Here is a 57,671-nt window from a genome sequence, read left to right as displayed (position 1 = left end):
CTATAGAGCGCGGCTTGTGGCTCTTCCAGCAGTGTGGCTTGATGCAGGCCAACCTCTTGTGCCGCTAAGGCGGTCAGTTCCCGTGCTGAGGGGTCGAAGGAGGCCGGTACTGTGATCGTGAGTTGCTGCTTGGCTAAGGGGGCATCGGGGTGACGCTGATCCCAAGCGCGGGTCAGATGCTGCAGATAGTGCTTGCTGACTTCATAGGGCGACAACTTGCTAACATCTTCCGGGGCTTGCAACGGTAGCAACGCTGAGCGGCGATCTACTTCACCATGACCGAGCCAGCTTTTAGCGCTACTGACTAGGCGGGTCGGTGTCTTTGCTCCCAGTTCTCTCGCCAGTTGGCCGGCAACATAGGGAAATTCTCCCCATGGTAGCTGGCGCTGTGATGGCGGCAGTTCTGACTCGTGGGGTAGGTAGGCGAATGAGGGCAGCGCATTGCGTTCTTCAATTTGGCCGGGACCGACTAATTGGGGAATAGTAAATAGCTGCTGTGGCTGTGGTTCGCCATCGTCGCTGATGGTTGCAAAAGCCATCACACAATGGGTCGTGCCCAGGTCGATCCCTACGGTAAATTGCGCGTCACTCATAGCTCCACCTCTGCGGCTGCCAGCACGTTAAAGTCGTAGCCTTCGATGGTTTGCGGCAGATTAATCGCATTTGCTTTCCAGCCCTTGTGTAGCAAGGTGCCATGGAATGGCGCACTGCCACTGACATTACCCGTGAGGCGATAGGCTTGTGGATCAAAGCCCTCAGGCACGGTTATTGGGTTACCTTCAAGGCTGGTGGTGATTGGCGCTAAAGTGACGTGTTCGCTGATCGTTTTCTTTAAACCCTGATGGACGACGCGGGCAGCGGCACCCACCTGCTCATCGCTGAAGCTGGTCACATCTTCCTGAATAAAATCGAGCAGTCGCCCCTCTTTTTGGAGCAGAGCAAGCATCTGCAGGGCACCATCACTGTTGCTACTGGTGAGCGTGACTGCTGGCTCTACTGCTGGTGCTGTTTCGCTCTCGGCAGCCGATGAGGCGACTAAGGTGTCGGTGAAGCGGCGGCTGAAAATGACTTTGAACGCCAGCGCGATACGTGCAAAAAAGTGTGTTTGCATCTGAATTCTCTTTATCTGTGTGGGTATAAGGGCTGGTCTTGGCAAGTGACTTGGTGTGATTTGAGGCTGATATTCGCCTTCATGGCCACCGCTCGCAGCTCCGTTTACAAGATTGATTGCTGAATAATTTACCAATAAAAGTGTGATCTTGGTAGCGCTTGTCTTATCTGATTTGCGAAAAACGTCATAACTTGGATCACGCGGCGGCGCCTAGGCTTTGCGCACTGCAGATTTGTAGGTCATGCTGCTAGTAGGGTTGCAGTTTTGTTTCTGCTTGTTTAATGCAAAGTAACAAAACGCCTAAGCTTAATAGTAGGCGTCATATAGAAGTGCCAACGTGATATGAGTAAGCATGAATTACAAGGCACGGAAGCTTGGGTTGAAAAAATCAGTGAGCACGAGTTGCCCGCTTTGGCGGCTACCGTGCGAAATCTGGAGAAAATGGCGAGCAATGATACCGCCTCGCTTGCCAGTTTGGGGCAATCGGTACTCCATGACCAAGGCTTAACTTCACGTATCCTGCGGGTGGTGAATAGTGTCAGTTATGGTGTTGGGCGCAACCGTGTCACTACGGTGAGCCGTGCCGCCGTGATCTTGGGGTACAACACCCTTAAACATATCTGTATTACTGCCAAGATGATCGACAGCATGCTGCGTAACCGGGATATCAGTAAGCCGGTGCATAAACGCTTACTGCGTTTGATGGCAAAGTCATTTCACGCAGCGATGCTGGCGCGGGTATTGGTTGGCGAGCATGATGAAGATACTCAGGAAGAGGTCTATATCGCGGCGCTACTGCATGAGTTGGGAGAGATAGCATTTTGGTCAATGGGAGGCGGTGTCACTGAGCGATTAGATGAGGCTTTGACCAATGGCCGAGCACCTCGGGAAAAGATATCGCAGGAGATACTCGGAACCACCTTCGACAAGATCAGTGCTGGCTTAGCCCGTTCCTGGAATATGGGGGATATGTTGGTGCGGTCGATCGAAGATCCTAATCGCCGCACGCCAGAGATGCGTGCCATCGAACTTGCTTCAAATTACAGCCAAGCGCTGACTGACCCCAATGCCAAGATAGATGTGCAGATGTGTCTATCTGAGATGGCTGAATTGGTTGGAGTTCCCATTCCAGGTTTAAAGCGGCGGATTAAGAAATGCACCCAGGATTCGGTTGAGTTGGCGGTGTCCTATGGGGCGGAGTCGTTGACCGAATTTCTCGATCCAGAAGCTGACGTTAATCGTTTTTCGAGTGATGAAGCGCCTCACCATCTGTCTGACGAAGTGATGCAGTTGAAAATGCTTCGGGAACTGACGCAGTTATCGATGGAACGCGCGGATCTCAATTTACTGGTGAACACAGCGATAGAGGGCCTGCATCGCGGCGTTGGCATGGATAGAGTGATCGTGCTGATGGTGAACCAGAAAAAGGATAAGTTGACCCCGCGATTTGTTTCCTGTGCCAATGCCGGGCGCATTGAAACTGGTTTTGTCTTTCCGCTAACGTCGTTGGCGACGGTATTTGACGATGCATACAATCAGCAATTGCCATTTTGGGTGGACAAGCCTGAGAGTGAACAATGGCGGCAGAAGGTTACGCCAGCGCTACGGGGTTTGTGTGAAGACTCAGCATTCTTCGTTGCGCCATTGGCCGTGAATGGTAAGTGTTTGGGGGTGGTGTACAGTGATAGGGCTGAAACAGAGCGGCCACTGAGCAGTGACGACTTTGGTGCATTCAACCATTTTACTGGACAGCTATCATTGTGTCTGTCGTTAGCTATCCGTTAGCTTATGCTAAGCGATCGCAGCAATAAAAAAGCGCCGTGGTTGGCGCTTTTTGGTATTTGTTTGTCTGCTCATGGTGCGTCACCGCACTTCAATTAGCCGGTGAGATTTAGGCCCGTTGCGCCATATGTAGATGATGGGGATAAATCTGTGCGCTTGCTTCTGTGATTAGATCTTCGATATCAGTAGAGCGGTTAGGGAAGAAGCCTGCAATGCCGGCAGCAAAACTGAGTCGATTAACCTCTTGTTCGTCGGTGATTGCATTGATGTTCTCATGGAACTTTTCCAACACCAACTCCGCATGGGCAAGTGGGGTATTGGTCAGTAGTACAACGAATTGATTGCTGGACATGCGTGCGGTCATATCGCTAATGCGAAATGTTTTCCGCATCTGTTCTGCAAATAATTTTAACGTGTGAAGGTTCTGTTGCGTTCCCTCTGGGCCATTTAGTCCATCAAGTTCAAAGTAAACCAGTGTGGCTGGCGCTCCTTGGCGTGCGCACAGGTTGAGCATGTGTTGCGCTAGGAAGATAAATCCCAAGCGATTACCGGTTCCCGTTAGTTCATCGATCGTTGCCAGCTTTAACGCTGCCAACCGCTTTTTTTCGTCAGCGGGGATGTTTGATGTATTCAAAACGACTACCTTTCTATCCAAAGCAGCACTCCATTGATTAGCTGTTATCTGTGATAAAAATCTAAAGCAAAACCTAATCAATCAGGCGCTGCTGATTAGCTGCTGACTTTAATATTAGCAGTCGGTAGAGGTGCTGCTGATGAAGCAACCGAATTGCGAGCTGACTCCCAATGAGGAGCTTTGCGTTGGCAAAATGTGGAGTTTGTGCAGGTCGCTGGTTCAGCTATTGGATAAATAGGCGTTAGGATCGAGGTAGAAAAGCTGCTTCCAGCCTTGGGTTTGGGTGCTATAGCGCCACAAGTAGGGCAGTAAAGTCACCAGAGAGTAATGTAGATGAGGAGGCTTGCCTGCTGCATTTCCGGTATCGCCGAGCGTCCCCAGTTGTTCCTGCTTGGATATCCAGCTGGCGCTACTGACGCTGCGCGAAGCTAAGTGAGCGTAATAGTGGATCCGCCATTTGGGGCCGAGTACTACCACCACATGTCCGCCTTTTTGCCATTCGCCGGAATAAAGCACAAGGCCGCTTGTCGCTGCGATAACGGGGGTTCCTTTGCTGGCAAAAATGTCGATACCTTTGTGGACGCCTGAGCTGCCCCAGGGTTCATACCAAAATGTATCGGGATGCCAATCATTGCTTGATGCGCCCTTGACCGGGATCGTCATTTGGCTTGGAATTAACAGGCCGATTATGATGATAGCGAGCAGAACAAGCAGAGTTGCTTTGTAGATCCCTTTTTTGGTGTTTTCCATTAACCCTGCTTCCTTGGTTTGGTGATGCTATCTAGAGCGAGCATTCGACATCGACGAAGGCTCGCTCTACCTGGCAACGTTAGCGTTGACGCAGTTCGCTCATGATCTCGGCAAAGCCATCAAAGTCTAAAGTTTCACCGTCAGACAGTGCTGCTGCTGGTTGCGGGTGAATATCGAGAATAATGCCGTTGGCACCCGCCGCTTTTGCCGCATATACCAGCGGTGCTAGCTGATTGATATGGCTGATAGCATGCGTGGGGTCGACGATCACTGGCAGATGAGTCATGCTTTTCAAGGCGGGGATGGCGCCCAGATCAAGGGTTTGTCGACTGGCGCCTTCAAAGGTGCGGATACCGCGTTCACATAGGATCACTTGCCGGTTTCCTTGCGCCATGATCACTTCTGCGGCTTGTAACAGCTCATCTAAGCTGGCCATCAATCCACGTTTCAGAATGATCGGGCGATGGGTGCGCCCCACTTCTTGCAACAACTCAATATTCTGCATGTTACGAGCACCGATCTGCAGCAGATCTGCTTGGCGCGCCGTTTCCGTGACTTGTTCAGGGTGGTGTACTTCAGTGATGAATGGCAGGTCAAAGCGCAGGCCAGCTTCGCGCAGGTACTGCAGGCTCTGCTGTTCGTTAGGAAGATTGCCATCCTGGTTGATTTGTGGCGGATAGAGCGCCCCTCGCAAAATGGCTGCCCCACACTCTTTGGCTTGTTGCGCACAGGCATTTAACTGCTCCTGTGATTCAATGATGCCGGGACCTGCGATAGTGATGAACTGATCACTACCGATGACGGTGTGACGTACCCGTATTTCAGTGTCTGGGTGGCCATTTCTGGCAACCAATGAATGAGCAGAAGCCGCCGCGCTTTCGGTTTTGCTCGCTGATGTGGCGGTATTATTGGGTAATGGCAGCTTATCCAACGGCACATGGGTGGGACTGACCTCTTCCGACGGATAACAGCCTAATACTTTCAGGTAACGGGTGATCCGGGTCAGGGCTTCCAAGGCACTCTGCATATGACTGCTTTGTAGGTTGCCTTCTACATCAATGTAAAAAAGCTCTTCCCATGGATTGCCTTGGATAGGGCGTGATTCCAGCTTGCACATATTCAGTCCGTGCTCGCGCATCACTAACAGGGCTTCAACCAAGGAGCCCGGCTTTTGTTCCACCGACATGATCAACGTGGTTTTTGCTGGGATCTGCTCTGCCACCTGTACCGGTTTGCGTGCGATGACGATAAAACGGCTGAAATTTTCTTTTTGGTTGGCCAATCCGGTTTTGATTGGAGTTAAGCCATACAGCTCACCACCATCGGCACTGCCAATCGCTGCCACATGAGGATCTTTAAGTTCACTGACTTTCAGGAATGCAGCGGAGGACGCATCACAAGACTCAATTTTAATACCGGTTAACGAATCCAGATATTCGCTACACTGTTGTGCCGGTTGAAAATGGGCGTAGATGGTATTGATTTGGCTCTCAGAGGAGGGCACAGCCGTTAACAAGCAATGTTCGACTGGCAATGTCATCTCACCAACGATGGAGCAGGTGGTGTGTTGCAGGACGTCGTAAACTTGAGTGATACCGCCTGAGGAGGTGTTTTCAATGGGCAACATGGCGTAGTCCGCTGTGCCTGATTCCACTTCATTGATGATCTGACTGAAGCTAGTGCAGCCCCGTTCTACCAAATCATCACAGGTGCGGGAGAAGTATTTGCGCATTGCCAAGTAGCTATAGGAGCCTTTGTCACCAAGGAAGGCCACACGGTAAACTGGTTTACGGTTTTCTGGATTGGCCAACTGCTGCAACATTGCCTGCTGCGTTAGCACTGAGTCTTCGATGATGGTGTGATAAATCTGGGTGACATAATGGGCATCCAGATCAAGCTCGCGCCCCTGTTTTATCAGCGTGACTAACAACGCTTCTTCTCGGGTCTGGTCTCGCACCGGGCGGGTCGCTTCAATTTTGCTGCGGGCGACATCCAAGGACAGTTCACGTCGACGCGACAACAGTTTTAAAACTGTCGTGTCCAGCTCTGTGATCTCTTTGCGGATATCATCCAGTGAAAGCGGCTTATCCATCCTAGTGGCTCCTGAAATTTGGTAAAAAAAAACCTCCCACAATGGGGAGGCTTATCAATTCGTCTTTCTTTGTGTCTTTACACGACGAAATCGCCCCCCGGTGAACCGGTGGTAAAGGCAAAAAGAAAGAAAAACAGCGTTTGGATCTTCATGATGCTCAATCTATGGTGGATCGTGGGATGTGTCAAGGCGACGATACAGAAGAGCGGGGATTATCCCCGCTCATTTGCTTGACATCATGCTTATGCAGCGTTTTCGACGTCGTCTACTGATTCTTCAAAATAGGGCTCGTCATAGAGCGCTTCTTCAACAAGTGGCTCTCCGGCGATCAATCCTTGGCGACACTGATCTTTGCCACTGCGGCTGCCACGGTGGGCGGAAGGCTTATGCTGGTAGCGATTCAGTTGGCGCTCCAGGCGCTGTCCCAGCAAATTAATGGCCGCGTACATATCTTCATGCTCTGCCTTGGCAAAGATTTTGTCGTTTGGCACGGTAATGGAGGCTTCAATTTGATGCAGTTTTTTCTCTTGCGAGAGGATGACATGGGGATTAATGAGAGAAATGTCGAGACGTTCTAACTTATCAAACCGAGATTCAATACGCTCGCGAAGAGCTTCGGTGATTTCAATGTGTTTAGCGGTGATTTCGATGCGCATAGGCATTCTCCTCTTGTCACTGTTATCACTTATTGCATAGACAGACTATCGCGGTCAGAGTTCCATTGGAATTGATTTCGGTCACGTTTTTTTCCGCATCGTAAAGTTCCCTGACAGTTTGTGATGGGTCGTCCACTTCTGCTAAATTGCTTATTCCAATAGTTGAAAAATCAGGGTCTGTACCCATGGCTGAGAACCTCGATGTCAAGCAAGCCAGCATACGCGTATGGGATCTTCCTGTGCGTTTGTTTCACTGGTGCCAAGCGGGTCTATTTGTAGCGATGTGGGCGACCGCTGAGTTCGGCGAAATGGATTGGCATCTCTGGTTGGCTTATTGTCTGATCACCCTCTGGACTAGCCGCATTGTTTGGGGGTTCATCGGTAGTGATACTGCACGTTTTAGTCAATTTTTGCGTTCACCGATAGCCGCTTGGGGTTATCTTCGCGGCTCACCGCATACGCAGTTAGGCCATAACCCTGCTGGTGGCTGGATGGTGATGTTACTGCTCCTGCTGATGGGGTTGCAGTTTGGGTCTGGACTATTTACCAGCGACGATATCTTTACCGAGGGACCACTGTACAGTTTAGTCAGCGATGATGTGGCAAGCTTTATGGGGTGGTGGCATGAGGTGAACTTCAATTTGTTATTGGCGGCCGTTGCTCTGCACCTGTTGGCTGTCATTGTTTATGAAGTTAAAGGTCATCGTCTTATTTCCGCCATGTTCAGCGGCGTACGTCTGCGCAACGGTGAGCCTGAAGTCACTTTCCGTGCTAGCTGGTTGTGGTGGTTGGTGCTGTTGATCTGGGGTGGTGTGCTGTATTACTGGTGGCAACCCAGTATACCCTGGTGATCTTGAGTGTGTGCTCTGCCTCTTATCTCATTCCTTGCTAATGGATAGTTAACTGATGCCCACCATTCTCTGTTACGGTGATTCAAATACATGGGGTGCCGTGCCCGGAAAAGACCGACGCTTTGCTGCCTCTGAACGCTGGCCGGGACGATTGCGTGGTCTGCTACCTGCTGACTTTGAGGTCATTGAAGAGGGGCAACCCGGCAGAACCACGGTGCATGATGATCCGGTGGAGGGCGAAAAAAATGGCCTGCGCTATCTGCGCCCCTGTTTGGAGTCCCACCTGCCGGATTTAGTGGTTTTACTGCTGGGGACAAATGACCTTAAGCACCGCTTAGGTTTGTCTGCTTTTGATGTGGCCGAAGGGGTAGGCAGGCTTGGCAATGAGATCCTGACATTTCAAAGTTGGGTTAAACCGATATCGCCAAAACTTTTATTAATTGCACCGCCGCCAATCCGTGAAGTTGGATATTTCGCCGATATGTTTCGTGATGGCGAGTTAAAGTCGGCAGAGTTTGGCCAGCGGTTTAAGGCCAAAGCAGCTGAGCTGAATTGCGGTTTTTTTGATGCTGCCAGCGTCATTCATAGCTGCCCAAAAGAGGGAATACATTGGCGTGCGGAGCAACACAAGCTGTTCGCTAGCGCCTTGGTATCACCGATAAAGGCGATAATAGAATCCGCAAATTAGTAGGTAATAACGACTATGCTGGGATTTATATGTAAAAAGCCGCTTTTCAGCGGCTTTTTTAACAACGACTAGAGGAACACTACTTGTTTTTGTAGTCGTCGTGACAACCTTTACAGGTTTTACCTGTGGCGGCGATCGCTGTTTTGAAGGCATCCATGTCGCCACTACCGGCGACTTTCGCTAGTTCGGTGCTTGCACTCTGCAGAGCGGCCATCTTCTCTTCAAAGTCACTCCAGCTGCTCCAAATCGCGGGCTTAGCTTTGGTATCACCCTCGTTGCTGCCTTTGACGGCAAATGCTTCTAATGGCAAATGTGACAGGGCGGCGACGGCATCAGCACGACGCTGTGCGACCGCTGCGTCATACTCTTTTTTACCTTTTAGCATTGCCACGAGATCACCAAAATTAGCGGCAATTAAAGAGAATGATTTCTGGCGATATTCGATCGCTGGCTCTGGGTCAGAGTAGGGGCTCTCTTTTGCTACGGCAATACCGCCGGTAGCGAGAAGAGCGCCAGCGACACATGATAGTAATGTCTTCTTGTACATTTGGTTTCTCCCTGAGTCTTTGTTTCTTATAGTTTTAAGCTGGTATTTCATAGCCTATTTAAGCATCCAGCTGCTGAACTTGCGAGTGATATTTACGCAGTAAAACAATGAACTCTTCGGCGGGTCTGTCCAGTGAGTTTTCTGGCAAATAAATATCATATCCCAGCATCTCCCTTAAACGTTGCATCCGTTGTCCTAACATGGCGAGTAGGCCGGTGTAGTGAGTGCCTTGATCATCGGTAAACTGATCGCCTTCGAACAGCAATTCACTAGGGCAGGTGCCATCGGCACATTCGTTTTTAATCGCTTGCATCAGGACTGGACGTTGTTCCAGCAAGATCCGGCTAGCCAGTCGCAGTGAGATGTTACTCAGTAGGCGATGCTGACTGGTTAGTCTGATACCAACATAGCTCAGGGGTTGATAATTGTCCTCTAAACCAAGGGTTGGGATATCTATTCGCTGAATATCTTGCCACGCTAGCGTCCATTGACCGTGCCGGTGATAAAACTGCAGATAGTTGGGGCACAGGCGCAAACTTACTTTGGGTTCCAACTGTTTTAACAGCCCTAACAGCAGGGTAAAAACTGAGCCTCCCAGCATGACATAGAACGGTAGTTTCGGGATCGAGGTCAGCAGAAATATCACCACTAAACTTAACAAGGCGCTGACCCCTCCGAGCAGGGAGAGGGTCAAACCATAGCGGTTGACCACGGGCTTTATTTCAATGGTGTCTAAAGTGTCACTGTTGTCCATGGTTACCACATTATCAAAAAGGCCCGCTAGCGGGCCTTGTCGTTTTAATCATTGAAGCGGCAAGAGGCCCTTTCGCTTAGCCTAATCTTCGTAGGCTGCCAACATAACCACTGAGCGTCCTTTAACGCGATAGATACGGTAAGTTACCGCTTCTGCGCATTCAGGGTCTTCAACGATGTCATAGGGCGACGGTTGACTGGTATCAACAATACGATGCCAGCGTCCATATTCAGGATCTGGCAGTTCAAACTCCAGTTCCTGATGCCAAGCGTTAATCGCCATATACACTAGCTCACCGGTGTTGGGATCACGAATGGTCATGGCTAATGAATTGGAATTCTCCGACCAATCTGGCGATTGCGGATGAACACCATGCCACTGGATCTTGGTGCTATCTAACACGTCTGCCAAGGTGTAGTGGCGCTGCTGATCCATCGCTGGATCCTGCTGACGCCAGCGCAGCATCTTCTGTGTGAAGCGCAACAGAGAGGCATTTTTTTCCACCAGATCCCAATCAAACCAGCTCAGCTCATTGTCCTGGCAGTAGGCATTGTTGTTGCCGTGCTGAGTACGGCCAATTTCATCGCCCATGGTGAGCATCGGTGTACCCAGAGAAGCCAGTAACACAGTCATGAAATTCTTGCGTTGACGTTCACGCAGCGCCAACACCTCAGGATCATCGGTGGGGCCTTCTACACCACAGTTCCAACTGCGGTTGTGATTGTCACCATCACGATTGCCCTCATTGTTGGCTTCGTTATGCTTTTCGTTATAACTGACCATGTCATTGAGAGTGAAACCATCATGGGCGGTGACAAAGTTAATCGAGCGGTGCGGACTGCGGTGCTGATCGTAATAGAGATCAGGACTACCGATTAGGCGGTCGGCAAAGCGGCTGACGTAGCCCTTTTCACCGCGCAAGAAACTACGCACATGATCCCGGTATTTGCCGTTCCACTCTTGCCAGCGGCCACCAATAAAGCTGCCCACCTGGTATAAACCTGCAGCGTCCCATGCTTCGGCAATGATCTTGGTACCGGAAAGCACAGGGTCGGTATCAATTGACCAGAGTACCGGTGGATCTTTCAGCACTTCGCCTTTTTGACCGCGAGACATCACTGAGGCTAAATCGAAACGGAAACCGTCAATGTGCATGGTTTGCACCCAGAACTTGAGACAGTCGCGGATCATCCGGCGCACCACTGAGTTGTGGGCATTGATCGTATTGCCGCAACCTGAGTAGTTGTGGAAGTCGCGTTTGTCATCACCGTGAATGTAGTAAGTTGTACTACCTAGCCCTTTGTAACTAAGGGTTGGGCCATTGCTGTCGCCTTCAGCGGTATGGTTAAACACCACGTCCAAATAGACTTCAATCCCTGCTTTATGCAGCTCTTTGACCATATCGCGGAACTCACGAAATGCACCCGTGGGTGATTTGTCGGAGCTGTACTGTGAATGGGGAGAGAAAAAGTTGATTGGCGCATAGCCCCAGTAGTTGGAAACGCCTTCTGGACAATCTTCTGGATCAAATTGTTGAACGGGTAACAGTTCAACAGCGGTGACACCCAGGCTTTTCAGGTAGGGAATTTTTTCAATTACACCGGCATAGGTGCCGCGTTTGTCAGCGCTAACGCCTGAGTTCGGATTAGCAGTGAAGCCTTTGACATGCATCTCGTAGATGACTGTTTCGGCCAATGGCCGATTCAGTGGACCAGTATCTTCCCAATCATATCCGCGGTGCTCTACCACAACCCCTTTCATGCACTGGCCGACATTGTCGCCGGGAACCATGGCCGCCTTCCGGCTATAGTTATCGCCCATGGCGACAGCTTGAGCGTATGGGTCTAACAGGACTTTCTGCGGATCAAAACGCAGGCCTCTTGCTGGATCATACGGGCCGTAAACGCGATAGCCATAGAGCTGACCCTCGCCCAACCCTTTGACAAATATGTGCCAGTAGTCACCCGTGCGATTGACACTTGGCTTGAGCGTCATGACTTTTGGCGTGGCGTCTTCAGCTGATTTGAAAAGCAGCAACTCAACGGCTGTGGCGTTTTTGCTGTAGAGGCTGAAATTTACACCGCCATCAATAATTGTGGGGCCTAAAGGAAAGCTACGACCATAATCGTGGATCGGACTCATAAGATACAAACACTCTGCAATAGCTTGAGATTGAGGCCAGTTTAAGCAATTAACGGTAGAAGCTCCAACCGTTAATTTATTCTGTTTAAAAAAGCATGCGAGCGATACCTTTGCTTACTATCCAATTTATAGCGGATGTGGTTTGAGACGAAGCCAGCGATTGACCTGTCTTTCAAATCCGCTTGGCGCTAGCCATTCGCATATCATCGGCGCTAAATTAAGAATGAGCTGTTTTGCTGTGTGGGACAGTTGGTCTTGGTAAGGGCCTTCAGGTTTAAACCAGGTTGCTTGCCAGTATCCGCTGTGTTTGGCACTTTTGGTGACCAAAATCAGGTGACCCTGCCGGTCGCGAAAGCTGACGCCGCCATTTTGTTCTAGTTGGGCAACCACTTGATTGACCCAGTTGGCGGCATGCTTTAATGGTCGCCTAACTTTGACATCTTGCGGTGTCGTTTGCTGGTTTAGAGGGTATTGCTGTTTTTGTACTACTACTACTGGGGAGTGTTTCATCCGATCCCCCTTGCACCTTTCGGTGTCAACTAACCGTCTACACTGTTATCGGCATGCAAAAAGCTTTCCTGAATACATATACGACCGTATTGAGAGGGAGGATCTTACATCTTCATGGTTATTTGGTAGGCGCAGCGCCTAGCACCTTCGAGTAAATATTCCGTTCTTTCTACCGTCCCATGCTCGCCAATACAGGTTTGAAACAGGCGTAGCTCTGCACGGCAAAAGCCTTGGCATTGTTGCGCTGCAGCACAGATAGGGCAATGATCTTCAATCAGCAACCAGCCGTTTTCTATCTGTTGAACCGACGCCATATATCCCTCTTTTTCTCTTAGCGCGGCAAGTTTTTGCACTCTTTGCGCCAGCGGTAGGTCACTAAGTGCGGCTAAATAGGCGGCAGTAAGCTCGGTCTCTCGCTTGGCTATTAGCTGGTCTAATCCATCGTCGCCAAACACGGCTTTAACCGAATCAATCAGCTGCAGAGTCAGATCGGCATGGCGATCAGGAAAACGGGCATGTCCCTTGTCGCTGAGTTGCCAAAAGCGATTGGGACGGCCTTTTTTACTGGCGATATCTTCATAACTAACCAGCGCTTGCGCTGCCAGTTGTTGCAGGTGTTTTCTCGCCCCCATGGAGGTCATTTCAAGTATTTCGCCACACTGCTGTGCCGTCAGTGCACCGCGGGTTTTTAGCAGGTACAACAGCTTATCTGCACTTGCTTGCATAGGAACTCCTTGATTCTCAGCCCGATGCCAGCTTTGGCCATGGGAGCGGGTGGTCAATGTAGGGTGTGACCATTTATTAAATAAACATATTAGTTAACATAGATGGTCATTAGAATGAAGTAAACATGTGCGTTTATTTAAACATTGGCGACAGCGGTTTAGGTCTGTCGGTGGGGACGCTACGTTGACGATAAATGACGGCCGCACCACGTTAAGGTCGTGATACTACGGCCGTTAATATCGCGCTTTACTGTTTTGCTGCTTGAATGGTTCGTTCCAAGCTTTTAATCACGGGGTCGTTGCCCAGTTGTTGCTGCAATATTTCCAGCTCGGCGTTTGCTTGTTGGCTGGCGCCGGTGTTGGCCAAGGCGTAAATTAAGGCTTTTCTTGCTTCACTATTGCGTGGTTCCAGCGCCAAGGCTTTATGTAGATACTTGATTGCCCGCGGGTACTCTTTTAAACCGAGGAATAGCATCCCTGACGCGAATTGCGGCCCGTGTTGACTGGGGAACGCTTGTGCCAGCATACGTGCCACGATGAGGGCCTGTGGGTGATCTTGCTGCTGCCGGTAATAGCCGAGCAAGCTTTGCATGTTGGCGATCCAACCCTGCTGCCCTGACTGGCGGGCTAGTGCCAGCTGGGTCACTGTGTCGTTGGGCGTCGGGAAACTCACTTTGTATGGTGTGGCGGTAAATGGAAAGTCCGCTTTTAACGTGGCGATTTTATAGTCTGCCAGTATCGCGTCTACCTCTGTTATCGGCACTTCGCGCCACGCTTTTGCACTTGGCTGGGCTTGCGACCAATCTTGCAGAAGAGCAGTTTTCTTCATGGTATTAAAATAACTTTCTGCCAGAAGAAAATAGCCGCGTTTATTGGGGTGTAAGTGTTCCAGCATCAAACTATTGCCGATGATGCCGTCTTTTGAGTGCATAACGAAATATTGCTGTACATCGACTAACGGCGCAGAAAATTGCTCAGCCACATTTTTGATGATGGTATTCATCTCTTCAGGGGCGCGAAAACGCAGTTGATCGCGATCTTTTGCCGCCAATAACGCGTTGCGCGCTGCTTCGTTTTCTCCGCTGGCGAGCAGTGCTTGGCCGACGGCAAACCAGCTGTTTGCGGTATCAAATTGTTGTGCTAATTGGCTAGCGGCAGCTAATGCATTGGGGTACTGACCATCCGCCATTGCTTGTTCATAAACTTGCCATTTCTGTTGCCACGCAGTCGTTGATTCTTTTGTTGGATCACTGACAAACGGCTTTTGGTCACCTTCATTACTGGCCAACGTGCCTAGCATCACCGGGATATTGGCTTGCTGATATTTACTCAGGATTAACTGCAAGTTACTGGCGAACTGTTGCTGCCCTTGATCGAAGATCTCCGATTGGTAGGGGATTTCGCGATTTGCGGCTGCTTTTGCCATTAATGTGCTGCGGGCGGCGCCACCTTGAGCGGCGGGTGGTGCAGGGCTGAATAGACCCATAACCCGTTGCATTAATTGATAGATGCGGAGATCTTTTAATTTTAAAAACAAAAGCTTGGCACCATGGCTTTGGGCTGAAGTGAGTGCTGAACCCGCGCCCATGACACCAATGTACTCGTTATGGCCAGCATAGATAAGCACGGCATCCGGTTGGATGGCGATGATCTCATCGACTAGGTCGAGCATGGTGTAGCTATTGACCGCACTCATGGCCGTGGTGATCACTTCTATATCTTTGTCTGGAAAACTGGCTTCCAGCCGGTCATTCAACATGCCGGCTAAACCACCCCAACGGCCATAAGGAAAACCTGCCGCGCTAGAGCCACCTTGAACGACTACGCGGAACGTTGCCGCTGGCTTTTCTTTTTTGAAGTAGATCGTATCAATGCTGACATTCGGTGCTTGTTTGGGGTCGTTGAAATAGCGTTTGATCACCTGATCGCTGGCTTGCAGATAGCCAGGCATTCCTTTGGCGTCAACGAACAGCGGGTAGGTGTGGCCAAAACCTGCGGCTCTTAATATGAGCTCAAGCAGGACAAAAAATATGACGGGGCTCAGCAAAGTTAGGATTAGAAATAGACGAGATCTAGATTTGATATTGTGAGAACCCATAAATGCGTTGGCCATCTTAAGTTTTTAAGCGCCTCACACTAGCTAAAACTGGTCGTTGCTTCAATGTTGGCGGGGCTCTAGACTGCCCGCACTCCCAGAAGTGTGAAGCAGGACATGACCCGAATTCTTGGTATCTCCGCCCTCTACCATGACAGTGCTGCGGCACTGGTTGAAGATGGGCTGATTATTGCAGCAGCGCAGGAAGAGCGATTTAGTCGTAAAAAGCACGATCCCTCGTTTCCTGTGCAGTCGATCCAGTATTGCCTGGATACCGCAGGCTGTCAGTTGACCGATCTTGACCATATCGTTTTTTACGATAAGCCGTTGCTTAAGTTTGAACGCTTACTGGAAACCTATATGGCGTCAGCACCTCGGGGATTTGCCTCGTTCGTGCGGGCGATGCCGATCTGGCTGAAAGAGAAGTTGTATCTTAAGAGCCTATTACGTCGCGAATTGAGCCAGATGTCTGGTGTTAGCAAGGCTGAACTACCCAAACTGCTGTTTGCTGAACACCATCAATCCCATGCAGCTTCCGCGTTTTTTCCTAGCCCGTTTGAAAAAGCCGCTGTGCTTTGTCTTGATGGTGTTGGCGAATGGGCGACCAGTAGCGCCTGGTTGGGCGAGGGTAATGATCTGCAGCCGCTCTGGGAGATCCGTTTTCCCCACTCACTCGGGTTGCTTTACTCCGCATTCACCTATTACTGCGGCTTTAAGGTGAATTCTGGCGAATATAAGTTGATGGGCTTAGCCCCTTATGGTGAGCCCAAATACGCAGATCTTATCCGTAAACACCTTATCGACATTAAGGCTGATGGTAGCTTCCGTTTAGATTTGAGTTACTTCAGTTATGTGACGGGTAGCACCATGACATCTTCTAAGTTTCATCAGCTTTTCGGCGGCGAGCCCCGTAGTGAAGAGTCTGATGTGTCACAGAAAGAGATGGATCTGGCACGTTCGATCCAGGTGGTCACCGAAGAGGTGGTAATTAAACTCGCGCAAAGCCTGAAAGCTGAAACTGGTTGCGAGAATATTTGCCTCGCTGGGGGAGTGGCCCTCAATTGTGTCGCCAACGGCAAGCTACTGGAAGCCGGCGTTTTCAACGATATCTGGATCCAGCCTGCCGCAGGGGATGCTGGTGGGGCGTTGGGTGCTGCCATGTCGGGTGTGTATCAGCATTGTGGCCAGCCACGGGAGTTGAATGGCACGGATCTGCAGAAGGGCAGTTACCTGGGGCCAGAATACAGTGATGATGATGTTGACAAGATACTTCAACAACGGGGGCTGCCGGCCGAGTTGTTAGATGATGGTCGCCTGATGCAGAAAGTGGCAGGCGAGTTGGCATCTGACCGCGTGATTGGCTGGTTCCAAGGTCGAATGGAATTTGGTCCTCGCGCTTTAGGTAATCGTTCGATCCTTGGTGATCCACGCAGCCAACAGATGCAGTCGGTGATGAACTTAAAGATCAAATATCGCGAGTCATTCCGACCGTTCGCGCCATCGGTGTTGGCTGAAAATGTCAGTGACTACTTCAATATGGATTGTGCCAGCCCCTACATGCTGCTGGTCGCCGACGTCGCTAAACAGCATCATCTACCGGAAGGCGACGACATGCCCGCATTTGGCATTGAGCGGTTGAAATATCAACGCTCAACCCTGCCTGCTATCACCCATGTGGACTATTCGGCAAGGGTGCAGACGGTGCATCAAGAAACTAACCCTAAATACCATCAGTTGATTAGCGCCTTTGCTGAGCAAAGCGGTGTACCTATGGTGATTAATACCTCGTTTAATGTGCGTGGTGAACCCCCGGTATGCAGCCCTGATGACGCTATCGACTGCTTTTTATCGACAGAGATGGATACCTTGGTGCTAGGTCATTGGCGCCTCGACAAAGCCGATATGCCTGCAGAGGCGATTGCTACGGCAAAACAACGGGAGTTTGAACTCGACTAATGAATGCCCCCATGATTGAGGCAGACAATAAAACTGAACTGCGTAAATTTGGTTTAGGTTTTGCTGCGCTGCTCGCCCTGTTCTTCTGGGCCTTGTTGCCCTGGTGGTTTGGTTATGAGCGTTCATTGTGGCCAGTTTATGCTGGCTCATTGATTGCGTTGATTGCTTTGCTACTGCCAGTGGCTATCTACCCGCTATTTCGGGTATGGATAGTGATCGCGCTGGCGTTAGGTTGGATCAATACGCGGCTGATTTTGGGCGTGGTATTCTTCCTGCTCCTATTGCCATTGGGTAGCTGGTTGTACTGGCGTGGCAAATTGCACTTTAAGCAGGGTTTTGATCCCAAAAGAGACAGTTACAAAGAGCGCCGCCAAGCGCTGGACAAGAAACAGATGGAGAACCCTTTCTAATGGTAGAGTTTATCGGTGACCTGTGGCGTTTTATGCGGGTAAGAAAAAAGATGTGGTTATTGCCGATTGTGGTGATCTTGGCGTTACTTGGCTCTTTGGTTGTTGTGACACAACAGAGCGCACTGGCAACATTTATCTATACGCTGTTTTAGGCGCGCGCATTTAGCTGCAATATAAATCACGATAGAACTCGTGATAAAAAAGAGGCACTTCGAGTACCTCTTTTTTATGTGCATCATGCCCCCTCGCATATTCATCGGCGATAAAATCAATCGGGCTGGTGGTGCCTGCATGGCGATCACCCTCCACATGGGTGTAGATCTGGGTTGTCTTTAAGTTGGTTTGTCAGAGTCACTCTTGCACCGTTGTAATGTCGGTTCCCTTGAGAGCCGAGTTCTTAGTTGTATATTTCAGACCTTCAAAACCTGTATAGAAGAGCGTGACCTAACGGCTTGATAGAGTTCAAGTTAGATAGGTATAGTGGAGCCAATTCAAATGGACGGTGGCAGGTGTTGATACTGACCGCGGTCTAAAATGCTGTTATCTGTTCACTCCCATATATTGAAGGTTGCTACATGACGCATTTTGAAATCGTACTGATAATAATTGCAGTTTTGTCTCTTGTGGTCGCTCTATTTTCAAGGAGCAGTAACAACCAGAAACCAAGAAGAATTCCAGTTCAAATTCAGCAGCCTTTAGAGTCCTTTGAATGTACTAATATGTTCGGAGGCTTTCGCCGCGCCAGAGGGAGTCAACTTGGTGATCCTGACTGGTACAGTTTAAAATCGACCGAAATTAATGAGATCGATGAGTTTTATGGTACCCCTATCATAGGCGCCCACATAGAAGGTTGGTCTAAGCCGATCAAAGGCATTACAATAACGCGAAGATACAAAGACGCCGATCCCCAATACATTCTACTCCTAGAAACCCAGTATTTCCCATACTCAACTTTTGAAAGCAAAGTTTCTGAAATTGGCCTTAATGTAAAAAAAATTGATTCGATCGAATCAGATGATGTAAAGGAATGGGTTCGAGAAAACTGTCAAAAGGTTGAATGCTTAACCACTTAACAAAGCTCTCAACCAGGCGCTCACTGAGTGGCTTAAAATGTGCTTAAATAGCACACTTTAATTAGCTAAATTACCACTGGTCATAGCGGTGTTAGGTTTGACAAGATGGATATTGAAAAACTCAGAGAGAAATTTAGGCCTGAGAAGGTTCGAGTGCTGTTGATCGGTGAGTCCCCTCCAGCGGAAGGCACGTTTTTCTATGATCGTAGCTTAATGACCGCGTATACTAAAAGTGCGTTTGAATCTGCCTTGAGTCAAAAATTCTCAACTAATGCGGAGTTCTTCGAGTACATGAGGCAAACAGGCTACTATCTCGAGGATCTAAGCCAAGTGCCAGTCGATAAGCTCCCGTGTGCAGAGCGTGAAGCCAAACTCATCGAAGAGAGCCAACGGTTCGCTGAGCGCGTGTCGCAAATGAACCCCAAAGCGGTTGTTATTGTGTTGAAAAAAATCGAGAAGATTGTGCGCCAAGCTCTGAGAAAAGCCGGAAGCTCGGCCGAGGTGTATGTGCTTCCGTTCCCTGGCAATGGGCATCAAACGAAGTACCAAGCACAGTTGATTTCGATTGTTCATGCACATCGAATTCGAGCATAACAAGCCAACTCACGCAGATGGATTTTCGTAGGTTTTCGTCGCTTCGCTCCTTAGGTTAGCCTGCTCTATCCGCCCATACTTTGGGCGTTAATTAACCTGATCTTTTTCAGGTAACCGAAATCCCGTTAGCCATTCCAAAACCGTGTCTTGATGATTGCTGATCCACTGCTGGGCGACCTCTTCAGTTGGTTGTCCAGCTTTGACCTGCGCCATCATGGTGACTAACTCTTCGTTACTGATGGCAAAACTATTTAGTAACGTCACCAATTCGTGGGATTTAGTCGCCAAACTGCTGCGATAAGCCAGTTTGATGTGGGTTTTTGGCCAAGACGTACCTGTACTCGGTGCTTTGCTGTGGCGGGGTTGCAGGATAGCTGCCCAGTTTTTCGCATCATGGGTTGATTCATTCAGAAAGTGAACGTGCTGATCAATAAACAGGGCATCTGGGTAGTAGCAGAAGAATAGACTGGCTTTTTGACTCTGATTATTGCGCTCCACTAGCATCTGCAACACATCTGGGTCAAACACATGGTAGTTGTAGTGGCTATCTAAACCGTAGGCTGAAAGGCGGCGTTGCTCTATGTCGACGGATGCCCAGCCTTTGGCGCCCACCCATATATCACCTTTGCCATCGCCGGACAGATCAAACTGTTTGGCGATAGCGGGACTTGATAGATCTGACATAGAGATGGGATGCGCAGAGGTAAAGTCGGTGTAACACAACCCTTGTGATCCGGTGACCGATTGCTGGCCTAAGGCGACAGAGCCAAAGGCTTTTACGTAACGGCGTATCATATCTGGGTTGTTCTCAACCCAGAGGTCTGGATGAATGTCGATGATGCCATCCTCATCGTCCATCGCTCGAAATGCTTGCTCGCTAGACACTGAGATCACCGATGCATTCAGCTCTGTGTGATGATTGATGATCCCCGCCAAAATATGGCTTTTTATCTGTGCCGCTGGCCAATCCAACAGCGCGATATTGATTTCCGTTTCCTGGATGCTGCGTGTTGAGGTAAGGGGAGAGGTTTCCAGCGAACGTTGTTCTTGCAGGGATTCGTAAAGAAAACCGTAGCCAAATCCGAAGAATAGAAACGCAAACACACTGAAGATCCAATAGGCGCGGCCGCGGGTTTCTATATTGCCTGATTTGAGTGTGATCGCTTGGTGGATCTCCTGCTTGAGGGTCTGCTCAGTAGTGGCTTCGTCCTTATCGGGAAGTTGCTGTTCTACATAGGTCACAAGATTGGTACACACCATGGCATGGTCGTGTCTGATCTGGGCGTATCTGTCCCGCTCAAAAATGATCAGTAGCAGGTAGATCATTGAGGCACCGACAATTAAGGCGAATAGTCCTGCGGATAGGGTGTCAGGACGAAATACCAGAGAAAAGAAAACGTTGGTGGCGCCAAGTAGGATTAAAATGACGAACTCTTCTGGCGGGATCCTGTCGCTTTCCATCGTCAGCAGTTTGTCGCCCACCTTAAACAACCCAAGCACGCGTTCGCGTACCTCTTCATCTTGTTTGAGTTGTGGCAGCACACTGTATTTAATACTTTCGGCTGTTTTCTGGTTACTCGCTAACTGTTGAAAACTCGAAAACGCTCGCAGAAAGCTGTGCATATTCCAAAGCACGTACTGTTTGATCTCACTCAGGTAAGCAGGGGGGAGACAGCCTTTGTCTTGGCCTTCATCAGTTGCCGAACGTTGCTCTAATAGACCGATTACTTGTTCGTTGAACTCGCCGAGTAGGCTTTCACGCTCGCGGTTAAGTGAGGTGGTTCTATCCAGTGCAAAAGTTGCCAGTAGGACGAAGAACACTGTTGATACCGCCAATAGGTCGTAATAGTGGTTGATGGTGGCGACAGGCGCAAACAGGATCCAGATGCCGATGGTGCAAACGGAGACAAAAAGCACGAGCAATGAAGATCGCAGAGGGTATTTGAGTGCCAGGAAAATGTTTGAGGATACGATCAGGGCGGAGGCGACGGCCTCATATTGATTCAGCATACGTCCCTGCATTACTGCCAGGATAAGCACTGCGCCTACAGGCATTAGGTACCACAATGCGCTAATGGATGCGTTATCTGCATTAAATACGGATAGGTCATAGAGCAAGCTGCCCAAGGCCAGAATGACGATGCCGACGAAGGCGAGCAGTAACAAATTGCTCATGCTGGTACTGGGGATCGTCTCGCCTGAATATAGCAATACCAGGATCAATAGCGGGGCGGCAACCAACCTGACGCCTGCCTCTGTCAGTAAGCCGCGTTTAAAGCTGCTGAGGTTGAGTGAGCGCTGTTCTGATATCGCGCTCCATGCATCCATACACTTCATACGGAAATAGCAGTTGATGGCCATTGCTAAGCCTCCAGCCGCAGCTAATCCCATGGTTTTCAGCATCGGGCTGTCGAGTAGTAGCCAGTCTGCGATATCAACATTGGGTGCAGTGAGTACCAGAAACCCCGCGAACGCTGCGCCAGAAAATACATAGTCGTTAATGGATGTTTTGCGCTTATCGCGCCGCAGGGCGCTATCGATATAGAAAAATAGGATCGGCCAGGTTTCAAAGACCAGAATGGCTATCACATCAAACTCTTCGGAGACACTCAATGCGGCGTATAGCAACAAATGGTTGGCGCAAATCAAGATGCCAGAAAAGAGGGTGGGCGCAGAGACGGTTTTAAATGTTGCTGGTGTGGCGACATTCGCCAACCGGATCTTATCCTTGCCGATAAAGAGTGTCGCGACGCAGGCGAGCGTGCAGATAGCAGCAAATGAATGAGCAACGGCAGCGACATAGAAGACACTGGTTTGATCAACCAGATAATTGACGACAGGCGGATAGAGCATCCAAAGCCCGACGGCAGTGATCATCAAGGCGACAGGGTGGCGGAATAATCCACTGAAAATCGAATGCACTGAGTTGCTCTCCAGAACCTATAGTGACAAGCACTTTTTGTCGGTTCAGTTTATCTGAATAAGTTATTCATTATTATGATTTTGTGGCAGCTAATTTAGATGATGAGAGCATGATCTATGTTGCTCAGGGCAGATACTTGAAAGCGCTGCTTTACTGCCCAGTGATCAGAGCGTGTTGTTATGGATCTTTAGATGGGCTTGCTGATACTTCATCCGCCGTCAGCTCAGCGCCTAACTCTTCCACTTCTTCGAGTGTATCAATATCTTTTGCTAGCTCTAGTGCATCCACTACGGGCAGATAAACCAGCGGCCTGCGGTGACGCACGCGGCGGCGGGCTTTGATCAGTATTTTCCGCAGGCGTCTCTCCAACGTGTGCTGAGCGATGGAACCCGAAGCCAGTTCTCTGGCACCCGCAATGGCATTGCTCAGCACCGTGGTGGTGAGATGCGGCAGCTTGAACTTGGCTAACTGCTTGAGATCCTCTTTGATTAGAAACCAGAGGGCACCACGGATCATGGTGCTTTTCCGCTGCTCTATTCCACGGTTGCGAGTTTGGTAGGCGAGTCTTGTTAGGGTGAAAATCAGTCTCAGGCGCAGCGCTTTGGGGTTGATGATCAGTAAGTGGCTGGGCAGTACGGTGGTTGGCTGGGTATCGCCTGTGGGGATGACTTGGTACTTGGGTTTCCAGCCGGATGAGCCTAGTTGCTCTGTTTGTTCCGGTACTTTGATCAATGGAAAGAAAATATCACTGTGACCCGATTGACGATATAGCTCGGTGAGCTGCTTGAGTGTCTCGGGATCAGGTAATACGTCGCAGGCAAAGAAAGCAACGGGACCATTTGGATGCAATAGCGATATGCTTTGCAGCGCGGCATCAACATTCTCATCTAGTTTGCCGTCAGTGTCGATGATATGTGCCAGATCCGATACCGGTTGATAGACGTTCATCGGGCCGGCGATGTAGATGGGGCCAAACATGCCACAGGCGTTAATACGCTCAATGATCACTTCGATAATAGGGCGATTGTTGATCCGTATAGCCATGCCTTTATACGCGGACAACGCGTGCTTATCGCTGACATCGTCCGGCAGCTTTGCCGGGCGTTGATCTTTACCCCCCAATATCACCAGGGGGATTGGAAAGTGAGCCGTTTGATTCATCGCTGGACGCTTTTTTATCTTCCTCTTTCCTACGGTTGATCATTTTATAAGGTGGAGCGGTTAAAATTTCAACAGCTTAGAGGGTTTCAGCTTACAGTTTTATTGGTCTAAATAGGTTGCTCTGCCGTAAACTATGGAAAACATTTTCTATTTTTCAAGCGGCTACCTATGAGTGATTTAAGTGATCTTCGGCGCGAATACACCGCAGGCGGGTTGAGTGAGGCGGAACTACCCGACACGCCATGGCCATTGTTTGAGCGTTGGATGCAGCAAACTTGCGATGCTAAATTGACTGATCCAACGGCGATGGTGGTGGCGTCGGTTGATGAGCGTGGCCAACCTTTTCAGCGTATTGTTTTGCTGAAGCGTTTCGATGCTCAGGGATTTATCTTTTATACCAATTTGGGTAGCCGTAAGGCGGCGCACCTGGCTGCTAATCCTCGTATCTCGCTACTTTTTCCTTGGCATGCACTTGATCGCCAAGTGGCTGTTTGTGGGCAGGTAGAGCAGTTAAGCAATACTGAAGTTCTGAAGTACTTTGTGACTCGCCCCCGTGATAGCCAAATAGCTGCTTGGGTGTCAAAGCAGAGCAGTCGTATCAGCGCGCGGCAGGTGCTTGAGTCTAAGTTTATGGAGATAAAACAGAAGTTCTCCAAAGGGGAGGTACCGTTGCCAAGTTTTTGGGGCGGCTATCGAATTGTGCCTGAAACCATCGAGTTTTGGCAGGGTGGCGAACATAGACTGCATGATCGCTTCCTCTACTCTAAAGCGATGGAAGGTGAAGACCTCTGGCAAATTGAGCGATTGGCGCCCTAAGCGTTTGTCGTTTGAATCTATTGATGACGGGCGGTGGCTCTGGTCACTGCTGTTTCTTCAGCTAATAGTGCGTTGCACGGCTTAGATTGAAACTCTCTGCGCTTGGGAACTTCAGGGTTGGCAAACCGATATTCATTTCTTGTTAACTGGCGTTTCAGTTTGGTGAAGGTATTAAATAACGCTTGTATCCCCACTTTGTTAGTTAAGAAATAGGGCATGTTTCCTGAGGGATTGGTAAATCCCTCATATCTGACCTTAATCGTGTTGCCTTCCTGCGGGCTGATCTGCCAACAGGCTTCTGCATCGAGCATCCTTAGGTAGCCTTCTTGCGTAGGATACGCGTTAGGACGCGATTCTGCGGCTAAATATAACACCCCTGAATCCGGCTCTTGCCAATAACGTGATGCGGTGACCAAATCTCGTTTGTTGACCGGCCACGGCGGGTTGAATCGCGTGTGTACCAAGTGTCGATTTGGCGGTTGAAAGATGATCACATCAGCCCCTTCGGCATGCTCAACCCAATCAGGATTCGCCTCCGTGTGCAACAGCAGGGTGAGAAAAGCGCCGCGGGTTGCTTCTACCTGTATTTCCGCTCTGAATTTCTGAAACGGAGGGCTATCCATTGACTGGGTATAGATATCCACGCCTCTTTCTGACAGCTGCAATTGCCAATCTTTCGCTTGCGAAGAGAAGGCGATAAAGATGATTGCAACGACAAAAATGGGCATTATTTATGGATACCTATGGTGGAGAGACTTTTTGTTGTTCGCTGTTCTCATCGGGCTCTTTGTATCCGAGCACTTGCGGATGACTACAGGCATTACAAGCATTGGAAAAAGACTTCCATTCACCTGTTTCAAGGTAACCATCTACCGGGTTGTAATCCATGGTGCATATCTGCGGTCTGGGATCTGTGCATGCTTGTTCAAACGGCTGTTGTGTTGTTTCATCGCTGCATCCGAATAACAACAAGCAAGCAACTAGTGGGGCGACAAACTTCATTTTACTTTCCTCAAATTGAACTGGTACAGATTAACCTAAGCCAAATGCCCTTTTTAATAATTTGTGCCTTAACCGTCTTGGTACCAGATAAGCCAACAGGGGTAGCAGTCGAGCGCCATGGCCATAACGAATTAGCAGAGGTGGTCCTCCGGGTCTTAACAACTCTCTGACTACATGATCAGCAAATTGTTTTGCGGGAGTCGCATTTTGTTGCGACATGGCTGTCCGTTTTGCGATCCCGGCCGAATAATCAGCATATTCGCTATTGATATCGGGTAGCGCTGACTCTGCGGCGTTAGCAAAATTTGATGCAATAGCACCCGGTTGTACCGTGACGACCTTGATATTGAACGGCGCCAGTTCCATCTGTAGCGCCTCATCGACAGCATGAAGCGCGGCTTTTGAAGCACAATAAACTCCTGCAAACGGCGTGACCGTGATCCCTGATACGCTACCGATATTAACCAGACAGCCATAACCTTGGCGCTTCATCTGCTTGGCTGCTAACTGGCATAAACGGAGTGGTGCAAACAGGTTAACGTCGAACTGATGACGTAACTGTTTTTCATCAACTGCCAGCATAGGTCCCATCTGTCCATAACCGGCGTTATTTATCAGCATATCGATATGTCCAAAGTCGTCAGACACTTGCTGTAACAGGGTTTCGCACGCGCTTTTGTCTGTGACATCGAGTGGCAGGGCATGTGCACCTAAAGCGACTAGCGAGGAGAGTGAAGCCGGATCTCTCGCTGTGGCAATCAACGAGACACCCTGCTTGAGCAGGGCTTCAGCGAGTGCTTTGCCGATACCACTGCTGGCACCAGTGATGACTATGATAGGTGTCGGAACAGACATTGAAGCCTAATCGCTAACTGACTGATCTTAGAGCGTAACGCGACAAGATCGCGGAAACAACAAGCTTCTACATGGTTATCGAGATAGAGGTGCGTTTATGCGACTTTTATTGGTTGCAACATACGTAGCTCTGTCAGACGTTCACGCCACTCTTCTTGTGTGTCCATATTGAAACCTAACTGGATCGCTATCTCTGGTTGGTTTAGTAGCGCCAGACGAATAAAATCGTTACGGCAAAGGCTTGTTCCTTCGACAGGTAGATCTGCAAGCCCTTTGGCGTAATCAGATCCCATGCCCCACAGGGTCAGTACTGAGCGAAGCATACCTCGGTTATATAGCAGTGCGGTGCGTTCCAACGGCAGGTCCGTATGCTCTGCCAATAGTTCACTTTCTCTGGCGGCGATAGATAGAATGGCAAGTGCGCCGGAAAAGTAGAGCACACTGGCAGTTAAGACGTCAGCGATTGCGACAGGAAAATGGTGCTCAGGTAAGCGGCCACGCCTTTTCCAGTAGGCTTCGGATGCGTCTTTGACCAACTGCCAGCTCCGTTGCCAATTCGTTTGTAACAGGGGACGCATTTCCCGCGGTACGTGCTGATCTTGATGCAGCTGTCGACTCGCATAGAGTAGCGAAGTCTTGGCTACTCTTTGGAGGCCTAAGCGTTTAATGGAATCCTCAATGCGGGTACATTCGTTCCAGCCAAACCCATACATGGCTGAGTTAGCCATCTGCAACAGGTAGCCGGCAAATGCGGGGTCTTGCACGACGGCGCTGGAGACCTGACCGATGCTGCTATCATCTTCGTTACATAGGCGGCGAACTTCCAATACGTTTTGCGGTAGCGCCAACAAAGAGCCCTGTTCAGGGCCTAATTGGCGCTTCAATGCGGGTAACAATGCTTTGATGAGATTATTTGGAGTCATATGCGGCCTACTGCTCTCTGGCTCGCTCAATAAATGAACGCGTGTAAAAATTCCTGACACTAGTTTAGTGCATTTACTATCCAAGTGTTAAATCTATTTCGTGATCCATAACGACAAACAGTTATGAAGCAGGCTAAATTGAGAACATGGTAGCCAGATTAGCTACCACGTTATCGATTACTGTCGGTAACGTTGTCCGAGCAAGCCTAGCAGCATAAGCACAGTTAGCACGACCGCTGATGTTGCTGGAGTGGCAATATTTGGGATGCTATCTACGACTTTGAGTGAGATGTCTCCGAAATATGCCTCGGAGTCATCATCACCGCGAATAAAATTACCGAATGCACCAAATTCAGCAACGTACATGTTTTCAAATTCACTATTTTCTAGTGCTTCGTCTGAACCTTCAAGTTCGATATCCAGATAGATATCGAAGAGATTATCTGGACGAGATGCACCTCTGGTGAACCCTTCAATGACTAAGACAAACGATCCTAAGTCGTCATCATAGACAAACCAAGGTAGATCCCATGCGCCTTCTATCATGGGATCAGATCTGAGCCAGAAATAGTCAGAATCGCCAGATGATGAAAAAACTGCTTCGATCTGTTCGGCGTCACTATCGACAATGATCCATCCTGAAAACTCAGAGTTGTGATCAGGAATATCATTCGTTAGAACACCTACAAAATCAAATTGAAGCAATGCGGCTTTGGTGGCGCATATAGGCATCAAGCTGAGTAATAAAACGATGATAACGCGGGTCACGACAAGCTCCTTCTCTAGTGGGGATCCTAGTCAGCTAATAGACATTTGTATGATTATTAGCCATATCTCTGACTTTAGCAGGAATATAGTTTGCTGCTATAGCAAAAGTAAAATAAAAAAACCGTACTGTAAAATATAGTTTTATCAATATGTTAGCTAAAGTAGCTTACGCTTACCTACTTACCAAGGAAGCTCGCTACCGTCCCAAGCAAAGAATTTCCCCGTATGAGATTGAGTCAACTGACTTGATAATCGAAGTAGATGACTAGCGGTATAAGCGGGGCTAAATAGTTTGTCACTATCGACATTGGCCTGAAATGGGGCGGATAGCGGGGAGTCTGTGGTACCTGGGTGCAGTGCGACGCATATTGTATTCATTCGTTTTCGTTGCCATTCAATGGCAAGATTTTTCACGCCCATGTTGAGCGCTGCTTTCGCCATGCGGTAGCCGTACCAGCCTCCTAAGCGGTTATCACTGATACTTCCAACTCTGGCAGAAAGTGCTGCAAATATGCTTTGACCACGACTTTTTTTGAGTAAGGGTTCTGCATGCTTGGCTACTAGTAGCGGCCCGACGGCGTTAACTAACCAGCTGTGGGTCATATGAGCCGAAGTTAGCTGAGTCAAAGACTTCTCCGGGCGGATCACTCCCTCATGCAACATCCCCGAACAAATATAAATCTTTTCGATGCACGGCCACTGCTGGGCGATGCTGGCAAAACAGCTTTCGATTGACGCTTCAGATTCAAGGTTAAGTTCGAGCTGCGTAATTTTGCCAGTGCTTGATTGTTTGCTCGGTGTGCGATGGGTCACGACAATGCCCTCGCAATGCTTATCATTGGCTAGCTGGTCAGCGAGAGCAGTGCCAATGGCTCCGCCACCAATCACAACTGCACGGAAATTGCTGGTTGTCACTTTGCTTTGTCCGTTAGTTGAGAGTCGATGTCGGCACGGGAGTCGTGGTCATCATCCGCCGTTTTTTCTTGCCTAGCGGGTAACTCTTGCTTCATTTCGATCATCTCAAACTCAAATTGCTCTTCTAACGTTTCTTTGGGGACCTTCATCGTCTACTCACTTATCACCGTGTGCTTATGTAAGCGGGTTAATTGGTTACACCAGATAAAACGCGGTGGATAGAAATATTTACGCCGCTGACGCCTATTTGGATCTGGTTTAATGAGGTTTTTCGGTCGCAATTTGTTTGTAATGGAATTTGTGTGCCAATGTGAGATATTTGGAATGATTATCTAAGTTCAGAGGTGAATCTATTCAATTAAATTAATATATAACAGAAGGTTACATTTTTTTCTCAATAGGGGGATTTTGCTGGTGTCTGCGGAAAAAAAGCTTAGATAGTTCTCGCTTCTCGTCGTGGTGAGAAATTTGCTGACACACTGGCGCGTCATGTGGAGTCGATTTACTGCGATAAAAGTGAGTATAAGTAAATGCTTAGATAAATGAGTTGAGTATGCTAGGCTTGCATATTAGCCATTCTTTATTACTGTTATTGGTCATACTGGAAAGACTATAAGAAAAGAGGAAGAAAGGAATCAATGAGTAGTCAGCGTCGTCGTAAAGGATCAGGGCGCGTAACCCTGGCGGATATTGCCGCAAAAGTCGGGGTCAGCAAAATTACCGTTTCCCGTGCCATTAGAACACCCGACAAAGTATCCGAATCGCTCCGTTTAAAGATCCAACGTTGTATTGATGAACAAGGGTATATCCCCAATCGTGCCGCCGGTGCTTTGGCGTCATCCCATTCCCAAACTATTGCTTTATTAGTTCCTTCATTCAGTAACACGGTGTTCACTGAAGTGGTAAAAGGCGTTGATGAGGTCATGCTGTCTGAGGGCTATCAGGTATTAATCGGACACAGTGGCTACTCAACGTTAGAAGAGGAGCGCTTGATCGAGACATTCTTACAGTATGCAGTCGATGGCGTCATTCTCTCTGGTAGCCAACATACAGAGCGTGCTCGGCGGATGCTCACACAAGCGAATATCCCCGTCGTAGAGATGATGGAGTTAGCGGATAACCCGTTGGGTGTTAGCGTTGGTTTTGATCAAGTTCAAGCTGGCAAAGCGGTCACTGAATACTTGATTGGCAAAGGTCACAAAACAATCGGCTTCGCTGGTGCGCGCATGGATCACCGGGCGCAGCAACGACTTCGTGGTTGGCGAGAAGCGATGTGGCAGGCGGGTTTAAGTGATGACCTGTTGATCACCTCACAAGCGCCTTCCAGTTATGCCATGGGGGCAAACTTGCTGGCTGAGTTCGTTCAGCGTTGGCCTGATTTAGATGCGTTATTCCTGTGTAACGATGATCTTGCCGCCGGTGCGCTGTTTGAATGTCAGCGCCGTAATATTCGTGTTCCCCATGATTTAGCTGTGATCGGCTTTAATGATCTGCCGATAGCCGCATCGACGGCGCCATCGTTGACCACTGTCGCGACGCCTCGTTACGAGGTTGGCGTGCGGTCAGCGAAAGAGTTATTGCGCATGCTGAATGAGGAAGAGGTGAGTGAGTCTCGGATCGATTTAGGCTTTGAAGTGAAAGCGCGGGAAAGCGCTTAGCTTTGCGCTATCAATCATCACGACACAAAAGCCAGCTCAACTAGCTGGCTTTCTTAAACTCAAGAACGGCCGATAAACAAGCCTGTGTGACTTGCTCTGCAGGTGGTGAAATATCGATAGAAGTGGCTTCGTTTGCTGATGGCTCTTCTAATGTATGGAACTGGTTTGTCAGCATGTTCTCATCAGTAAAGAAGTGGCCTTTACGTTGTTTAAAACGCGGTAAGATGGTGTCGTAGTCGCCTTTTAGAAACAGCAACTTTAGATCGGTATTACCCTTTCTGAGTAAGTTGCGGTACTGTTTTTTTAACGTCGAACAACTGATGATAGCGTTATCTCCGTTAGCTATCTTATCGTGGATCAGCTGTTGCAGTGTTTCGAGCCAACCTAATCGATCCTTGTCGGTGAGGGGTTCACCACGTTTCATCTTTGCGATGCTAGCGGGAGAGTGAAATACATCACCATCGTAGTAACGCCAACCAAGTTGCTCGCTCAGCATTCGTCCTATGGTGGTTTTTCCGCAACCAGAGACACCCATTAAAAGTACAACTTGTCCTTTTTTCAAACGGCTACCCTCCCTGTCGTCACGCTGATTAATTCAAGGTGCTTGAAAGATATCGCTAACATTAGATATCCGCAAGGCGAACACCGCTGGACTGTTCAATAATGTGACATTCAACGGTGTTCACTAATGTTTACGTTGGCTTCTAATATAGGTACTGCTGAATCAGTTGGCGAATATCTGTCATTCCGTAACTATCTGCGGCCATCTGTTTTGGCGCAATCAGCAGTGCGCCTGACTCTGGGGTTGACGCCAAACGGCCATGGCTGCCTTTGACCAAGCTTGCATCGAGCGGGATCACATCCATTAACATGCGGAAACCGAGCTTTTTTTGCAGTACGCGCCAAGCGATCTTGGCGATTGGCAGGCGCAGTTTGGGATCGACGAACAGCTCTACCGGATCGTAGCCTGGTTTGCGGTGTATATCGACGGTGCGGGCAAAATCGGGGGCAAGCGTATCGTCTAACCAATAGTAGTAGGTAAACCAGGCATCGGGCTCCGCGATAGCGATTAACTCACCGGAGCGCTCATGATCGATGTGCAATGCTTGTTGCTGCTCCCTATTAAGTACTTGTGCAACGCCGGGGGTGGCCATCAATAACTTCTGTATGTTTGCGACATCTTTTGGTTGACTGACGTAGATATGCGCTATTTGATGATCCGCGACGGCAAAGGCATCTGAGGCGCCAGCATCGAGCAGTTCCCAGCCCATTGAAGGACGGATTTTAAGGTACCCCTGCTGACGCAATATACGATTCAGGTGAACCGGTTTTGATACCTGTTCTATGCCATATTCAGAGACCACCATTACCTCTCCGCCACCGGCTTTAATATGATCGATCAGATCGCCAGCGACTTGATCAATCGCTTCGATATCTCGCCATATTTCCGGGTGTTCCGGCCCCAGCTTTTGCATGTTGTAGTCGAGGTGAGGTAGGTAAACGGTTTGTAGCGTCGGCCGATGCATATCGAACTCAAGCTTGGCTGCTTTGGCGATCCATGCACTGGAGCGAATATCGGACTTCGGACCCCAGAAATTAAAGAACGGGAATTTACCCAGCTGTTGTTCCAGTGATTCATGCAGGCCTGCAGGTGATGAATAAAGATCTGGGATTTTTCTACCATCGGCAGGGTAGTGTGGCCGAGGGGTAATACTGTAGTCGACTTTAGCGTACATGTTGTACCACCAAAACAGCTGGCTGATTTTGGCTGCGCTGTTATTGGCTTTCAGCGTATCCCAGACTTTGTCTCCCTGTACCAATTGGTTGCACTGTTTCCAAAACGCGACTTCGGCCAGGTCACGCATATACCAGCCGTTGCCAACAATACCATGTTGATTGGGTTGCCTCCCGGTTAACATGCTGGCCTGTGCTGTGGTGGTGACCGCTGGGAATACTTCACCCAGTGGACAGCAAAACCCGTCGGCGATCAGTTTGTTGAGTTGCGGGGTATGTTTTCCCAGCAAAGATTGCGTGAGCCCGACGATATTGATGATAGTCAGTGACTTCTGTTGCGGCATATTCGGTTCCAGAGCTGTATTGGGTTGGGGAGTTAATTGCTAAGCAGCTGCCATTGGCTCAGTTGCTGTTCAAGCCACGACAGTTCGCCGCAGATCCCTGTAATGAGTGCATCGTTTGAATTTGGCCGTTGGTCTTCTGGTAGAAGTTGCCAAGTATAGGTTTCCACTTCGATGTGGGGGTGACAATCCTGGTGTTGCTCTAAAAACCGGCAAACGTGAGAGATCTGATCAGCGGTGGTGGTGAGCCGCTGGCTAATCAGCTCTGTGGCCTGCAGCGGCACGTGGAAGTGGATCCGCCATGGGTTAGATGAGGGCAATGCGACGCTGCCATCTAACAGGGCTGCCAAATCATCGATACGCTTGCAGCCTTGCTCAACTTGAGTAGCGACTTGATGCATATACTTGGGCTCGGCAAATGCTTGGAGATCATTTCTGGTGTCTGCCCGTGCAGGTTGATTGGCGACTAACGCACTCGATACTTGGAGCTTGCCGATAGTGATGCCAATGCGGTGGATCGCATCCAACGACGCATAGATATCTTCATGCATCACTGCTTGGTGGCAGATATCGTAGCAACAGCCGAGATGGCGTTTAACCAATGCGAAAGGGATCTGGTTTTGTGCTGCTGTTTGCCGGAGCGTAGTGTCGTAGAAAGCGATCAGCTGACTGGTGTATTCAAGGGCGCACCCTGGTTCCATCTCTATACAGAAGCGGATCTGTTTGCCAGATTCCTGTTCCAGCGTGGCCAGGGCGGTGGCCAATTGGATTAGCTGTTCTGCTGCTTGCTGCTGTTTCTTCTCTGTCCAGTCTTGGGCATATCCCAAAGGGAGAGTGGATATGGTGCCGTAACTTTCGTTATCGGGGAGGCTGGCCACTAATATCTTTGCCAATTTCAGGCTGTACTCAAGGCGCGCTGGATCACTCCAATCGGGCAGGTAGGCAAGCTCTTTGACACGAGCCTGGTGAAAATTTCCGGCAGGAAAACCATTTAAGCTGCGCACTTGGATCGCGTGCTTCTCCAATTGCAGCTGCCACTGCTTGAGATGCGCAGGTGCCGACAGCAACTCGCTGGCGGCACGTTCGCTTAGCCACAAGCCCGCTTCCATCTCTGTCAGCCCCCGTTGCTCACGCACCGGCGAGATAAAGTCAGTGATGTTGCGGAGTACTTCAGCCAAGCTCTCACCTGGATGGACGTTACTGCAATAACCGAGCTGTTGTTTGCGCCAACGCTCTGCCATTAATCTTGATCGACCTTTGTCGTATCCGTTTCAACCACCGGCTCCTGACCGCGTAAGGCGGAGTTATCCAACCACCGCTGGGTTTGGTCGATGGCGGGGCGACTAACCTCTTCGACACTGATGCGGCCGCTCTGGGCGAAGAAGTTAATCGGATTTTCAAAAGTAACTAAGCTGATATCCTGCTCACTGAAACTGGCATCCCGCATCGCTTGCGCAGTTTTCGGGACTTTTAGTGGATCACTGACGCCCCAATCTGCAGCACTATTGATCACCATCTTCTCGGTGCCATATTGTTGCAGCAGTTTCACCATGCGGGGTTCAGACATCTTGGTGTTGGGATAGATGGAGTGGCCACGCCAGCACTCTGTTTCTAGCACCAGTGGTAGAGTTTGTTCATTCAAGTGGTCGATTAACACCATATTTTCGTCAATACCGATCTCTTTGATCATGGCGATGGTGCGCTCTGTGCCAGTGAGTTTGTCGCGATGTGGTGTGTGTACCAGAACCGGCAGTGATAGCTGTTTTGCCAGTTGTATCTGTTCTGCCATAAAGCGTTCTTCATTGGGGGTGATATCGTCAAAGCCAATTTCGCCGACACCTACCACGCCCTCTTTTGCCAAGTAGCGGGGCAGTAGCTTCATCACCTCTTCAGCGAGTGCAATATCATTACTCTCTTTCGGATTTAGCCCCATAGTGCAGTAATGAATAATGCCAAATTGACTGGCTCGAAAACGTTCCCAGCCGACCAGCATGTCGTAATAGTCGACGAAACTGCCGACCGAGGTTCGCGGTTGTCCTTGCCAAAAAGCCGGTTCAATTACGCCAATAATTCCAGCGTCGGCCATATTCTGATAATCATCGGTGGTGCGGGAAACCATATGGATATGGGGGTCGAAATAATTCATCAAGCGAACCTTTGCTTGCCTTATGGCGAATAATCTTTGAACGATATAGTTGTTATATCGGATCTAGAGAGTGATATCAGTGAGATGCTTCAAACGTCTCGTCTCTGCACTGCTGTTCACATTGTGACTGTTGCAGTGCTTGTTTTGCTGTCATTAGTGCATGATGAGTGTCATCGCCAATGATGCTATCGAACAGGCGCTGGCAGCGCTCTGTCATATTCAGACAATCTATCGCCAACCAGATGGAATCAGGTACCGGCCTGTTAGCATCTAACCGCTCTTCAATATAACGTAGCGCCATGATCGATAGATTATGATTGCGCCTTGCTTCCAGCCCGTAAATAAATGAGATGTTAAGTCCTTGAAAAAGAGATTTAATCACTAACTGATTAAACGCGTCCTGGCTAAAAAAGATCGCTGGGTAGGGATTAAACAGGGCGATAGCGGTAAATAAGTTTAGGCTATTGATGCGGCATGCTTCGATGGCGAGCGCAGCATTTTTTCCCTTGGGATCTAACAGTTGCAAGCCTTTAATGAGGGCAGCACGTTCGTTCTCATCTCCCCGTTTATAGCCAGCGAGCAGCGTGTCACCCTGCTTATCTTCTTCACAGCCTGCAGCTTGCTGGGCGGCGTGGCACAGCAAGATGCGCACGGCATCGGTGCAATGCCAATGCTGTGGGGTCCAGGCTTGTGGTTTTTTCGGCGCTGATAGCACGGTTGTCGTTGGCAAAGCCAACTTTGCGCTAAATGGCGCTTTGCCTATATGGTGGATCGCCGAGGTAGAAGCTTGCTCCCATGTCGTGAGCGGAGAGTCACTCTCGGTCATGGTATCGATAGCCTTTGTGAACCATTGCCAGCGGGGAGGCGACAGCTGCAGTCCAAGCTGTTGACGGATAACTTCGACTAGTTGGGGGGCAGAGCGACTACTCATTTTGGGCTCACGTCATATAAAGTTGTTTGGCGATCAGCTTTCCCGGCACCATCAGTAACAGGAGTGCCAATGCGGCGAGGGGCAGTCCTGCAGCTAACAAAAGTAGTGCATCGAATGGGATAATCCCCATCAACAACATGATGACCATGCCTTTTACTGCACCAGGGGTAAAATCATTATAGAGCTGCTTCAAGCGCAGCATCAGTATGATCCAGCCGGAGAGCGTCATCGCCAGAAACAGGTAACCGTGAGGCGTTTGGCCAAACCATAACGTCACCAGTAGTAGCATCACTACCGTCATCACTGCTGCAACGGTAAGCAGACGTTTAGGGTTAGTGGCGCAGGTTTCTTGCTGGCTCAGTAGGGTCAAGCCAAAGATATAGGCAAATACGGGCAGAGGTAGCAGCGCCCAGAGCGCATTAAGTTCAATGATCGATAGTCCCAGTAACCAGTTCAGGTAACGGCAACTTCCCATCAAGCCCGCGGCAACGAATCCTTGATGACGAATAGCGTCATAGGCGACTACGTTGATCGCCAATGCTAGCGCGATATAAAAGCTCTGCATACCCAAAGAGAGGCTCAATGCCAAGCCAGTTAACAACAAACTCGCGCCGCCAACAAACGCCCACTTAACCGAGAGCTGACCAGATGGCAGGGGGCGCTCAGGTCGCTCTCGTCGATCTTCGTTGAGATCAAAGCAGTCGTTGAGCACCATGCCGCCATGGAAGAAACAGAGGCTGATGGCGATTAAGGTGAGTAGTTCGGCAATATCACCATGACCTTGTGTGGCAATAAAAAAAGCCGCCACAATGTTGCCAATGGCGCTGAAACCGTTAGGCAGGCGGATCAGTTGCAGTATTGCCTTAGTGAGCGTTCTATTGGCCATATGTGGCATCCAGTTTGAGCTTTATATGGGGCAAGTGTCCTTGTATTAACCATTGGGCACAGCGTTGCATTAGTTGGGCATCAATATCTGATACTTCACTGGCTGCACCGATCCCGGAAAGTAGGGTAATACATAGGTTGCCTCCGAGGTGCTCTCTGAACTCGTTCAGTGCATCCTGCATATTCATCGCTTCCAGTTCATCGCAGCAGAGCTGAAATCCGGCACCCTCTAAACAGATAAGGATATCGGCGCATTGCTGTTTTGATAGGCGCCCAGTTTGCCAGGCGTAGAGGGAATCCAGTGCAATACCGATGGCCACCGCTTCACCATGGCGTAGTCGGTGTCCAGACAGTGCCTCCAGCTTGTGAGCCGACCAATGGCCAAAGTCCAGCGGCCGCGCTGACCCCATCTCAAATGGATCACCACTACCGGCAATATGCGCTAGATGTAATGATGCACAACGCTTAATCATGGTAAGTGCAGCTTCATGATGGAAGTCTGTTAAAGATTTTCGATGGGCCAAAAGGTAGTTAAAAAAATCGCTGTCCTTGAGGAGTGCGACCTTAACTGCTTCGGCAATCCCGGCACGCTTGTCCCGTTCTGATTGGGTATCGAGAAAATCGAAGTCATTGATCACCGCAAACGGAGGCGCAAATGTGCCGAGGTAGTTTTTGCGTTGTTGGTGGTTAATTGCATTTTTGACCCCAATGCCAGCATCATTTTGTGCCAAGGTAGTTGTCGGCATGCGGATTAAGCGAATGCCTCGGTGTGCGGTTGCTGCGGCATAACCTACGGCATCAAGTACAGCCCCACCACCAATCACCAGCAGATAACTGTGGCGATCAACCTGCTCGTCGGCGATGCGGCGATAAAGCGCCTCCAACATCGCCTCCGGCTCTTGTTTACAAATTTCACCGCCTCTGACCACTTCATGGGAAAGCAGGTTAAAGCCATGGCGTTCTGCATATGCCTGCAGTTTGTGAGGCAAATCGGCATGATGATGCAGTACTTCACTATCGATGACAGGCATTATTTGGGGTGAGGAGGGCAGGGTGCGCGGAAAAAGGTTTGCCAGCGTCATATTGCGCAAATTCAGTGCATCGCGGGTAAAACTGACCGGATAATTGAAGCTTACTTGAATGCGGGTGTGCACAGTTTCAGTCACTGCAGCGAAACTCAATGGAGCGACTTGTTTGTTTTTGGTGCTATGGATTTGGGACATCGGGGCCTCGGCGTTTGTTCTAATCGTTTATTACCGCGTCCTGCAGAAAAATTGTTCATTTATTCGGCAAAGGGAGTGACAGAGTGACATAAACAGAGCGTCATTAAATTGACGGTAGTCTGAGTTTGGGTAAAAGCAAACCTGTTTTTTCTAGGTTTTTTCCATTGTCAAAATGTTATCTTTCGCTAACCAGTTGATTTTAAATACAAGCCGAACATCAGCGAATGTTAAAATTACAATGATAACGGTAACAGATTTGTGAAAACGCTCACAAACTATGCAATTGGCCGTTAAAAACCCTACATGATTGCCCCTTTCTTGTGCGGTAATAGAGTGGAAATTGTACTGCTGGTGATCCGTCACAGTGCAATAGAGAAGACAAAACGGCACAAAAAGATATCGATAACATAAGCCGTCGTCTTTACATCCTGTACCTTACAAAGCTCTAGCCAATGGGGACCGCTTCCTGGCTGAGCTACCTTGGCTAGGAGGCAGCCGTGTTACCAAAAACCATAAGGCAAAGCCTGATTGGCGTCGTAGGCGCAAGCGTCTTGAGCATCTCAGCTCAAGCAGCTGCTGAGCCGCGAACCGCTTTCGTGCATCTTTTCGAGTGGCAATGGAAGGATATTGCTATTGAATGTGAAGAGGAATTGGGACCGAAAGGATTTTCGGCGGTTCAAGTTTCTCCACCGAATGAGCATGTACAGGGCGATGCCTGGTGGACGCGTTATCAGCCTGTAAGCTACAAGATAGACAACAGTCGTAGTGGTACACGGGCTGAATTTATCGACATGATAAACCGTTGTAGTGCGGTTGGTGTCGAAATATACGTTGATGCGGTGGTTAACCATATGGCCGGCGGCGGTGGTACAGGCACCGCTGGCAGTAGCTTCAGCTCGCCTAATACTTATCCTGATTATGGTGCAGCGCAGATGCACCAAAACAATTGTGATATCACCCCTGAGGATTACGGTACCAACGCATGGCGGGTACGTAATTGCTCTATTCCTGGCCTGCCTGATTTAGCCACTGAACGGGAAGACGTTCGGAATACTATTGCTGGTTACATGAACGAGATGATCAGCTTGGGTGTGACCGGCTTTCGTATTGATGCCGCGAAGCATATGGAGCCCGCCGATGTTGAGGCGATCCAAGCGAAGCTGAGTGCGCCGGTTTATATCTTCCAGGAAGTGATTGATCTCGGCGGTGAGAAAATCAGCCGCGATGAATACACCGGCTTTGCTGATGTCACTGAGTTCCAGTATTCAGCGAAAATCGGCGATACCTTTAAGAATGGCCAACTCAGTTGGTTAGCCAATTTTGGTAGCCCTTGGGGCTTTATGGCCGACGATAAAGCCGTGGTCTTTACCGATAACCACGATAATCAGCGTGGCCATGGGGCGGGCGGTGCCAATGTACTGACTTTTAAAGATGGCGCGCTTTACGATCTCGCTAACGTCTACATGTTGGCCTGGCCTTACGGCTATCCAAAAGTGATGTCCAGTTACCAGTTCGGTGACATTAATGACAAGGTGCAAACCGACATGGGACCGCCGGGAGTTCCGGTACATGACGGCAACAACCTCAACTGTTTTGCGGATCAGTGGAAGTGTGAACACCGCTGGCGTCCGATCGCCAATATGGTGTCGTTCCGTAACTTTACTGCTGGCTCTGCTGTGAGTAACTGGTGGGACAATGGCGGAAATCAGATCGCTTTTGGCCGCAGCGGCAAAGGCTTTGTGGTAATTAACCGTGAAGCAGGCGTTATCAACCAGAGCTTTGCTACTGGCATGGCTGCTGGCACTTATTGTGATGTAGTGAATAGTGATTTCGATAAGGATACAGGGCAGTGTGACGGTACCGAGATCACTGTTGATGCGGCAGGGAATGCGAGTTTCACTGTGGCAGCCTTTACTGCGTCGGCGATCCATGTTGGCGCAAGCTCAACAGGTATTTGTACCGATTGTGGTGGCTTTAACTGGGACAATGCTTACCTTCGTGGCACCAGCAATGGCTGGGCTACAACGGCGCTGGCACAAAATAGTGAGACCGGACTGTGGGAAGTTAACGCCACTTTTGCTGCCGATAACCCACGTTTTAAGATCACCCGTTTTGCAGATTGGACAGAGGCGTATCCTGTTGAAGACTTCCTGATCACCGAAGGTGCTGGTGATTACTTAGTGACTTTCAATGATGCGACGCAGGCGATCTCTGCAACTAAGCAAACGGTCATTGTCGCTCCCGATCCTATCGATATCGCAGCGAATAGCATCTGTTATGACAATGAGGCTGGTTTTAATACGCCAACTGTCCATTACTGGGCGGCAGCTCCTGCGGGTTCTCTTGCCGCGAGTGATTGGCCGGGTGCAACCATGGTGGCGCTGGGTGACTACTACTGTCACGATTTCGCTGTCGAGCTCTCCAGCGTTAATGTGATCTTTAGTGATAGCGGTGCCAATCAAGGAGCAGAACTTAATTCTACCGGCCAGGGCTGCTATCAAAATGGTGCCTGGAGCACATTAGAGGCGTGTAACTTCAAAATTGTTGTGCCGAAAATTGCGCCTATCGCAGATGCCGGCGCGGATATCACTATTTACGCTGGCGATACGGCCAATTTTGATGGTTCAGCGTCTTATGATAGTGATGGCGACATTGTCTCTTGGGCGTGGAGTAACACTTTAACTGGCGAAACAACCAGCCGGATCTACGATACCGCAGGTACCTATGTGGTGACCTTGACGGTGACAGATAATGACGGGCTAACGGCGACCACACAGGTTACCGTGACCGTGATTACTGTGCCTATGAATGACAACTCAACTCTCTATTTTAAGAACAGTTTAGGCTTCAATACGCCAACGGCACATCTGTTCGATGCGGTACCTGTAGCATCGGTCGCTGATACGGCTTGGCCTGGTGTTACCTTGGCCAGTGAAGGTGGCGATTGGTACAGCCATGACTTTGGTACCCATGTCGAGTCTGTCGGTGTGGTGTTTAGTAATAGCGGCGCTAATCAAACATTGGACCAAACCTTCACCCATGAAGCGCCCTGTTATCAAGATGGTGCCTGGGTAACCATGGAGCAGTGTGAATTTGGTCAACCTAAGGATTACAACTATCCCGAAGGGCGTGCCATCTACTTTTATAACGCAGATGGCTGGGCAACTCCGACGGCATATACCTGGAATGAAACACCAGCTGGTTCAGTTGTCAGTGATGGTTGGCCAGGTAAAGCGTTAACCGAGTTTGGCGATAACTTGTATTTCTTGGATATCTCAGCCGCAGCGGTTAGCAGTAACGTCATCTTTAGTGACGCAGGCAACAATCAAACCACCGACCAAGTATTTACTGGCGCCAATAACTGCTACAAGCAGGGTGAGTGGATGACGGAAGAGGCGTGTGGTGTGCCCTCGCCATTGTCAGCAAACGGGGGCGGAGATCGCACTGTCAATGTCAATGGCACGGTGACACTTTCCGCTGATGGTTCCGTCGGTGACATTGCCAGCTACGCCTGGACGTCTTCTGCCTGGGGTACTTTGAATGGTGCGCAGGTGACGACCCCAGCTTTGACGAATGAAGGTGATCTCTCGGTCACCCTTACCGTCACGGCGACAGACGGTAGGACAGCGACTGATAGCTTTACTATTTCAGTTGTGGACAGTGGTTATGGTTTGGCTTCCCGTCCTTTGTTAGCGGCGCCGTTGAACTTCCCGACCTCAGGTCAGGTGTCAAACGGAAACTACGGTTTTGAAAATGCTTTTCCTAACCTAGAGGGCTTATTCGGTGCCGCCGTGTTGGTGCTGCATGACGGCTTCAACGATCTACTTTATGTCGTCGATAAGCCTGGCCGTGTTTATGCCTTTCCTAATAGGGAAGATGTGACACAGCTGGAGGTGAAAACCGTACTCGACATACGTGGTGTTGTGCGTGATAACCATGAGCAGGGTTTGCTTGGTTTAGCATTTGATCCCGACTTTGCTAACAACGGCTATTTCTATGTTTATTACAACTATGGTCTGAATGATGATTCTAGTGATGGTGGTGTTTATGGTGATGCGATTTTAGAGCGTTGGACCATGGACAATCCAGCTAATCCGACGGCGGCTATTGCTGGATCAAAAGCTGAAGTATTGCGTGTGCCGCAGTTCGGCCCTGACCATAAAGGTGGCATGCTGCAGTTCCATCCAACTGAAGGTTACTTATACCTGAGTATTGGTGATGGCGCGTATGGCCACAGTGCCACACAGTCATTCCCAGAAGATCCGCGTACTAATAACAGTCCACAGGAAACGGATAATCTGCGCGGCTCTATCATCCGTATCGAAGTATTGGATACCCCAGAGGCGGGTAAATACTACCGTGTACCTGGAGATAACCCATTTGTGGGTGATCCCAACGTGCTGGATGAGATCTGGAGCTATGGTCACCGTAATCCATGGCGCTGGGCGTTTGATACTGTTGCGCCATATACCCTATGGGAAACTGAAGTGGGTCAACAGGGTTATGAAGAGGTCAACATTATTCAGCCGGGTCAAAACTATGGCTGGCCGATCTGTGAAGGTGTGATTAACCGCGGTGCGCTTGGTGGCGACGGTACATCTAATCTCGACTGTAATAGTGATTTTGTGCCACCGGTTGGCGGTTTCTATCACACCGGCAGCTCTTCGATTATCGGTGGTTTTGTCTACCGTGGCAGTAACCTCCCAGGACTGAATGGTCGCTTTATCTTTGGTGACTACAACTCGAAGTTGATCTGGTCGATCGCTGAAGGTGAAGAGAAAGTTGTGTTGTCTGATGCCTTCCCTGAGAACATCGCCTCGTTTGGTACTGGCCTTGATGGTTCAGACCTATTCATTACCACTTACGGCGTTGAATTTGGTGATGGTAGCTCGCGCATCTATAAAGCGGTTGATCAAAATATTGAGCAAGCCGTGGTGCCAGCTAAGCTGTCCCAGACAGGTATCTTTAGTGACCTGGCGCAGCGTATCCCTGTCTCTGGCGTCGTCGCTTATGAACTGAACTCCGATGCTTGGTTCGATGGCTCGATTGTTCGTCACTATATGGCGATACCAAACGACCAGGTTATCGGCTTCTCCGATGATGGTAACTGGACATTCCCGGTGGGTACGGTTTTGGTTAAGCAGATTGAAGTGACCATTGATGCTGATGGCAACACTCGCCCATTGAATACCGCGGTGCTGTTTAAGCAAGAAGCCGGCTGGGAAGCGGCGAACTACAAGTGGAATGAATCCTATACTGATGCTGATCTGGTGGCTGAGTTTGAAACTATCAATGTGACAGAGTGGGTAGATGGCGCGTTGGTGAGTCGCGAGCGTGTGATCCGTACGGGTAACGAATGTGCCAGCTGTCATGTGGGTAACGGAAGCAAAGAGCCGTTGGCGATGTTTACCCGCCAGCTAAATGGCGATATGCAGTATCCAAACATGCTCGATAACCAGTTACGTACACTTAATTTCATCGGTATGTTTGATCAGAATATCTCTGGGCCTGCGTCGTATCCTGCTTATGTCGATCCTGCTGATACCAGTGAAGATGTAAACGAACGCGCTTACACCTACATGGATACAAACTGTGCCCATTGCCACCAAAGCGAAGGCTTTATGGACTTGCGATATGAGACGCCGATCGGTGCCAAAAATATCGTTGGTGTGGCCACCAGTGGTGATCTATTCCGGGTTGATCCATTCCACCCGGAAAACAGTGTGGTGTATGTATTCCAGACCACGGATGGCAACCGTATGCCGAAAGGCTCGAAATATACCAATCCGCTGGCATTGAGCCTTTTTGATCAATGGATATCAGCACAGAATGCGATTGTGACCGGCTTGCAGCTCAATGTCTCTTCATTGACGCCAGAGCTCGGGGCGACGGTCAGTCTGTCGGTATCCGACCTGTTCGACAATGGCTTTACCGCACCGGTAACGGGCTCAGTTATTTGGAACTCCAGTGATCCATCGATTCTTGATGTGAGTGGATTTTCTGCTGCTAGCTTGCAATTGACTACCTTAGCTCAAGGTGAAGTGACCTTGATGGCGACTGTCGGTGGCGCTTCGGACAGCATCACCTTGGTAGTCGGTAACGGCCCAGCGAAACCGACTCACTTCTCTGCACTGGCGCTTTCCACGTCGGCAATCAGCCTGACCTGGAATGATAATGCCGATGATGAAAGCAACTATCTGCTCTATCGTCGTCTGCAGCCAAACGATACTTGGGAGCTACTCGTTGAGCTGGAAAGCGATACCATTAGCCATGTTGATTCAGGCTTGATAGCTGACACCGCTTACTATTATCAACTTGTGGCGAATAATGCCGAAGGCAGCTCGCCAGCGGTATTTAGTAGCGTATCAACCAAGTCCGGTAGCAGTGGTATATACGACGCGTTAACCATAGTACCGGGTGCTGTTACGTTGCTCGCCGGTGGTACGCAGCAGCTGGTTGCTGTTGGCGAAACAGCGGATAGCCGTGACGGTATCACCTATGACGTCACCTGGAGCATTGCTGATACTAACATTGCCACTGTGGATGCATCTGGTTTAGTGACTGGCGGCAGTGTTGCCGGTACTACGACCTTGACCATCACCACCCTTGAGGGCGATGAAACGTCGGTTGATGTGGTAAATCAGGGCGAAGGCTTTTATGTCTACTTCCAACAGCCAGGGGATTGGGCTGAAGCCAGCATGTATACCTGGTACGGCCCGCAAGGTGGCGAAACCAAAGGCTTGGGCGATTGGCCTGGCACCAGTATGGAAGCGGCGCCAGAGTACGGCGGCTTGTGGAAGCGTCAGCTGATTAAAGAGGAGTTCTTCGGCGGCAGCAATAACGTCAACCTGATCTTCAACTGTGGCAGTGCAGAGTGTCAGACTGACAACTTGGTGCTGACCCGCGGTTCAACCAACGTGTGGTTTGCCGACAATGCTTGGTTAGCACAAGCACCTGAAGTTGATGGCGCACCTGCCGGTACACAAGTGCAGGTGCAAAATGGCCGTATCAGTCTGCCGGGTAGCACGGTCAATCTGACCAGTAAGCTGTTCGTTCCTGGCACCGTGGCTGATATTGTGGCAATCGACGCAGGCCCAGGGCAGCGTTTCTCTGGCTGGGAAGGTACTGGCATTGCATTGCTGCTCGATCCAAACAGTGCGGCAACCAAGTTAGTTATCGAAGATACGGTCTCTCTTACGTTGTTGGCTGTATTTGAGAGCATCGAAGACACTCACAAAGCAGGTCGGGAGCAATATCAAGCGATGTGCGCAAGTTGCCACGGCTCTGAAGGTGGTGGTTATCCAAATCTAATCAATATCGCTAGCCGTATGACGCTGGAAGACCTGGCTGATTATATCGAAGTGAGCATGCCGAAAGGGAATGTTGGTGCCTGTGTCGGCGACTGTGCAACAGAAGTGGCCGCCATGGTGTTTGAAGAAGCATATAAGGTGCCTGATGAACTTTGTGATGCCGATAGTCTGAATGACATGGTGCCACCTGATCGCGGATTCCGTCTGCTCACCGCTTATGAGTACAACAACTCAATTCGTGACCTGTTAGGTTTGACTAACGACATCAATGTGACGGACTCAGTGCCGCAAGATATTGCCGTCAATGGTTTCAAAACTGACGCCAATGCTGTGTTTACTAACGAGCATGTATCGGGCTACCTAGATGCCGCCGAACTGGCTGCTGATATGGTGACTAGCTTGAATGACTTGGCACCAGGATGTAGTGGTGAAACTGACTGTATTATCAATAGTTTCGGTAAACGCGCTTTCCGTCGTCCTTTGACTGCCACTGAGTTTGCGCAATTGAAATCTCTGCACTCAGCGGAGGGCGATAAAGGACTGTTGACAGGTATCTTCTCGTCACCACTGATGCTGTATCGCTCTGAGGTGGGTGAAGAGATTACTTCGGGTGACCGCGACGGTTTCTTTGAGTTGACTGATTATGAAGTTGCCGGATTACTGAGTTATACCTTCTGGGCAACGACACCTGACGCAACATTGATGAGTGCTGCCGATGCCGGTCAGCTAAGCAGTTCAAGTCAGATCCAGGTTCAGGTGGAGCGTTTACTGGCTGATGATAAAGCGAAGTTGGCTTTTGATCGCTTTATTGAAGGCTGGTTAGGCACCAACCGTGAGATCGACGGTCAGGTGAGTGAATCTCTGAAGGAGTCGATGCGTGAAGAGACTCATCACTTTGTTCGTGAAATTGTATTTAGCGGCGGCTCTTATAACGAGCTGATGACGGCTGATTACAGTTATATGAACCAAGAACTGGCCGCGCATTATGGCCTCTCTTGGCCTGGCGGCAATGGTTGGCAGAAAGTGACCTATACCGGTGATAACTCAGATAGGGCAGGTATCTTGGGGCATGCCTTTACGCTGGCCGCATCTGCTAACGGTGAGGCGACTCACCCGGTCAAACGTGGTCTGTTTGTTCGTCGCAACTTAATGTGTCAGGACTTCCCGCCACCACCTGTGGGCGCAGAGCTTAAACCTGTAACGGATCCATCGAAGACGGTACGCGAACGCTTCGAGACCCACATTCAGGAGCCTTGTGCAGCGTGTCACCAGTACATAGATGGCATCGGTTTTGGTTTGGAAAGCTATGATAATCGTGGCTTGTTCAGAACGACCGAAACGACAGCCGATGGTACGGTTAAGCCTGTCGATGCGAGTGGCTACATTGGTAGTTTGGCATCCGCCGAAACTTTCCTGACCGCATCAGACCCTATCTACAACTTCAGCAGTATGACTGAGCTATCAGGCCTGATTGCTGATAGTCGACATGGTAAAGCGTGTTTTGCGCGGCAGTGGTATAGAGCAACACGGGGGCAGCGCGAAGAACGAGATGATAGCTGTACCTTGCAGGTGTTTGGCGACCAGTTCAAGCAGGCTGACAGTGAACGCTCTATTCTCGAGTTGATGGTTGATATGACCCAAACTCAAAACTACATACTGCGTAAGTAACGGAGGCGACAAAGATGAACGTATTAAAGAATAAGATGCAGCGTCGTGAGTTCCTTCGTGGCTTAGCTATGGCTGGAATGGCGGTACCCTTTGCTAGTCAGTTCTTGGTGGCAGGCAAAGCACATGCAGCTGGAAACAGTGCCAAGCGCTTAATTGTGGTGTTTTACCCCAACGGCTGTAAGCGAGATAGCTGGCACAGCTATGGTGACCAGTTAAATGAGGCCAGCCTTGCCAATAGTCCATTACTGCCTCTTGCCCCTTATGCTGATCGCATGGTGGCGTTTAAGAACTTGTCCTTCATTGGGCATGGCGGTAGCTCGGGCCACCCTGAGGCGTGTCGCGGCGTGTTTTCGGGCGGGCATGAGTATTCGCCGACCATTGATGTGGCCATTGGTGAAGCACTCAATGCCGGTACGCTGAACAACAATCTGCACATGGGTCTGTGGTCATCGCAGAAAACGGACAAGGAATATCATCCGTTTACTGATAAAAATGGAAATAAAATCATTCCAAATGATGATCCTCAGTCTATCTACGACAAGTACTTTGCCTCCCTTGGGGGCGGCAGTGGCGGCGAGACTGATCCCGCCACTGAAAGCCGTAAGCGGGTGTTAGAAACTCTGCATGAGAACTTAGATGTGATGCAGACATACTCGCTGAATGCCAAGCAGACCGCTAAGTTGCAAACTCACGAAGAGTCGCTGGACTACTTACAACGGGTATTGAACAGTAACCTCGACCTGAGTGGCTTAAATCGCCCCTCAGTCGGTATGACAGGTATCAATGATGAGGCGGAGTTAGTCGCCCAGGCACAGATGCGAAATATCGCTTATGCCATGGAGTATGACTTGACGCGCGTTGCTACCTTCCAGTTTATGTCGGCTCAAGATGAGTCTTTGAAGGTTAACTTTGAAAGTATTCACCCCTACATGGGTGACTTCGCTTTCCCACCAAAGCTGACCTACAACGAAACGAAGAGCCATGTAAGTTCACATAACGAGAACAATCTGTTTGATGCTCAGACTCGTTGGTACAACATGATGGTTAAGTACCTGTGTGATGAACTGGCTGCACGACAAGATCCTACCGGTGGCGGTACGTTGTTGGATACCACGATGATCCTGATGATGTCAGAGATGGGCGGCGGTAACCACCAGCAGGAAAACCCCGGTGTATATGTTGTGGGTGGTGGTAATGGTGCGATAAACCAAGGTGTGGTTGTCGATGCCGGTAACCGCGGTAGTTCTAACCTGTTCCTCGACTTGGCAAAAGCGATGGGGTTAGGTTGGTCGAATTATGGCAATAGTAATGGCGGTATTCCTGGTTTCCTTGCATAGAGTAAGCGGCATGTGAGGTTTGGGCGGCCTGCTGGTCGCCCGTTTTTAATCGCGAGTGAATACTGACCTGAAGTCGACAAGTAGTCGGAATGCAAAAAGGAGTAGTGGAAGATGCGTTGGTTTGCTGCAGGTTGTGCGTTGGTATTCTTGTTATTTGCGGTAGTGCAGCTAAATGATCCAGATGGTGTTATCTGGTTTATTGGTTATGCGGCTATTTCGGCTAACTTTGCTGCTGTGGCGTTGGGCTATGGTAAAGAGCTGCCTCTCTGGCTTGGGGCGATGCTGTCGCTTATCGTCTGTGCCTGGTACTCACCCAGTATCATCGAGTATCTTTTCAACAATGACGGTATGGGGATGACCAATGGCATGAGCTTTAGCTACCCCTATATTGAAGAAACCAGAGAAGCGTTTGGATTACTGATAGCTGCAATTATGCAGTTGATTGCCGCTTGGAATCTGCCTGTTAACAAGACGCAGGAAGAGTCGCTGCCCCATATCGTTTAGACGATTTTATAACTCATACTTCTTGAGCTGCCTTTCTTTGCCGACACCTTTGTGTTGGCTTTTTTGTTTTTAGCTAGGGCCTTGTTGAACTATTACTTTAAAGCGATCGATTACAGATTCGATTTTTTAGCCAAAACGGTTATGGTGTTTCGATTACTTGACGTTGACCATGCCATAGACAGATATATGAAGTGCTCCTCCTGTGCCGGTAATTTCCCCGCCAACAAGTTACGCATCATTGAAACCAGCCGTTACTGTGAGACTTGCGAAGCCAGATTGTTTGCGCCGCCCAAAGCATCTCTGGGGGGAAAGGTGGCTAAAAAAATAAAAACAAGCCGGGAAACTGCGCTGGTGACTCCAAGAGCGGGGCGTATCAACTATATCTTGAACTCATTTCTTGCCTGGATAGCGGCTCCGATATTGCTTGCCAAGATCCTGCCTAACGCTACTTCTCAATATCCTACATCTTCCGCAACGATGAGTGTTGCTGATCCATCACCGCTGCATTTAATCATACTGTTGGTGGCTGTCGTATTGAGCTGGTTCTATACCATGGCTCGGGTGAAAGATCTGGGTTGGCCGATAGTGTTGGCCTTTTTCTACTGCTTACCGGGACCCAACTTTGCGCTATTCATCTGGCCAGGAGAACGGGATAAGAACAGTTATGGTACGCCCCCTGCAAAACCCTCATGGGTAAAGGCGATTATCGCTGTTCTGCTTTGGCCTGCTGGCGTAGTGGTTGCCAGTAAAGTGCTGGGCGTTTAGATTTTTTGCAGAGGTGATTGCTGGTGTTTTGCGTCGGCACTTTTCAGCGCCCGTTTCAGTAATAATTGATCTCCGCCGCAGATACTTCTTAGCGATACCAACTACGCTTACCTAAGGCTGCATCAGTTAAGGATCTAAAATGGGTGATAACTCTTTGAAGCGCATCGATATCGATGAGCTTGAACTAGGCATGTTTGTGGTCAATGTGTTGGCGCAGAAGGGCGGCGTGACGGTCAAGACACAGGGCCTGGTTCGGATCCCTTCTGCTGTCGAGAACCTGAAACGCGCCGGTGTTACCAGCTTAATGGTCGATATGACTCGTAGTGAAATAGCGAGTAAGACTGCTGACGAGCCCTTGGATGATACAGCGCAGGCCGTTGAGTATGACAATGTTTCGTTTGATGAAGAGGCGGGACGGGCGTTAAAGCTATATGAGAAAGCGCGAGATTATCAGAAGCGGCTTTTTACCGAAATCAGTGAAGGTAAACCGGTCGATTTAGATCAGGCATCAGATTTAGCTGATCAGCTCATAGATTCGGTGTTTCGCAACCAAAACGCCTTGTGCTTTATGGTGCAGATGAAAGACAAAGATGAATATCTGTATCAGCATGCGATTAACTGTTCGACTCTGATGACCCTGTTTGCCCGCCATATGGATTTTAATCGCGACACCATACAAAACCTGGCGGTGGGGATGCTATTCCACGACGTCGGCAAGATCCATATCCCCAGGGAGTTGATTGATAAGCCCGGCGAACTGACGGAGAAAGAGTTTGAGTTAGTGAAAGATCACGTTGATATCAGTTGGGAGATCGCGTCGTCGATACCGCATATCTCCAGTGAGACGCTGGATGTGATCAAACTCCACCATGAGCGTATGGATGGCTCAGGGTATCCCCATGGCCTGGCCGGTGAGGAGATTAATATCTATGGGCGGATGGCGGCGATCATTGATTGTTACCATGCCTTGACGTCGGATCGCCCCTACAAGGATTCAGTCACCAGTATGACGGCGTTTAGTATTATGAAAAATGGTACGCCGGGAGAGTTTGACCAGGACCTCTTGAATCAGTTTATTCGGTGCGTCGGTATCTATCCGGTGGGCACCTTGGTGAAACTCAAGAGTGGCAAGTTAGCGATCGTGATGCAGGGTAATTTTTCTAATCCGCTACAACCCAAAGTGATGGTGTTTTACAGCACCCGCCAGCATCACCATACCGAACCCAAACTGATTGACCTTGCTGATAAGCATTGCTCGGAGGAGATTGAAACATCGGTGCGGCCTCAGCAGTTTGACCTGAATCTGATGAAGTTCTTTAAACAAGTACTGATTTAAGGCCTAGTGCATTGAGGGAGGCTGCTATCCAAGTGATTGCCCATCGCGGAGATTGTACTGCCGCGCCGGAAAACTCGTTAGCCAGTATTCAAGCAGCGCTTAATTCTGGTTGCCGCTTACTTGAGATCGATGTGCAGCTCTCTAGTGACGGTGTCCCTGTGCTGTTCCATGATCGTGACTGCAAGCGGTTGTTGCGCAACCCCATGCCGGGTGCCATCGCTGATTACCCGATAGCGACACTGCAGCAATGGCAGATTGAAGAGCATGAAAGACTACCCGCTATCCGTGCGCCATTAACCTTGCTGTCCGAGGTAGTGACTCAGCTGGTGAATCACCCCGATGTCACGTTGTTTGTCGAAGTGAAAAGGGCTGCACTGGAGCGCTTCAGTTATGCCCAGCTGTTTGACACCTTGATGGAGACATTGCGGCCTATCCTATTACAAAGCGTGCTGATCAGCTTTTCTCTGCCGTTCTTACGCTACGCTCGCGCCCATCATGGTCAGCGTTTGGGGGTGGTGCTAGGGGATTGGGAGTGGTTAAAGGACCGTACCATTGAGCAGATCGCTCCAGAATATATCTTTTGCAATATTGAACGGGTTCCAGAGGAGGAGTGCTTTACCACGCAGCATCCACAGTGGGTTATATATGAGGTCGGCAGTGAAGCGTTGCGGGATGATTTGGCGAGGAGAGGGATCACCATGATTGAAAGCTTTTTTCCCGCTAAGTTGATGGCGAAGTAGGCACCGCCATGGCAACCGATTGTGACGTTGTGGTTATCGGTGCGGGGATCAATGGTGTCGGTGTGGCTGAGGCGCTTGCTGCCGCTGGCTACAAAACTTTGGTGGTTGAAAAGAGCGGTGTTGGCACCCAAACCTCTTCCCGTTCCAGCAAATTGATCCACGGTGGGCTTAGGTATTTAGAGTCCGGGCAGTTCGGATTAGTGAGGAAAGCACTAAAGGCCAGAGCAACGCTGTTACATCTGGCTCCTGAATTGGTCAAGCCGACGCCTTTTGTTATTCCTGTTTACCCCCATTCTCAACGTCAGGCAGGCACCCTGCGTTTAGGCTTGGGTCTGTATGCGTTGCTATCAGGGTTCGACCCCCTTGGCCGATTTCAACAGCTGGCGATATCGGATCTGGCGAAAGATGGCTTGAACTGCGATGGTGTGAGTCATGCCTTGCAATATTGGGATGCCAGCACTGATGACCAAGTACTAACCGTGGCGGTGATGGAAAGTGCTTTACGTTGTGGTGCGGAGTTGCTGTGCCCTGCGACACTGACGGCGTTGCAGCAGGTTGATGGTGGTTATCGTATTGATTGTGATCTGCTATCTGCAGACAAGGTTGTGCAGCAACAGTCATTGACCTGCGCTGCGGTAGTGAACTGCGCTGGCCCCTGGGTAAATGAAGTGATCTCTTTAGTCACGCCAAACAGCAAACAGGTGTCGGTGGAGTGGGTGCAAGGTGCCCATATTATCCTCGATCATCCCGCGCCATCGCAGGTCTATTATCTGGAGTCACCAACGGATCATCGCGTCGTGTTCGTGATGCCGTGGCAGGGACAAACCATGGTGGGAACCACGGAAACTGTTTTTCAGACGTTACCAGAGGAGATCCGTCCGACAGCTCAGGAGATCTGCTACTTGGAAACGCTTTATCGTCATTATTTTCCGAATAACCAAGCCAAAACAGTGGCAAGTTTTGCCGGGCTTAGAGTGTTACCTAAGCTCGACAGTGACGCCTTTTCTCGTCCACGAGATACCTTGCTGTTCACCGATCCCCAACATCCGGATCTGTTGAGCGTGTATGGCGGTAAACTCACCACCTACCGCGACACGGCATCCCGCGTACTTAACTGGAGCTGCAGGCGTCTAGGGGCGAGAGAGTCTGTGGCTGACTATCCATCATTGCCGCTTTATCCGCCGGTAAACGCTGTCGCATCGCCTCCTGCCAAGCGCTAAACCTTTGCGATAGTGCAGGGGCATGTTGTGGCACAAATTGGCTAGTTACTTCTGTATTGCGCCAGTCTGCGGGAGATCCTGCTAACCACCATGCGCAGCCTAAGGCCGAGCCCTCTACTTCTTGCTCGCGAAACACCTCCATACCACTGATATTAGCCAGTGTTTGGCAAAGGTAGTCAAGACGGCTCAGACCACCGCATATCTCTATTTTTGTGGGGGTGGGAGGATGCGCTGACAGGCGTTGGATAATGATCTGCAATAGAAAGGCTACGCTTTCGATAACCGCAGTCAGTTTCGCTACTGGCGTTACGCCATCTAGTGACTCCGGGTGTTGAAATTCACTGTTAAAGCCGGGTAGCCAAAAGGGAGCACCAAGACCACCAATACCATTAAGAAACAGAGGAATGTTGTTGATCTGGCCATTAACCTGGGCGAGGAGATCGGATTGTGATCCTTGTTTGGTCGTCACCTCCGAAATCACTTGTTGGATCGCAGTCGCGGCACCGTTGACTGTGCCCTCCAATACGCGAAACTGCTCTTTGCCATGGTGCACCAAGCTACGTAGCAGTGCAGTGTCATCGCCATCGGTGACCCGAGAGATAAATGCGCCGGTACCGACATTAATGGATAAAGTGGTGGGTGATGGTTTGCCACGACTGAATAACACTGTTGCTTGATCACCATTGACGTAGTGGAGGGGCAGGGAAAGGTTACCCAGCTGTATCTCTCCGTAATACTCATCATTGGCACAGATGGTCGGTAGCCATTGCTGCTTAATGGCGAACTTCTCCAGTAACTCTGCTGACCATTGGCAATTAATATGATCCATCAGTAATGTGCGGGAGGCGTTGACAGCATCTGTCTGGTACTGCTTACCGCCGGTTAGCTGCTGGGTAAGAAAGCTGGCTATCGGGGTGAACATCAACTCATCCGCCTCGGCTGCTTTGTTTACCGCGCGGTTATGTTTCAGGCTCCAACGCATTTTTGCCACGCCGTAATGGGGGCTGAGGCGTAAACCGGTTATTGAGCGCAACTCCGTAGGTGTCATCGCCACTTTTCGCAGGTTGCCGCCGCCGCGGATATCCTGCCAACTCATTACCGGGGTTAACACTTGCTGGCTGTTTGCATTAACAGCTAGCAGGCTGGCGCGTTGAGTCACTAACCCGGCGGATCTTAGTTGTTGTCTTTGAATGATGCTGAGTTTCTGAACTGCACGCAGTGCACACTGCTTAATATCACGGGCAATGGCGTCAGCATTCTGCTCGATATGACCTTTGCTACCATAATGAGTGGCAATGGCATGTTGTGCTCTGGTGACCACGTTTCCCTGATGATCGACAACCAGCGCACGAACACTCTGGCCTCCCTGATCGAGTATTAGAAATAACGGCATGATATCTGCTGATGTAGATGGAGATCTAACAAGCGTAGCCGTTTCTATCCCTTTTGTGGTGGGCTAAAGTGGCCAAAATGAATATGCGCTTTTTAGAGTGTTCTTACTTGGTGCATAGGGCTTGGGTTTGCGCCCTATCGTGACTGTTGATTTTTTTTACAATATTTTTTTGAGCGAGAGTGATATGAGCGAAATTTGTCCGGTGCCTCAGGGTAGTCTTATTTTAAGAACATTGGCGATGCCTGCGGATACCAATGTCAACGGCGATATATTTGGTGGTTGGATCATGTCGCAAATGGACATTGCCGGTGGGATCTTGGCAAAAGAGATCGCTCGCTGTCGTACCGTCACTGTGGCAGTAAATTCTATTAAGTTTATTCAGCCGGTTAAGGTGGGAGATATTGTTGGCTGCTATGGCTCAGTCGTGAAAATTGGCAATACCTCTTTGACGCTCAATCTTGAAGTGTGGATCGAGCCCATTTTACGGGCAACTGATGGTGATTGTGCCCATATCAAGGTGACGGAAGCGGACTTTACCTATGTGGCAATCGACAACGATGGTCAGAAGAAGGTAATTGACAAAGAAAACTATCCCAGTGGGAACTAGTCGCGAAATCATCTGACAATCGATAATTGTCGGTAGGTGGTTGTTTGCCTGCCAAAAATTTAGACTAGACTGATACTTATCACGCCTGTTGTGGATGGCGTAGGAAACACCTTGGAACAGGAAGCATGGCTTCGGCACAGGTGACGCCGTATCCACCTGAGTGTACTGCTCAATGATGAAGAGCAGTATTCGCAGTCGTAAACTGCTTCCTCCCGCAAAGGGAGTTGGTCATGATAGGTATAGTTAACACACAGAGACTCAACGTGCGTGATCGTCCTGCTGCCGATGGTCGCAAGTTGGGCGTGGTTAATCGCAATGCCGTGTTACCGGTGTTGGCTCAGAGAGATGGTTGGTATGAGATCCGTTATCAGCAGCATAGCGGATTTGTCTCCTCAGAATATCTTCGTATCGCCGATACGTCACCGAGACAGAGTGGCGTTATCAATGCTTCCCGACTTAATGTTCGTTCCCGCCCTGATCGCCATGCGCCGATCTTAGGTTCGTTGGTAAAAGCGAGTGTGTTGGAGGTTGAAGGCTCCCATGGCGATTGGTTGGAAGTGAGTTTCAATCAGGCAACTGGATACGTGTTGGCAGAGTACGTTGATCTGCATCTTTCCCCTGAGCCTACTCAGGCAAAAGTGATCACGGCGGTGTTGAACGTACGTGGCCAACCTGACGCTGCCAGCACGTTGATTGGCCAAGTCGTTGCGCAGCAGTTGGTGTCGGTGACCGGACAACTTGATGGCTGGAGTGAGATTGTTTTTTCTAAGGGAAGGGGATATGTCGCCAGCCGCTACCTTCAACCTCTCAGCGAACAGCAGCTAGAGATGCAGCAACCCGTCGCTGCGCCAGTGGCATCCCATTCCAAAGAACAGATGGCTGTCGTCAATGCTTGGCAGAAGTTCGGGCCAGCGCTCAAGTTGATGGCCAGCGAACATCAACTGGATGTTGCCACCGTGGTTGCCGTGATCTGTGTAGAAAGCGGCGGCAAAGGCTTCGAGCCAAGCAATCAAGATCGTATGATTATTCGGTTTGAAAACCACAAGTTTTGGAAATATTGGGGACGTTCTAACCCGGATATATTCAACGCCCATTTTGTTTACGCAAAAGACAAAGTGTGGAAAGGCCATCAGTGGCGTGCATCGCGGCAAGATCCTTGGCAGAGCTTTCACGGTAATCAAGAAAAAGAGTGGCAACTGCTTAGTTTTGCTCGCAATTTGGATGATACCGCAGCGTTACTTTCGATCAGTATGGGCGCGCCGCAGATCATGGGGTTTCATTATCAAACCCTTGGCTATGCCACTGTACAGCAGATGTTTGCAGAGTTCTGTATTGATGTTGATCGACAGATCGATGGCATGTTCGCCTTCTTTTCTCCGGCAATGCTCCAAAGCTTGCAACAACTCGATTTTGAACGTTTTGCCGGTTACTACAACGGCAGTGGTCAGAAGGCGTTTTATGGGGCGGCTATCAGTCGCCACTACCAAGCATTTAAGCAGCAGTTCAGTTAATTCAATTCAGTAGTAATAGCGTAGCAAGGAGAGCCCCATGAGCATTTTAAGTTTTATCAGTAGCATCTTCGAACCGGCCACCAAGCTGGTGGATGAGCTACATACCAGTGAAGAAGAAAAGCTGACCATGCGTCGTCAGCTGCGTCAGGTAGAAAATGAATTTCTTGGCAAAGTCTTGGATTATGAGACCAAGCTGTTAGACAACCAGGCGTCGATTGTGCAAGCGGAAGCGACGGGGCAATCTTGGCTGCAGCGGAACTGGCGACCGATCACCATGCTAACGTTTTTGGCACTCGTGGTGCTGGATAGTTTTGATCTGTTGGCGTTTCGTTTAGCTGACGAGGCCTGGCTGCTATTGCAGATCGGTCTTGGAGGCTACGTTGCAGGTCGCTCTGCCGAGAAGATAACCGCACAAGTGGTGAATAAACGTAATGCGGGCAGCTCAGACGCTAAAGGCTAGTCTTTTATCCTGCTCTAATGTCAGAAGCCGAAGGGCAAACCTCTCGGAAAAAAGTGGTTAGGTAAAGGGCTTTTGGTTAATCGTGACAGCGTGGCAAGGGCACGCCTTAATCGCTGTTTACGAGGTTTCTGACTCCAACGGGCCGATAGTTTGGCGGGAACACTTAACAACGCCAATAGCCACCACGTTGCAGAGCACATGGCATGCCATGTTGAGCGGTTAGTCTTCATTCGCCACTTAGCTACCCCTGCTTGAACATCGCTTGCAGTAAGGTCTGGGATCCGATGACACTCATTGATGAGTATGATGGCATCCCTAGCCATTAGCTCTGGCGTGGTTTGAGTTGGGCTCTCTTCAAAGTCTAAAAAGGTTACTTTTCCGCTGGCACTGATGGCGATATCTCTTAGGGCGGGGCGGCCATGAACGACACCCGCTTGGTGAAGAGTCCCCAGCGCATCAAATAGTTGGCCGACAATTTCTCGTTTCTCTGTGCTTTGCTCTAGTATGGTTTTCGCATCAACGCCAGCATCTTTAGTGATGAAACTATGGTCGGTGAAACTGGTGATTTGAACCACAGGTAGACCTTGTAAGGATAAGGCAAGCAAGCGCTTTAGTTCGCCGAACAGGCGCGCATTGGGTGGGATATAGGCATGGCTATTTAACCAGCCTTTTAGTTTTCCTCTAGACAATAGTGGAAGCATCCGATGGTACCAACGATGTTTATCTTCGCCTGCACGCTTGAGCCAGAACCGCTGACCGTTGACTTGAAATGAACGGACCAACTCATCACTTTCGCTATTCTGGCTTATTGATTTTAAGTAACTGTTGAAGCAAGGCAATTTTCTTATTTTGTTAGTATGGTATTTCATTGATTGTTACGGCACATGAGTGTTGAGTAGTGTATCGACCCTCTTTTGAACGATGGGTTCCGTGCTTCGTTCATTGCTTTGATGTGAGGCAACATGACGCGCTTTTGGGAACAAATATGAGAATATCTAAACAGAATTTAAAGGATGCGGCGCACGCCGATATTGTTTCGAGCGATCAGGTGGATGCATTGTGGTCCTTTTTGCTGAACAGCCAACGTGACAAAGCAGAATTTAGTTTCACGCACCTTCTTTACTACTTCGGCGGCCTTATCGCTATTGGCGCCATGGTGATTTTTGTCA

General features: G+C 49.6%; 51 protein-coding genes and 1 other annotated feature (2 of these 52 only partly in view). Of the genes, 21 read left to right on the top strand and 30 right to left on the bottom strand.

Going from position 1 to position 57,671, the window contains the following annotated elements; all coding sequences use genetic code 11:
• Window positions 1-593, bottom strand: the start of a protein-coding gene (locus DU002_RS12805; protein WP_114338785.1) for an Hsp70 family protein. The gene continues 1,240 nt to the left of window position 1, outside the view; the window shows 593 of its 1,833 coding nt (coding positions 1-593); it begins with the start codon at window positions 591-593; the stop codon falls past the left edge of the window.
• Window positions 590-1,111 (bottom strand): DUF2760 domain-containing protein, encoded by a 522-nt coding sequence (locus tag DU002_RS12800; protein WP_114338784.1) that lies wholly within the window; start codon window positions 1,109-1,111, stop codon window positions 590-592. Before DU002_RS12800 ends, DU002_RS12805 begins: the two co-directional genes overlap by 4 nt.
• A 342-nt stretch (window positions 1,112-1,453) precedes the next feature.
• Between DU002_RS12800 and DU002_RS12795 the strand changes: the two genes are divergently transcribed.
• Window positions 1,454-2,896 (top strand): HDOD domain-containing protein, encoded by a 1,443-nt coding sequence (locus tag DU002_RS12795; RefSeq protein ID WP_114338783.1) that lies wholly within the window; start codon window positions 1,454-1,456, stop codon window positions 2,894-2,896.
• A gap of 106 nt (window positions 2,897-3,002) precedes the next feature.
• Here DU002_RS12795 and DU002_RS12790 read toward each other — a convergent pair whose 3' ends face one another.
• The 4 genes from DU002_RS12790 to hpf all read right to left on the bottom strand — a co-directional run bounded on the left by DU002_RS12790 (window position 3,003) and on the right by hpf (window position 7,025).
• Complete coding sequence (locus tag DU002_RS12790) at window positions 3,003-3,548, bottom strand: GGDEF domain-containing protein (RefSeq protein WP_158538052.1); 546 nt, start codon at window positions 3,546-3,548, stop codon at window positions 3,003-3,005.
• Window positions 3,549-3,746: 198 nt separating this feature from the next.
• A complete protein-coding gene (locus tag DU002_RS12785; protein ID WP_114338781.1) occupies window positions 3,747-4,277 on the bottom strand; it encodes a M23 family metallopeptidase in 531 nt (176 codons plus the stop codon).
• Window positions 4,278-4,356: 79 nt separating this feature from the next.
• Window positions 4,357-6,369 (bottom strand): 3-deoxy-7-phosphoheptulonate synthase, encoded by a 2,013-nt coding sequence (aroF, locus tag DU002_RS12780; RefSeq protein WP_114338780.1) that lies wholly within the window; start codon window positions 6,367-6,369, stop codon window positions 4,357-4,359.
• A 23-nt stretch (window positions 6,370-6,392) separates the two neighbouring features.
• Window positions 6,393-6,519, bottom strand: a sequence feature (Phe leader region).
• A 92-nt stretch (window positions 6,520-6,611) separates the two neighbouring features.
• A complete protein-coding gene (gene hpf / locus DU002_RS12775) occupies window positions 6,612-7,025 on the bottom strand; it encodes a ribosome hibernation-promoting factor, HPF/YfiA family (RefSeq protein ID WP_114338779.1) in 414 nt (137 codons plus the stop codon).
• A gap of 185 nt (window positions 7,026-7,210) precedes the next feature.
• On the opposite strand from hpf, the gene DU002_RS12770 reads away from it, so the two are divergent.
• Window positions 7,211-7,876, top strand: a complete 666-nt coding sequence (locus DU002_RS12770; protein ID WP_114338778.1) for a cytochrome b/b6 domain-containing protein — start codon at window positions 7,211-7,213, stop codon at window positions 7,874-7,876.
• Between the two features lie 55 nt (window positions 7,877-7,931).
• Complete coding sequence (locus tag DU002_RS12765) at window positions 7,932-8,564, top strand: SGNH/GDSL hydrolase family protein (protein ID WP_114338777.1); 633 nt, start codon at window positions 7,932-7,934, stop codon at window positions 8,562-8,564.
• Window positions 8,565-8,643: 79 nt separating this feature from the next.
• Here the strand turns inward: DU002_RS12765 and DU002_RS12760 are convergent, their stop codons facing one another.
• From DU002_RS12760 to DU002_RS12735, 6 genes are all read right to left on the bottom strand, one after another.
• Window positions 8,644-9,111, bottom strand: coding sequence for a c-type cytochrome (locus DU002_RS12760; RefSeq protein WP_114338776.1), 468 nt, complete (start codon window positions 9,109-9,111; stop codon window positions 8,644-8,646).
• 58 nt (window positions 9,112-9,169) lie between these two features.
• Window positions 9,170-9,865, bottom strand: coding sequence for a DUF2982 domain-containing protein (locus DU002_RS12755; protein WP_114338775.1), 696 nt, complete (start codon window positions 9,863-9,865; stop codon window positions 9,170-9,172).
• 81 nt (window positions 9,866-9,946) lie between these two features.
• Window positions 9,947-12,007, bottom strand: a complete 2,061-nt coding sequence (glgX, locus tag DU002_RS12750; protein WP_114338774.1) for a glycogen debranching protein GlgX — start codon at window positions 12,005-12,007, stop codon at window positions 9,947-9,949.
• A gap of 126 nt (window positions 12,008-12,133) precedes the next feature.
• Complete coding sequence (locus DU002_RS12745; RefSeq protein ID WP_114338773.1) at window positions 12,134-12,517, bottom strand: hypothetical protein; 384 nt, start codon at window positions 12,515-12,517, stop codon at window positions 12,134-12,136.
• A 104-nt stretch (window positions 12,518-12,621) separates the two neighbouring features.
• Entirely contained in the window at window positions 12,622-13,242 is a 621-nt protein-coding gene (locus DU002_RS12740; protein WP_114338772.1) for a helix-turn-helix transcriptional regulator, read from the bottom strand.
• Between the two features lie 247 nt (window positions 13,243-13,489).
• The gene (locus DU002_RS12735; RefSeq protein ID WP_158538051.1) at window positions 13,490-15,289 is read right to left on the bottom strand and encodes a tetratricopeptide repeat protein; all 1,800 of its coding nucleotides are present in this window, start codon (window positions 15,287-15,289) and stop codon (window positions 13,490-13,492) included.
• Between the two features lie 165 nt (window positions 15,290-15,454).
• Here DU002_RS12735 and DU002_RS12730 point away from each other — a divergent pair, with 165 nt between their 5' ends.
• The 5 genes from DU002_RS12730 to DU002_RS12715 all read left to right on the top strand — a co-directional run bounded on the left by DU002_RS12730 (window position 15,455) and on the right by DU002_RS12715 (window position 19,370).
• Entirely contained in the window at window positions 15,455-17,293 is a 1,839-nt protein-coding gene (locus DU002_RS12730; RefSeq protein WP_114338770.1) for a carbamoyltransferase family protein, read from the top strand.
• Window positions 17,294-17,304: 11 nt separating this feature from the next.
• On the top strand, window positions 17,305-17,703 hold the full coding sequence (locus tag DU002_RS12725; RefSeq protein ID WP_130566584.1) for an SxtJ family membrane protein: 399 nt from the start codon (window positions 17,305-17,307) through the stop codon (window positions 17,701-17,703).
• Window positions 17,703-17,855, top strand: a complete 153-nt coding sequence (locus tag DU002_RS19440; RefSeq protein ID WP_165419315.1) for a DUF5989 family protein — start codon at window positions 17,703-17,705, stop codon at window positions 17,853-17,855. The genes DU002_RS12725 and DU002_RS19440 overlap by 1 nt, the downstream gene beginning before the upstream one ends.
• Before the next feature lie 423 nt (window positions 17,856-18,278).
• Window positions 18,279-18,776 carry a hypothetical protein gene (locus tag DU002_RS12720; RefSeq protein ID WP_114338768.1) on the top strand — a complete coding sequence of 166 codons (498 nt, stop codon included), beginning with the start codon at window positions 18,279-18,281 and terminating at the stop codon, window positions 18,774-18,776.
• A 105-nt stretch (window positions 18,777-18,881) separates the two neighbouring features.
• On the top strand, window positions 18,882-19,370 hold the full coding sequence (locus tag DU002_RS12715; RefSeq protein ID WP_114338767.1) for a hypothetical protein: 489 nt from the start codon (window positions 18,882-18,884) through the stop codon (window positions 19,368-19,370).
• A gap of 87 nt (window positions 19,371-19,457) precedes the next feature.
• Here the strand turns inward: DU002_RS12715 and DU002_RS12710 are convergent, their stop codons facing one another.
• On the bottom strand, window positions 19,458-22,292 hold the full coding sequence (locus DU002_RS12710) for a glycine betaine ABC transporter substrate-binding protein (RefSeq protein WP_114338766.1): 2,835 nt from the start codon (window positions 22,290-22,292) through the stop codon (window positions 19,458-19,460).
• Window positions 22,293-22,470: 178 nt separating this feature from the next.
• Window positions 22,471-23,454: a nucleotidyltransferase family protein gene (locus DU002_RS12705; protein ID WP_114338765.1), complete on the bottom strand. Its 984-nt coding sequence runs from the start codon at window positions 23,452-23,454 to the stop codon at window positions 22,471-22,473.
• Between the two features lie 168 nt (window positions 23,455-23,622).
• Between DU002_RS12705 and pdxH the strand changes: the two genes are divergently transcribed.
• Window positions 23,623-24,270: a pyridoxamine 5'-phosphate oxidase gene (pdxH, locus tag DU002_RS12700; RefSeq protein ID WP_114338764.1), complete on the top strand. Its 648-nt coding sequence runs from the start codon at window positions 23,623-23,625 to the stop codon at window positions 24,268-24,270.
• 17 nt (window positions 24,271-24,287) lie between these two features.
• On the opposite strand, the gene DU002_RS12695 is transcribed toward pdxH, so the two are convergent.
• The 7 genes from DU002_RS12695 to DU002_RS19380 form a co-directional block, all read right to left on the bottom strand.
• Complete coding sequence (locus tag DU002_RS12695; protein WP_114338763.1) at window positions 24,288-24,998, bottom strand: START domain-containing protein; 711 nt, start codon at window positions 24,996-24,998, stop codon at window positions 24,288-24,290.
• Between the two features lie 13 nt (window positions 24,999-25,011).
• Window positions 25,012-25,272 (bottom strand): hypothetical protein, encoded by a 261-nt coding sequence (locus tag DU002_RS12690; protein ID WP_199405241.1) that lies wholly within the window; start codon window positions 25,270-25,272, stop codon window positions 25,012-25,014.
• Between the two features lie 30 nt (window positions 25,273-25,302).
• Complete coding sequence (locus DU002_RS12685) at window positions 25,303-26,127, bottom strand: SDR family NAD(P)-dependent oxidoreductase (RefSeq protein ID WP_114338762.1); 825 nt, start codon at window positions 26,125-26,127, stop codon at window positions 25,303-25,305.
• Window positions 26,128-26,222: 95 nt separating this feature from the next.
• Window positions 26,223-27,050 (bottom strand): HDOD domain-containing protein, encoded by an 828-nt coding sequence (locus tag DU002_RS12680; RefSeq protein WP_114338761.1) that lies wholly within the window; start codon window positions 27,048-27,050, stop codon window positions 26,223-26,225.
• 177 nt (window positions 27,051-27,227) lie between these two features.
• Window positions 27,228-27,818, bottom strand: a complete 591-nt coding sequence (locus DU002_RS12675; protein ID WP_114338760.1) for a hypothetical protein — start codon at window positions 27,816-27,818, stop codon at window positions 27,228-27,230.
• Between the two features lie 180 nt (window positions 27,819-27,998).
• Window positions 27,999-28,733 (bottom strand): SDR family oxidoreductase, encoded by a 735-nt coding sequence (locus DU002_RS12670; RefSeq protein WP_114338759.1) that lies wholly within the window; start codon window positions 28,731-28,733, stop codon window positions 27,999-28,001.
• Window positions 28,730-28,882, bottom strand: coding sequence for a hypothetical protein (locus tag DU002_RS19380; protein WP_158538050.1), 153 nt, complete (start codon window positions 28,880-28,882; stop codon window positions 28,730-28,732). The genes DU002_RS12670 and DU002_RS19380 overlap by 4 nt, the downstream gene beginning before the upstream one ends.
• 489 nt (window positions 28,883-29,371) lie before the next feature.
• Between DU002_RS19380 and gntR the strand changes: the two genes are divergently transcribed.
• Complete coding sequence (gene gntR / locus DU002_RS12665) at window positions 29,372-30,391, top strand: HTH-type transcriptional regulator GntR (protein ID WP_114338758.1); 1,020 nt, start codon at window positions 29,372-29,374, stop codon at window positions 30,389-30,391.
• 40 nt (window positions 30,392-30,431) lie between these two features.
• Here the strand turns inward: gntR and DU002_RS12660 are convergent, their stop codons facing one another.
• From DU002_RS12660 to DU002_RS12630, 7 genes are all read right to left on the bottom strand, one after another.
• Window positions 30,432-30,953 carry a gluconokinase gene (locus DU002_RS12660; protein ID WP_199405240.1) on the bottom strand — a complete coding sequence of 174 codons (522 nt, stop codon included), beginning with the start codon at window positions 30,951-30,953 and terminating at the stop codon, window positions 30,432-30,434.
• Window positions 30,954-31,095: 142 nt separating this feature from the next.
• Window positions 31,096-32,469, bottom strand: a complete 1,374-nt coding sequence (locus DU002_RS12655; RefSeq protein WP_114338757.1) for an alkaline phosphatase family protein — start codon at window positions 32,467-32,469, stop codon at window positions 31,096-31,098.
• A 32-nt stretch (window positions 32,470-32,501) separates the two neighbouring features.
• Window positions 32,502-33,707, bottom strand: coding sequence for a metabolite traffic protein EboE (eboE, locus tag DU002_RS12650; protein ID WP_114338756.1), 1,206 nt, complete (start codon window positions 33,705-33,707; stop codon window positions 32,502-32,504).
• Window positions 33,707-34,612 carry a TatD family hydrolase gene (locus DU002_RS12645; RefSeq protein ID WP_199405239.1) on the bottom strand — a complete coding sequence of 302 codons (906 nt, stop codon included), beginning with the start codon at window positions 34,610-34,612 and terminating at the stop codon, window positions 33,707-33,709. Before DU002_RS12645 ends, eboE begins: the two co-directional genes overlap by 1 nt.
• Window positions 34,613-34,688: 76 nt before the next feature.
• The gene (locus DU002_RS12640; protein ID WP_114338754.1) at window positions 34,689-35,543 is read right to left on the bottom strand and encodes an EboA domain-containing protein; all 855 of its coding nucleotides are present in this window, start codon (window positions 35,541-35,543) and stop codon (window positions 34,689-34,691) included.
• Between the two features lie 7 nt (window positions 35,544-35,550).
• On the bottom strand, window positions 35,551-36,429 hold the full coding sequence (locus DU002_RS12635) for a UbiA family prenyltransferase (protein WP_158538049.1): 879 nt from the start codon (window positions 36,427-36,429) through the stop codon (window positions 35,551-35,553).
• Window positions 36,419-37,651 (bottom strand): 3-dehydroquinate synthase, encoded by a 1,233-nt coding sequence (locus DU002_RS12630; protein WP_114338752.1) that lies wholly within the window; start codon window positions 37,649-37,651, stop codon window positions 36,419-36,421. The genes DU002_RS12635 and DU002_RS12630 overlap by 11 nt, the downstream gene beginning before the upstream one ends.
• A gap of 551 nt (window positions 37,652-38,202) precedes the next feature.
• Between DU002_RS12630 and DU002_RS12625 the strand changes: the two genes are divergently transcribed.
• From DU002_RS12625 to DU002_RS12595, 7 genes are all read left to right on the top strand, one after another.
• Window positions 38,203-46,629 carry a starch-binding protein gene (locus DU002_RS12625; RefSeq protein ID WP_199405238.1) on the top strand — a complete coding sequence of 2,809 codons (8,427 nt, stop codon included), beginning with the start codon at window positions 38,203-38,205 and terminating at the stop codon, window positions 46,627-46,629.
• Window positions 46,630-46,643: 14 nt separating this feature from the next.
• Complete coding sequence (locus tag DU002_RS12620) at window positions 46,644-47,966, top strand: DUF1552 domain-containing protein (protein WP_114338750.1); 1,323 nt, start codon at window positions 46,644-46,646, stop codon at window positions 47,964-47,966.
• A 111-nt stretch (window positions 47,967-48,077) separates the two neighbouring features.
• Window positions 48,078-48,470 carry a transmembrane 220 family protein gene (locus tag DU002_RS12615; RefSeq protein ID WP_114338749.1) on the top strand — a complete coding sequence of 131 codons (393 nt, stop codon included), beginning with the start codon at window positions 48,078-48,080 and terminating at the stop codon, window positions 48,468-48,470.
• A gap of 81 nt (window positions 48,471-48,551) precedes the next feature.
• The gene (locus DU002_RS12610; RefSeq protein ID WP_147271859.1) at window positions 48,552-49,235 is read left to right on the top strand and encodes a DUF805 domain-containing protein; all 684 of its coding nucleotides are present in this window, start codon (window positions 48,552-48,554) and stop codon (window positions 49,233-49,235) included.
• A 139-nt stretch (window positions 49,236-49,374) separates the two neighbouring features.
• Window positions 49,375-50,571, top strand: a complete 1,197-nt coding sequence (locus tag DU002_RS12605) for an HD-GYP domain-containing protein (protein WP_114338747.1) — start codon at window positions 49,375-49,377, stop codon at window positions 50,569-50,571.
• Window positions 50,572-50,603: 32 nt separating this feature from the next.
• A complete protein-coding gene (locus DU002_RS12600; protein ID WP_158538048.1) occupies window positions 50,604-51,311 on the top strand; it encodes a glycerophosphodiester phosphodiesterase family protein in 708 nt (235 codons plus the stop codon).
• 8 nt (window positions 51,312-51,319) lie between these two features.
• Window positions 51,320-52,531, top strand: coding sequence for a glycerol-3-phosphate dehydrogenase/oxidase (locus DU002_RS12595; protein ID WP_114338745.1), 1,212 nt, complete (start codon window positions 51,320-51,322; stop codon window positions 52,529-52,531).
• On the opposite strand, the gene DU002_RS12590 is transcribed toward DU002_RS12595, so the two are convergent.
• Complete coding sequence (locus DU002_RS12590; RefSeq protein ID WP_114338744.1) at window positions 52,422-53,924, bottom strand: FGGY family carbohydrate kinase; 1,503 nt, start codon at window positions 53,922-53,924, stop codon at window positions 52,422-52,424. The two genes, DU002_RS12595 and DU002_RS12590, sit on opposite strands and share 110 nt — an antisense overlap.
• Before the next feature lie 184 nt (window positions 53,925-54,108).
• Here DU002_RS12590 and yciA point away from each other — a divergent pair, with 184 nt between their 5' ends.
• The 3 genes from yciA (at window position 54,109) to DU002_RS12575 (ending at window position 56,502) form a co-directional block, all read left to right on the top strand.
• On the top strand, window positions 54,109-54,531 hold the full coding sequence (yciA, locus tag DU002_RS12585) for an acyl-CoA thioester hydrolase YciA (RefSeq protein ID WP_114338842.1): 423 nt from the start codon (window positions 54,109-54,111) through the stop codon (window positions 54,529-54,531).
• A gap of 230 nt (window positions 54,532-54,761) precedes the next feature.
• On the top strand, window positions 54,762-56,042 hold the full coding sequence (locus DU002_RS12580; RefSeq protein ID WP_114338743.1) for an N-acetylmuramidase domain-containing protein: 1,281 nt from the start codon (window positions 54,762-54,764) through the stop codon (window positions 56,040-56,042).
• A 37-nt stretch (window positions 56,043-56,079) separates the two neighbouring features.
• Window positions 56,080-56,502: a 3TM-type holin gene (locus DU002_RS12575; RefSeq protein WP_114338742.1), complete on the top strand. Its 423-nt coding sequence runs from the start codon at window positions 56,080-56,082 to the stop codon at window positions 56,500-56,502.
• Window positions 56,503-56,522: 20 nt separating this feature from the next.
• On the opposite strand, the gene DU002_RS12570 is transcribed toward DU002_RS12575, so the two are convergent.
• Entirely contained in the window at window positions 56,523-57,284 is a 762-nt protein-coding gene (locus DU002_RS12570) for a BUD32 family EKC/KEOPS complex subunit (protein ID WP_147271858.1), read from the bottom strand.
• A 203-nt stretch (window positions 57,285-57,487) separates the two neighbouring features.
• Between DU002_RS12570 and DU002_RS12565 the strand changes: the two genes are divergently transcribed.
• Window positions 57,488-57,671, top strand: the 5' portion of a protein-coding gene (locus DU002_RS12565; protein WP_114338740.1) for a DUF2157 domain-containing protein. Its footprint extends 848 nt past the window's final position; 184 of the gene's 1,032 nt are visible here — the first part of the coding sequence; the start codon lies at window positions 57,488-57,490; the stop codon falls past the right edge of the window.

Source organism: Corallincola holothuriorum, assembly GCF_003336225.1.
GTDB lineage: Bacteria > Pseudomonadota > Gammaproteobacteria > Enterobacterales > Neiellaceae > Corallincola > Corallincola holothuriorum.
Note: the sequence above shows the minus strand (reverse complement) of the source record. Positions and strands in the feature narration are given on the sequence as shown.

Excerpts from the sequence above, each read along its gene's own strand:
- DU002_RS12655 (WP_114338757.1), bottom strand. The coding sequence starts at position 32,469 with ATGCCGCAACAGAAGTCACTGACTATCATCAATATCGTCGGGCTCACG.
- DU002_RS12620 (WP_114338750.1), top strand. The coding sequence starts at position 46,644 with ATGAACGTATTAAAGAATAAGATGCAGCGTCGTGAGTTCCTTCGTGGC.
- DU002_RS12580 (WP_114338743.1), top strand. The coding sequence starts at position 54,762 with ATGATAGGTATAGTTAACACACAGAGACTCAACGTGCGTGATCGTCCT.
- DU002_RS12615 (WP_114338749.1), top strand. The coding sequence starts at position 48,078 with ATGCGTTGGTTTGCTGCAGGTTGTGCGTTGGTATTCTTGTTATTTGCG.
- DU002_RS12695 (WP_114338763.1), bottom strand. The coding sequence starts at position 24,998 with ATGCCCATTTTTGTCGTTGCAATCATCTTTATCGCCTTCTCTTCGCAA.
- DU002_RS12690 (WP_199405241.1), bottom strand. The coding sequence starts at position 25,272 with ATGAAGTTTGTCGCCCCACTAGTTGCTTGCTTGTTGTTATTCGGATGC.
- DU002_RS12605 (WP_114338747.1), top strand. The coding sequence starts at position 49,375 with ATGGGTGATAACTCTTTGAAGCGCATCGATATCGATGAGCTTGAACTA.
- DU002_RS12630 (WP_114338752.1), bottom strand. The coding sequence starts at position 37,651 with ATGTCCCAAATCCATAGCACCAAAAACAAACAAGTCGCTCCATTGAGT.
- DU002_RS12715 (WP_114338767.1), top strand. The coding sequence starts at position 18,882 with ATGGATATTGAAAAACTCAGAGAGAAATTTAGGCCTGAGAAGGTTCGA.
- eboE (WP_114338756.1), bottom strand. The coding sequence starts at position 33,707 with ATGGCAGAGCGTTGGCGCAAACAACAGCTCGGTTATTGCAGTAACGTC.
- DU002_RS12635 (WP_158538049.1), bottom strand. The coding sequence starts at position 36,429 with ATGGCCAATAGAACGCTCACTAAGGCAATACTGCAACTGATCCGCCTG.
- pdxH (WP_114338764.1), top strand. The coding sequence starts at position 23,623 with ATGAGTGATTTAAGTGATCTTCGGCGCGAATACACCGCAGGCGGGTTG.
- DU002_RS12720 (WP_114338768.1), top strand. The coding sequence starts at position 18,279 with ATGACGCATTTTGAAATCGTACTGATAATAATTGCAGTTTTGTCTCTT.
- DU002_RS12685 (WP_114338762.1), bottom strand. The coding sequence starts at position 26,127 with ATGTCTGTTCCGACACCTATCATAGTCATCACTGGTGCCAGCAGTGGT.
- DU002_RS12760 (WP_114338776.1), bottom strand. The coding sequence starts at position 9,111 with ATGTACAAGAAGACATTACTATCATGTGTCGCTGGCGCTCTTCTCGCT.
- aroF (WP_114338780.1), bottom strand. The coding sequence starts at position 6,369 with ATGGATAAGCCGCTTTCACTGGATGATATCCGCAAAGAGATCACAGAG.
- DU002_RS12755 (WP_114338775.1), bottom strand. The coding sequence starts at position 9,865 with ATGGACAACAGTGACACTTTAGACACCATTGAAATAAAGCCCGTGGTC.
- DU002_RS12595 (WP_114338745.1), top strand. The coding sequence starts at position 51,320 with ATGGCAACCGATTGTGACGTTGTGGTTATCGGTGCGGGGATCAATGGT.
- DU002_RS12590 (WP_114338744.1), bottom strand. The coding sequence starts at position 53,924 with ATGCCGTTATTTCTAATACTCGATCAGGGAGGCCAGAGTGTTCGTGCG.
- DU002_RS12730 (WP_114338770.1), top strand. The coding sequence starts at position 15,455 with ATGACCCGAATTCTTGGTATCTCCGCCCTCTACCATGACAGTGCTGCG.
- DU002_RS12745 (WP_114338773.1), bottom strand. The coding sequence starts at position 12,517 with ATGAAACACTCCCCAGTAGTAGTAGTACAAAAACAGCAATACCCTCTA.
- DU002_RS19380 (WP_158538050.1), bottom strand. The coding sequence starts at position 28,882 with ATGAAGGTCCCCAAAGAAACGTTAGAAGAGCAATTTGAGTTTGAGATG.
- DU002_RS12705 (WP_114338765.1), bottom strand. The coding sequence starts at position 23,454 with ATGAATCAAACGGCTCACTTTCCAATCCCCCTGGTGATATTGGGGGGT.
- DU002_RS12800 (WP_114338784.1), bottom strand. The coding sequence starts at position 1,111 with ATGCAAACACACTTTTTTGCACGTATCGCGCTGGCGTTCAAAGTCATT.
- DU002_RS12765 (WP_114338777.1), top strand. The coding sequence starts at position 7,932 with ATGCCCACCATTCTCTGTTACGGTGATTCAAATACATGGGGTGCCGTG.
- DU002_RS12785 (WP_114338781.1), bottom strand. The coding sequence starts at position 4,277 with ATGGAAAACACCAAAAAAGGGATCTACAAAGCAACTCTGCTTGTTCTG.
- glgX (WP_114338774.1), bottom strand. The coding sequence starts at position 12,007 with ATGAGTCCGATCCACGATTATGGTCGTAGCTTTCCTTTAGGCCCCACA.
- DU002_RS12645 (WP_199405239.1), bottom strand. The coding sequence starts at position 34,612 with ATGAATTATTTCGACCCCCATATCCATATGGTTTCCCGCACCACCGAT.
- yciA (WP_114338842.1), top strand. The coding sequence starts at position 54,109 with ATGAGCGAAATTTGTCCGGTGCCTCAGGGTAGTCTTATTTTAAGAACA.
- DU002_RS12770 (WP_114338778.1), top strand. The coding sequence starts at position 7,211 with ATGGCTGAGAACCTCGATGTCAAGCAAGCCAGCATACGCGTATGGGAT.
- DU002_RS12680 (WP_114338761.1), bottom strand. The coding sequence starts at position 27,050 with ATGACTCCAAATAATCTCATCAAAGCATTGTTACCCGCATTGAAGCGC.
- DU002_RS19440 (WP_165419315.1), top strand. The coding sequence starts at position 17,703 with ATGGTAGAGTTTATCGGTGACCTGTGGCGTTTTATGCGGGTAAGAAAA.
- DU002_RS12725 (WP_130566584.1), top strand. The coding sequence starts at position 17,305 with ATGATTGAGGCAGACAATAAAACTGAACTGCGTAAATTTGGTTTAGGT.
- DU002_RS12640 (WP_114338754.1), bottom strand. The coding sequence starts at position 35,543 with ATGAGTAGTCGCTCTGCCCCCCAACTAGTCGAAGTTATCCGTCAACAG.
- DU002_RS12575 (WP_114338742.1), top strand. The coding sequence starts at position 56,080 with ATGAGCATTTTAAGTTTTATCAGTAGCATCTTCGAACCGGCCACCAAG.
- DU002_RS12740 (WP_114338772.1), bottom strand. The coding sequence starts at position 13,242 with ATGCAAGCAAGTGCAGATAAGCTGTTGTACCTGCTAAAAACCCGCGGT.
- gntR (WP_114338758.1), top strand. The coding sequence starts at position 29,372 with ATGAGTAGTCAGCGTCGTCGTAAAGGATCAGGGCGCGTAACCCTGGCG.
- DU002_RS12795 (WP_114338783.1), top strand. The coding sequence starts at position 1,454 with ATGAGTAAGCATGAATTACAAGGCACGGAAGCTTGGGTTGAAAAAATC.
- hpf (WP_114338779.1), bottom strand. The coding sequence starts at position 7,025 with ATGCGCATCGAAATCACCGCTAAACACATTGAAATCACCGAAGCTCTT.